The 55,930-nt window shown below is 61.6% G+C and carries 54 protein-coding genes, 4 tRNA genes, 1 other RNA gene and 1 pseudogene (2 of these 60 running past the window's edge); 26 read left to right on the top strand and 34 right to left on the bottom strand.

What is annotated here, in order from left to right:
• Positions 1-1,710, bottom strand: partial view of an Rne/Rng family ribonuclease gene (locus J2Y41_RS15755; protein WP_309929846.1) — the 5' portion only. 1,515 nt of this gene lie to the left of the window's left edge; the window shows 1,710 of its 3,225 coding nt (coding positions 1-1,710); its start codon is at positions 1,708-1,710; the stop codon falls past the left edge of the window.
• Positions 1,711-2,238: 528 nt separating this feature from the next.
• Between J2Y41_RS15755 and J2Y41_RS15760 the strand changes: the two genes are divergently transcribed.
• Positions 2,239-2,862, top strand: coding sequence for a vitamin K epoxide reductase family protein (locus J2Y41_RS15760; RefSeq protein WP_396133552.1), 624 nt, complete (start codon positions 2,239-2,241; stop codon positions 2,860-2,862).
• Positions 2,863-2,937: 75 nt separating this feature from the next.
• On the opposite strand, the gene ndk is transcribed toward J2Y41_RS15760, so the two are convergent.
• From ndk to ileS, 4 genes are read right to left on the bottom strand one after another with little or no spacing between them, the layout of a single operon-like run.
• The gene (gene ndk / locus J2Y41_RS15765; protein WP_216925485.1) at positions 2,938-3,357 is read right to left on the bottom strand and encodes a nucleoside-diphosphate kinase; all 420 of its coding nucleotides are present in this window, start codon (positions 3,355-3,357) and stop codon (positions 2,938-2,940) included.
• Positions 3,358-3,408: 51 nt separating this feature from the next.
• Positions 3,409-3,852: a DUF4233 domain-containing protein gene (locus J2Y41_RS15770; RefSeq protein WP_224090684.1), complete on the bottom strand. Its 444-nt coding sequence runs from the start codon at positions 3,850-3,852 to the stop codon at positions 3,409-3,411.
• A 2-nt stretch (positions 3,853-3,854) separates the two neighbouring features.
• Positions 3,855-5,216 carry a folylpolyglutamate synthase/dihydrofolate synthase family protein gene (locus J2Y41_RS15775; RefSeq protein WP_309929850.1) on the bottom strand — a complete coding sequence of 454 codons (1,362 nt, stop codon included), beginning with the start codon at positions 5,214-5,216 and terminating at the stop codon, positions 3,855-3,857.
• A gap of 3 nt (positions 5,217-5,219) precedes the next feature.
• The gene (gene ileS / locus J2Y41_RS15780; protein WP_309929852.1) at positions 5,220-8,507 is read right to left on the bottom strand and encodes an isoleucine--tRNA ligase; all 3,288 of its coding nucleotides are present in this window, start codon (positions 8,505-8,507) and stop codon (positions 5,220-5,222) included.
• Positions 8,508-8,864: 357 nt separating this feature from the next.
• Here ileS and J2Y41_RS15785 point away from each other — a divergent pair, with 357 nt between their 5' ends.
• Complete coding sequence (locus J2Y41_RS15785) at positions 8,865-9,923, top strand: endonuclease/exonuclease/phosphatase family protein (RefSeq protein ID WP_309929854.1); 1,059 nt, start codon at positions 8,865-8,867, stop codon at positions 9,921-9,923.
• A 23-nt stretch (positions 9,924-9,946) separates the two neighbouring features.
• On the opposite strand, the gene J2Y41_RS15790 is transcribed toward J2Y41_RS15785, so the two are convergent.
• Together J2Y41_RS15790 and J2Y41_RS15795 are read right to left on the bottom strand one after the other, a co-directional pair.
• On the bottom strand, positions 9,947-10,726 hold the full coding sequence (locus J2Y41_RS15790) for an SDR family oxidoreductase (RefSeq protein WP_309929856.1): 780 nt from the start codon (positions 10,724-10,726) through the stop codon (positions 9,947-9,949).
• Between the two features lie 22 nt (positions 10,727-10,748).
• Positions 10,749-11,120 (bottom strand): DUF488 family protein, encoded by a 372-nt coding sequence (locus tag J2Y41_RS15795; RefSeq protein WP_309929857.1) that lies wholly within the window; start codon positions 11,118-11,120, stop codon positions 10,749-10,751.
• Positions 11,121-11,170: 50 nt separating this feature from the next.
• Here J2Y41_RS15795 and valS point away from each other — a divergent pair, with 50 nt between their 5' ends.
• Positions 11,171-13,792 carry a valine--tRNA ligase gene (valS, locus tag J2Y41_RS15800; RefSeq protein WP_309929858.1) on the top strand — a complete coding sequence of 874 codons (2,622 nt, stop codon included), beginning with the start codon at positions 11,171-11,173 and terminating at the stop codon, positions 13,790-13,792.
• Between the two features lie 366 nt (positions 13,793-14,158).
• Complete coding sequence (locus J2Y41_RS15805; RefSeq protein ID WP_309929860.1) at positions 14,159-15,034, top strand: DNA-formamidopyrimidine glycosylase family protein; 876 nt, start codon at positions 14,159-14,161, stop codon at positions 15,032-15,034.
• Positions 15,035-15,089: 55 nt separating this feature from the next.
• Here J2Y41_RS15805 and J2Y41_RS15810 read toward each other — a convergent pair whose 3' ends face one another.
• The 6 genes from J2Y41_RS15810 to J2Y41_RS15835 all read right to left on the bottom strand — a co-directional run bounded on the left by J2Y41_RS15810 (position 15,090) and on the right by J2Y41_RS15835 (position 20,423).
• Positions 15,090-15,734 (bottom strand): DsbA family protein, encoded by a 645-nt coding sequence (locus J2Y41_RS15810; protein ID WP_309929925.1) that lies wholly within the window; start codon positions 15,732-15,734, stop codon positions 15,090-15,092.
• 113 nt (positions 15,735-15,847) lie between these two features.
• Positions 15,848-17,137, bottom strand: a complete 1,290-nt coding sequence (clpX, locus tag J2Y41_RS15815; protein ID WP_223933150.1) for an ATP-dependent Clp protease ATP-binding subunit ClpX — start codon at positions 17,135-17,137, stop codon at positions 15,848-15,850.
• A gap of 182 nt (positions 17,138-17,319) precedes the next feature.
• Entirely contained in the window at positions 17,320-17,979 is a 660-nt protein-coding gene (locus tag J2Y41_RS15820) for an ATP-dependent Clp protease proteolytic subunit (protein WP_216925476.1), read from the bottom strand.
• 38 nt (positions 17,980-18,017) lie between these two features.
• Complete coding sequence (locus tag J2Y41_RS15825) at positions 18,018-18,641, bottom strand: ATP-dependent Clp protease proteolytic subunit (RefSeq protein ID WP_275964122.1); 624 nt, start codon at positions 18,639-18,641, stop codon at positions 18,018-18,020.
• 254 nt (positions 18,642-18,895) lie between these two features.
• Positions 18,896-20,278, bottom strand: a complete 1,383-nt coding sequence (gene tig, locus J2Y41_RS15830) for a trigger factor (protein WP_224090703.1) — start codon at positions 20,276-20,278, stop codon at positions 18,896-18,898.
• Between the two features lie 70 nt (positions 20,279-20,348).
• Positions 20,349-20,423 (bottom strand) — tRNA-Pro (locus tag J2Y41_RS15835).
• A 150-nt stretch (positions 20,424-20,573) separates the two neighbouring features.
• Between J2Y41_RS15835 and J2Y41_RS15840 the strand changes: the two genes are divergently transcribed.
• Positions 20,574-20,647: transfer RNA gene (locus J2Y41_RS15840), tRNA-Gly, on the top strand.
• 98 nt (positions 20,648-20,745) lie between these two features.
• Here J2Y41_RS15840 and J2Y41_RS15845 read toward each other — a convergent pair.
• The 3 genes from J2Y41_RS15845 to J2Y41_RS15855 all read right to left on the bottom strand — a co-directional run bounded on the left by J2Y41_RS15845 (position 20,746) and on the right by J2Y41_RS15855 (position 23,216).
• Complete coding sequence (locus J2Y41_RS15845; RefSeq protein ID WP_309929862.1) at positions 20,746-21,651, bottom strand: DNA-formamidopyrimidine glycosylase family protein; 906 nt, start codon at positions 21,649-21,651, stop codon at positions 20,746-20,748.
• Positions 21,651-22,133: a ribose-5-phosphate isomerase gene (locus tag J2Y41_RS15850; protein ID WP_224164542.1), complete on the bottom strand. Its 483-nt coding sequence runs from the start codon at positions 22,131-22,133 to the stop codon at positions 21,651-21,653. Before J2Y41_RS15850 ends, J2Y41_RS15845 begins: the two co-directional genes overlap by 1 nt.
• 72 nt (positions 22,134-22,205) lie before the next feature.
• Entirely contained in the window at positions 22,206-23,216 is a 1,011-nt protein-coding gene (locus J2Y41_RS15855; protein WP_309929864.1) for a hypothetical protein, read from the bottom strand.
• A gap of 132 nt (positions 23,217-23,348) precedes the next feature.
• On the opposite strand from J2Y41_RS15855, the gene pepN reads away from it, so the two are divergent.
• Both pepN and J2Y41_RS15865 read left to right on the top strand, forming a co-directional pair.
• Complete coding sequence (pepN, locus tag J2Y41_RS15860) at positions 23,349-25,928, top strand: aminopeptidase N (RefSeq protein ID WP_309929865.1); 2,580 nt, start codon at positions 23,349-23,351, stop codon at positions 25,926-25,928.
• 54 nt (positions 25,929-25,982) lie between these two features.
• Entirely contained in the window at positions 25,983-26,462 is a 480-nt protein-coding gene (locus J2Y41_RS15865) for an OsmC family protein (RefSeq protein ID WP_224090711.1), read from the top strand.
• A 14-nt stretch (positions 26,463-26,476) separates the two neighbouring features.
• Here J2Y41_RS15865 and J2Y41_RS15870 read toward each other — a convergent pair whose 3' ends face one another.
• Complete coding sequence (locus tag J2Y41_RS15870) at positions 26,477-27,508, bottom strand: NAD-dependent epimerase/dehydratase family protein (RefSeq protein ID WP_309929867.1); 1,032 nt, start codon at positions 27,506-27,508, stop codon at positions 26,477-26,479.
• Between the two features lie 87 nt (positions 27,509-27,595).
• Between J2Y41_RS15870 and J2Y41_RS15875 the strand changes: the two genes are divergently transcribed.
• Both J2Y41_RS15875 and J2Y41_RS15880 read left to right on the top strand, forming a co-directional pair.
• Positions 27,596-28,258 carry a mechanosensitive ion channel domain-containing protein gene (locus tag J2Y41_RS15875; protein ID WP_309929868.1) on the top strand — a complete coding sequence of 221 codons (663 nt, stop codon included), beginning with the start codon at positions 27,596-27,598 and terminating at the stop codon, positions 28,256-28,258.
• 34 nt (positions 28,259-28,292) lie between these two features.
• Positions 28,293-28,706: a globin gene (locus J2Y41_RS15880; RefSeq protein ID WP_309929927.1), complete on the top strand. Its 414-nt coding sequence runs from the start codon at positions 28,293-28,295 to the stop codon at positions 28,704-28,706.
• Between the two features lie 12 nt (positions 28,707-28,718).
• Here J2Y41_RS15880 and J2Y41_RS15885 read toward each other — a convergent pair whose 3' ends face one another.
• Positions 28,719-29,390 (bottom strand): hypothetical protein, encoded by a 672-nt coding sequence (locus tag J2Y41_RS15885; protein ID WP_224090715.1) that lies wholly within the window; start codon positions 29,388-29,390, stop codon positions 28,719-28,721.
• A 63-nt stretch (positions 29,391-29,453) separates the two neighbouring features.
• Here J2Y41_RS15885 and J2Y41_RS15890 point away from each other — a divergent pair, with 63 nt between their 5' ends.
• From J2Y41_RS15890 to J2Y41_RS15900, 4 genes and pseudogenes are all read left to right on the top strand, one after another.
• Entirely contained in the window at positions 29,454-30,359 is a 906-nt protein-coding gene (locus J2Y41_RS15890; protein WP_309929869.1) for an acyl-CoA thioesterase II, read from the top strand.
• Between the two features lie 79 nt (positions 30,360-30,438).
• Positions 30,439-30,522, top strand: a pseudogene (locus J2Y41_RS23135) (hypothetical protein); the annotation flags it as partial.
• Positions 30,523-30,651: 129 nt separating this feature from the next.
• A complete protein-coding gene (locus J2Y41_RS15895; RefSeq protein WP_309929871.1) occupies positions 30,652-30,927 on the top strand; it encodes a helix-turn-helix domain-containing protein in 276 nt (91 codons plus the stop codon).
• 44 nt (positions 30,928-30,971) lie between these two features.
• Positions 30,972-31,778: an IS3 family transposase gene (locus tag J2Y41_RS15900; protein WP_309929873.1), complete on the top strand. Its 807-nt coding sequence runs from the start codon at positions 30,972-30,974 to the stop codon at positions 31,776-31,778.
• Positions 31,779-31,854: 76 nt separating this feature from the next.
• On the opposite strand, the gene ettA is transcribed toward J2Y41_RS15900, so the two are convergent.
• Together ettA and J2Y41_RS15910 are read right to left on the bottom strand one after the other, a co-directional pair.
• Entirely contained in the window at positions 31,855-33,537 is a 1,683-nt protein-coding gene (gene ettA / locus J2Y41_RS15905; protein WP_224164549.1) for an energy-dependent translational throttle protein EttA, read from the bottom strand.
• A 79-nt stretch (positions 33,538-33,616) separates the two neighbouring features.
• Entirely contained in the window at positions 33,617-34,114 is a 498-nt protein-coding gene (locus tag J2Y41_RS15910) for a DUF6993 domain-containing protein (protein ID WP_309929876.1), read from the bottom strand.
• A 97-nt stretch (positions 34,115-34,211) separates the two neighbouring features.
• Here J2Y41_RS15910 and J2Y41_RS15915 point away from each other — a divergent pair, with 97 nt between their 5' ends.
• Positions 34,212-34,664, top strand: coding sequence for an SRPBCC domain-containing protein (locus tag J2Y41_RS15915; protein WP_309929877.1), 453 nt, complete (start codon positions 34,212-34,214; stop codon positions 34,662-34,664).
• Between the two features lie 44 nt (positions 34,665-34,708).
• Here J2Y41_RS15915 and J2Y41_RS15920 read toward each other — a convergent pair.
• Positions 34,709-34,781 (bottom strand) — tRNA-Arg (locus J2Y41_RS15920).
• 220 nt (positions 34,782-35,001) lie between these two features.
• Here J2Y41_RS15920 and J2Y41_RS15925 point away from each other — a divergent pair.
• Together J2Y41_RS15925 and J2Y41_RS15930 are read left to right on the top strand one after the other, a co-directional pair.
• A complete protein-coding gene (locus J2Y41_RS15925) occupies positions 35,002-35,559 on the top strand; it encodes a single-stranded DNA-binding protein (RefSeq protein WP_309929878.1) in 558 nt (185 codons plus the stop codon).
• Between the two features lie 66 nt (positions 35,560-35,625).
• Positions 35,626-36,225, top strand: a complete 600-nt coding sequence (locus J2Y41_RS15930) for a GNAT family N-acetyltransferase (RefSeq protein ID WP_224164553.1) — start codon at positions 35,626-35,628, stop codon at positions 36,223-36,225.
• A 19-nt stretch (positions 36,226-36,244) separates the two neighbouring features.
• Here J2Y41_RS15930 and map read toward each other — a convergent pair whose 3' ends face one another.
• Positions 36,245-37,012, bottom strand: coding sequence for a type I methionyl aminopeptidase (map, locus tag J2Y41_RS15935; RefSeq protein ID WP_309929879.1), 768 nt, complete (start codon positions 37,010-37,012; stop codon positions 36,245-36,247).
• A 173-nt stretch (positions 37,013-37,185) separates the two neighbouring features.
• Between map and J2Y41_RS15940 the strand changes: the two genes are divergently transcribed.
• Positions 37,186-37,872, top strand: coding sequence for a DNA alkylation repair protein (locus tag J2Y41_RS15940; RefSeq protein ID WP_224164555.1), 687 nt, complete (start codon positions 37,186-37,188; stop codon positions 37,870-37,872).
• A 13-nt stretch (positions 37,873-37,885) separates the two neighbouring features.
• Here J2Y41_RS15940 and mptB read toward each other — a convergent pair whose 3' ends face one another.
• The gene (gene mptB / locus J2Y41_RS15945) at positions 37,886-39,442 is read right to left on the bottom strand and encodes a polyprenol phosphomannose-dependent alpha 1,6 mannosyltransferase MptB (protein WP_224090725.1); all 1,557 of its coding nucleotides are present in this window, start codon (positions 39,440-39,442) and stop codon (positions 37,886-37,888) included.
• A gap of 149 nt (positions 39,443-39,591) precedes the next feature.
• Between mptB and orn the strand changes: the two genes are divergently transcribed.
• The 4 genes from orn (at position 39,592) to J2Y41_RS15965 (ending at position 42,001) form a co-directional block, all read left to right on the top strand.
• Positions 39,592-40,227, top strand: a complete 636-nt coding sequence (gene orn / locus J2Y41_RS15950) for an oligoribonuclease (RefSeq protein WP_224090726.1) — start codon at positions 39,592-39,594, stop codon at positions 40,225-40,227.
• 132 nt (positions 40,228-40,359) lie between these two features.
• Positions 40,360-40,432, top strand: a tRNA-His gene (locus J2Y41_RS15955).
• A 137-nt stretch (positions 40,433-40,569) separates the two neighbouring features.
• On the top strand, positions 40,570-41,142 hold the full coding sequence (gene def / locus J2Y41_RS15960) for a peptide deformylase (RefSeq protein ID WP_309929882.1): 573 nt from the start codon (positions 40,570-40,572) through the stop codon (positions 41,140-41,142).
• A gap of 4 nt (positions 41,143-41,146) precedes the next feature.
• Positions 41,147-42,001: an acyltransferase domain-containing protein gene (locus J2Y41_RS15965; RefSeq protein ID WP_309929884.1), complete on the top strand. Its 855-nt coding sequence runs from the start codon at positions 41,147-41,149 to the stop codon at positions 41,999-42,001.
• On the opposite strand, the gene J2Y41_RS15970 is transcribed toward J2Y41_RS15965, so the two are convergent.
• The 4 genes from J2Y41_RS15970 to rnpB form a co-directional block, all read right to left on the bottom strand.
• Positions 41,986-42,786, bottom strand: coding sequence for an HNH endonuclease family protein (locus J2Y41_RS15970; protein WP_309929886.1), 801 nt, complete (start codon positions 42,784-42,786; stop codon positions 41,986-41,988). The genes J2Y41_RS15965 and J2Y41_RS15970 overlap by 16 nt on opposite strands.
• A 122-nt stretch (positions 42,787-42,908) precedes the next feature.
• A complete protein-coding gene (locus J2Y41_RS15975) occupies positions 42,909-43,118 on the bottom strand; it encodes a hypothetical protein (protein WP_309929888.1) in 210 nt (69 codons plus the stop codon).
• 71 nt (positions 43,119-43,189) lie between these two features.
• On the bottom strand, positions 43,190-44,677 hold the full coding sequence (locus J2Y41_RS15980) for a glyceraldehyde-3-phosphate dehydrogenase (protein WP_224090732.1): 1,488 nt from the start codon (positions 44,675-44,677) through the stop codon (positions 43,190-43,192).
• 286 nt (positions 44,678-44,963) lie between these two features.
• Positions 44,964-45,355: RNase P RNA component class A (gene rnpB / locus J2Y41_RS15985), an RNA gene on the bottom strand.
• 57 nt (positions 45,356-45,412) lie between these two features.
• Between rnpB and J2Y41_RS15990 the strand changes: the two genes are divergently transcribed.
• On the top strand, positions 45,413-46,177 hold the full coding sequence (locus J2Y41_RS15990; RefSeq protein ID WP_309929890.1) for a peroxide stress protein YaaA: 765 nt from the start codon (positions 45,413-45,415) through the stop codon (positions 46,175-46,177).
• A 20-nt stretch (positions 46,178-46,197) separates the two neighbouring features.
• Here the strand turns inward: J2Y41_RS15990 and J2Y41_RS15995 are convergent, their stop codons facing one another.
• Positions 46,198-46,935, bottom strand: coding sequence for a zinc ribbon domain-containing protein (locus tag J2Y41_RS15995; RefSeq protein WP_224090736.1), 738 nt, complete (start codon positions 46,933-46,935; stop codon positions 46,198-46,200).
• Positions 46,936-47,024: 89 nt separating this feature from the next.
• Positions 47,025-47,936, bottom strand: coding sequence for a Nif3-like dinuclear metal center hexameric protein (locus J2Y41_RS16000; protein ID WP_309929892.1), 912 nt, complete (start codon positions 47,934-47,936; stop codon positions 47,025-47,027).
• Between the two features lie 160 nt (positions 47,937-48,096).
• Here J2Y41_RS16000 and msrA point away from each other — a divergent pair, with 160 nt between their 5' ends.
• The 3 genes from msrA to epsC all read left to right on the top strand — a co-directional run bounded on the left by msrA (position 48,097) and on the right by epsC (position 50,249).
• Positions 48,097-48,621 (top strand): peptide-methionine (S)-S-oxide reductase MsrA, encoded by a 525-nt coding sequence (gene msrA / locus J2Y41_RS16005; RefSeq protein WP_224090740.1) that lies wholly within the window; start codon positions 48,097-48,099, stop codon positions 48,619-48,621.
• Between the two features lie 66 nt (positions 48,622-48,687).
• Positions 48,688-49,623 carry a cysteine synthase A gene (gene cysK / locus J2Y41_RS16010; RefSeq protein ID WP_224090742.1) on the top strand — a complete coding sequence of 312 codons (936 nt, stop codon included), beginning with the start codon at positions 48,688-48,690 and terminating at the stop codon, positions 49,621-49,623.
• 41 nt (positions 49,624-49,664) lie between these two features.
• A complete protein-coding gene (epsC, locus tag J2Y41_RS16015) occupies positions 49,665-50,249 on the top strand; it encodes a serine O-acetyltransferase EpsC (RefSeq protein ID WP_223933212.1) in 585 nt (194 codons plus the stop codon).
• Positions 50,250-50,255: 6 nt separating this feature from the next.
• On the opposite strand, the gene J2Y41_RS16020 is transcribed toward epsC, so the two are convergent.
• Together J2Y41_RS16020 and gndA are read right to left on the bottom strand one after the other, a co-directional pair.
• On the bottom strand, positions 50,256-51,089 hold the full coding sequence (locus J2Y41_RS16020; protein WP_309929896.1) for an oxidoreductase: 834 nt from the start codon (positions 51,087-51,089) through the stop codon (positions 50,256-50,258).
• 114 nt (positions 51,090-51,203) lie between these two features.
• Complete coding sequence (gene gndA, locus J2Y41_RS16025; protein ID WP_224090745.1) at positions 51,204-52,640, bottom strand: NADP-dependent phosphogluconate dehydrogenase; 1,437 nt, start codon at positions 52,638-52,640, stop codon at positions 51,204-51,206.
• A 229-nt stretch (positions 52,641-52,869) separates the two neighbouring features.
• Here gndA and J2Y41_RS16030 point away from each other — a divergent pair, with 229 nt between their 5' ends.
• Complete coding sequence (locus J2Y41_RS16030) at positions 52,870-53,598, top strand: FadR/GntR family transcriptional regulator (protein WP_224090746.1); 729 nt, start codon at positions 52,870-52,872, stop codon at positions 53,596-53,598.
• On the opposite strand, the gene J2Y41_RS16035 is transcribed toward J2Y41_RS16030, so the two are convergent.
• The 3 genes in view from J2Y41_RS16035 to J2Y41_RS16045 are tightly spaced (at most 53 nt apart) and all read right to left on the bottom strand, a layout consistent with a single transcriptional unit that may run on beyond the window.
• Positions 53,595-54,644, bottom strand: a complete 1,050-nt coding sequence (locus J2Y41_RS16035; RefSeq protein ID WP_224090747.1) for an L-idonate 5-dehydrogenase — start codon at positions 54,642-54,644, stop codon at positions 53,595-53,597. The genes J2Y41_RS16030 and J2Y41_RS16035 overlap by 4 nt on opposite strands.
• Complete coding sequence (locus J2Y41_RS16040; protein ID WP_224090748.1) at positions 54,644-55,414, bottom strand: SDR family oxidoreductase; 771 nt, start codon at positions 55,412-55,414, stop codon at positions 54,644-54,646. Before J2Y41_RS16040 ends, J2Y41_RS16035 begins: the two co-directional genes overlap by 1 nt.
• Positions 55,415-55,467: 53 nt before the next feature.
• A protein-coding gene (locus J2Y41_RS16045) for an NAD(P)-dependent oxidoreductase (RefSeq protein ID WP_224090749.1) crosses the window boundary here: on the bottom strand, positions 55,468-55,930 show its 3' portion. 437 nt of this gene lie beyond the right edge of the window; only the last 463 of its 900 coding nucleotides appear in the window; its start codon lies beyond the right edge, outside the window; it ends in the stop codon at positions 55,468-55,470.

A 55,930-nucleotide genomic window follows, 5' to 3' on the forward strand; every position in this document is an offset into this window, starting at 1 on the left:
GTCAGGTTCGCCGTAGAGCAGTTCGGGTGCCAGCACCTTGGTGGAGGACGCCTGGCCTTCAATGCCTTCCCATTGCGCGCGCAAACGGTTGATGTCGTGCGTCAGTTCTTCCTCGGAGGCACCTTCAGCGGCCGTGCGCACGATGACGCCGGCGTTCTCAGGCAAACGGTCCTTGAGGATGCGCTTGAGGCGGTTGCGTTCGACGTCGGGCAGTTTGCGCGAGATGCCGGTCATGGAACCGCCAGGCACGTACACAAGGTAGCGGCCCGGGAGGGAAATCTGGCTTGTGAGGCGCGCGCCCTTGTGGCCAACAGGATCCTTGGTCACCTGCACCAGGACAGAATCACCGGACTTTAGGGCATTCTCGATCCGGCGCGGCTGTCCCTCGAGATTGACGGCGTCCCAGTTGACTTCGCCGGCGTAAAGAACGGCGTTGCGCCCGCGTCCGATGTCCACGAAGGCAGCTTCCATGGACGGCAGAACATTCTGGACCTTGCCCAGGTACACGTTGCCGATCAGCGAATCCTGCTGGGTCTTGGACACAAAGTGCTCAGCAAGCACGCCGTCTTCAAGGACCGCAATCTGGATTCTATCGTCGCGCTGGCGGACGATCATCTGGCGATCCACGGACTCACGGCGGGCAAGGAACTCAGCCTCTGTGATCACCTGGCGGCGGCGTCCGGTCTCGCGGGACTCGCGGCGGCGCTGCTTCTTGGCCTCTAGCCTGGTGGAACCCTTAACACTGGTGACCCGGTTCGACGGGGCCGTCTCAGTGATCGGGCGGGGCGCGCGGACACGGGTCACCGTGTTGGGCGGGTCATCGTCCGAGCCGCCAGTCAGTTCAAGGTCCTGGTCACCCCGGCGGCGACGCCGACGACGACGCGATGTGACGCCCTCTTCGAGCGCTTCCGCTACCGGAGCATCTTCTTCATCCTCAGCCTCAGCGCTGTCCTCGGAATCGGTCTCATCGCGTTCAGTCCCGCGGCGGCCACGCCGGCCACGGCTACGGCGACGACGACGGCTGCTGGAATCCTCCAGCTCGTCAGTTGACCCGGCTTCCGGAGTTTCTGCTTCAGACTCTTCGGCCTTTTCCTCTACGGCGGGGCGGGCAACGGTGCTCAGATCAGGGGCCTGGAAGATCATCGACGTAATGGAGACAGGTTCCAGGAACAACGACGTTGAACCGGGGGCGGACTCCTCGGCAGCTTCGGCCTCTTCCTCGGCGGGAACGTCGCCCGCCACGGGAAGGTCGCCCTGGGTAGCAGGCGCAGGCTGGGACCCCGCATCCGGCGTCGTGATTTCTTCAACGGCTTCCACGGCGGAAGACGCTTCGGGGGCTGGCGCCTCCGCGCCGACCGTTGCCTCAACGTTCTTGGGCTTGGTAGTCCGACGACGGCGGACCGGCTTTTCTGGGGCAGGTTCGGCATCGGTTTCCGGCTGGGACGCTACTCCGGCCTGATCGTCAAAACCCGGGAGGGGCTCGGCAGGCACCGTCTTGCGCGCACGGGTACGGCGCGCCGGCGCCTTCACAGCTGCTTCGGTCGGTTCAGTGCCCGTGGCTTGTTCAGTGCCGGTGGCTTCCTCAGCACTGGCTGTTTCCACTGCTTTGGGCGCAGCCTTGCGCCGTGTCCGGGTGGTCTTTTTGGGCGCTTCCGCAGTTTCCGCGGGAGCTGCCTCTTCATTAACGGCTACAACCTGGTCATTATCCATATGTGGCAACACTCCTGCCCCAGCGACGCCGCCACATCCGGCGCCCAGTGGGGCAAATATTTGTCAAAACCCTCAGGCGTTGACAGAAGTCGGTAGTATTCCTTCCGGTTCGCACCATCATTGGGGTGCGGCAGCCCTGGAAGGCCGGTGGCTTTGCTCTGAAACCCGTTGTTCTGCTGCCACAACCAGGTGCCGTCCATTGTCATGGCGGGCTTACCGAGGATCACGTGATCCGGGCAGGCCCTGCTCATACTGGCGGTCTTGGGAACAAGTCACCGGACCGGATTCCGAATGTGGATCGGCTTCCAGCCATGTTCATTCTCTCACACCCCCGCACATTCGAAGGGTAGGGGGCTGTGTCGCACAGTGTGGAAAGTGCTGGTGCTGGCTGGAGGCTGCATCCAGTCTCCGGCGTTACAATCCTGACAAGAACCCTTCCCGGCCCGGCCGGGTCACTTGTTGAAAAGGATTGCGTCCGCGATGCCAAGCACCGCCAGGGAAAACCTGGCCAACCAAGCCTCCACCCCCATGGAGGATACGTCCACCAAGGCAGGTTTGCTGCCTAAAGCAGTCCGCGACAAGCCGTTCGCCTGGCTCCTGCTGATAACCGGCGTCATCGGCTGGCTGGCTTCCGGGGCGTTGGTCCTTGAGAAGCTGGAAGTACTCAAAGACCCCAACCACGTTACGCTCTGCGATGTGAATCCCTGGGTTTCCTGTGGCGCGGTGATGCAAACACCGCAAAGTTCGGTCTTCGGGTTCCCCAACATGTTCATCGGCATCGTCGCCTTTGCGGTGATCATCACCACTGCCATGGGCCTCCTGGCCGGGGCGAAGTATTCACGCGGGTACTGGCTGGGCTTGCAGGCCGGCGTAACCCTGGGGTTCGCCTTTGTGGTGTGGCTGTGGTCCCAGGCCCTGTACGTCATCAACGTGCTGTGCCCGTTCTGCATGGTGGTGTGGGCCGTGATGATCCCGATGTTCGTATGGGTGACCATCCGCAATATCGCCCACGGCGTCATCAAGGCCCCACCGGCACTGGCCAAGGTCTTGGGTGACTCCGGCTGGATCATCGTGGCGCTGCTTTATGTGGCTGTCATTGCCACGATCTTCTTCGCCTTCATCCACGTCTTCGCAGGCACGTCGGGTTACTAACTCTTCGCGAGATGACACTTAAGGCCAATGTTCGTGATGAACATTGGCCTTAAGTGTCACTTCGGCGAGGCGTACCTAGCCGGCGAACCAGATCTTGATCTCACGCTCGGCGGAGTCAACGGAGTCCGAGCCGTGAACCAGGTTCTGCTGGACTGCCAGGCCCCAATCACGGCCGAAGTCGCCCCGGATGGTGCCCGGAGCAGCGGTGGTGGGGTCCGTGGTTCCTGCCAGGGAGCGGAAGCCTTCGATCACGCGGTGGCCTTCAAAGACAGCTGCGATGACCGGGCCGCTGAGCATGAACTCAACCAAGGGCTCGTAGAACGGCTTGCCCACGTGTTCCTCGTAGTGCTGCTCCAGCAGCTCGCGGGTCGCGTTGACCTTCTTCAGCTCGGCCAAGGCGTAGCCCTTGGCTTCGATCCGGGCGAGGATGCTTCCGCTGAGGTTGCGGGCCACGCCGTCGGGCTTGATCAGGACAAGGGTCCGTTCAATGCTCACAGTTGCTCCAATGTGGTTGGTGGGTGGGTTTCCCAGCCAGTTTACGGGGTTTTACGAACCAGCCTCGTCACGGTGCGTGGCGTCCCATTCGGCCTGCTCCCGGTCGCGTTGTGCCACTTCACGGTCGATCCTCATCCCCGTCCGGATTCCGTACCACCAGCAGATGGCGAAGAGGACGCCAACGATGAACATCATCGGCTCTGCGATCCCCGTCAGGATCAGGAGGAGCTGCAGCCCCCAGCCAAGGCCGATTCCCCAGGGCTTGGACAACACCGCACATGTGAGGACAAGCACTACGCTCAGCGCGATTCCCACACCCAGGATGATTCCAGGAGCAACTTCCCCGCGCCTTAGCCCGAAGACCACCAAGGTGCCGAAGAAGGCCACAAAGGCTTCAAGCAGAAGCACCGTGGAAGCGAACATTACCTTGGTGGATCGACGCTTCCTGGGCATGCCCGGCCGCCATTCACGCTGGGCCTTGGTCAGCCTTGCCACTGTCAGGCACCTTCCTTTCCAAGCAGGATGCGTGCCTCAGCCACCAGGGTAATGGAGCCGGTGACCAGCACGCCGCCGGCAAGGTCATCGTTGGACTCGGACCGTTCAACGGCCCACTCCAGTGCGTCATCGAGCTTCTCGGCGATGTGGACGTTGTCCTCGCCAAAGCCAAGATCGACGGCGAGTTCGGCCAGTTCCGCTGCAGGGACAGCCCTCAGTGAGTTGGACTGGGTGAAGCAGAATTCATCGGCAAGATCGCCAAGTTGTTCCTTGAGTGTCTTCAGGATCTCCTCAGCGTCCTTTTCCCGCAGGACTCCGACGACGACCACCAGCTTGCTGAAGCTGAAGGCCTCGTGGATTGCCTCGGCAGAAACACGGATCCCTTCCGGGTTGTGGGCAGCATCCACCACGATCGTGGGGGCGGTCCGCACCACTTCCAGTCGGCCAGGCGACGTCACATTGCCGAAGGCTTCCTTCAGGACGTCGATGTCCAGCTCTTTTTCTCCTCCACCGAAGAAAGCTTCCAATGCAGCAACCGCCACGGCGGCGTTCTCTGCCTGATGGGCACCATGCAGGGGAAGAAGGAGGTCTTCGTAGCGGCCTGCGAGGCCTTGGACGGTAAGGACCTGGCCACCCACGGCGACGCTGCGCGACTCGACGCCGAACTCGACGCCTTCAAAGCGGAACGGTACGTCTACTTCCCGGGCCTTTTCCAAGAGCACCTGCGCCGCATCCACGGGCTGGGCGGCGCTTACCAGGAAGCCGCCCGGCTTGATGATGCCGGCTTTCTCGTAGGCGATGTCCTCGGTCGTATCGCCCAGCAGGTCCGTGTGGTCCAGGGAAATCGGCGTGATGACGGAAACCTGGCCGTCTCCGACGTTGGTGGCGTCGGTGATGCCGCCCAGTCCCACCTCAAAGACCGCCACATCCACGGGCTGGTCGGCGAAGATGGCGAACCCGAGGATCGTGACGCATTCGAAGTACGTCAGCCGCGGCTGGTTGTCGGCAAGGAGCTCGTTGTCAACGATTTCCAGGTACGGACGGATTTCATCCCAGATCCGAACAAACGTCGCATCCGATACCGGCTCACCATCTATGCTGATGCGCTCGGTGACCTTGGAAAGGTGCGGGCTGGTGTAACGGCCTGTGCTGAGGCCGTGGGCACGGAGCCCGGCCTCGATCATGCGCGCAGTGGACGTCTTACCGTTGGTACCGGTGATGTGGATGATCGGGAAAGCCTTGTTGGGCTCACCCAGCACGTCCATGGCCCGGAAGAGCGGAGCCAACCGCGGTTCCATTTTGTTCTCCGGCGCGCGGCCCAGGAGTTCGGCGTAGACGCTCTCTACCGAGAATTCGTCAGTCATTGGTCAGACCCCTGCCTTTGCTACGGTGACCTGCGGTTCCTCGGCGCTGGAAAGCAGAACTTCCAGTTCCAGGGTCAGCGTTTCGGTCTTGACGAGCTCAGCATTGGCCTGGAGGGCGTCAACGACGTCCTGCTGCGCTTCGACGGAAGTTCGGATGCGGTCGCTCACGTTCAGCCCAGCATCCTTGCGTGCCTGCTGGATGGCGCGGACCATGTCGCGTGCCAGGCCCTCGGCAGCCAGTTCCGGCGTGACTTCGGTGTTCAGGACCACGAAACCGCCACCGGGCAGTACGGCAACTGCGGAAGACCCGCCGTCGGCCGCTTCTGCCACGACGGTCTCCAGGGTGTATTCCTGCGGCTCAAGCTCGAGTCCCCCGGCCACCACGACGCCGGAATCGGTTACCGACCAGTCGCCGGACTTGGATCCCTTGATGGCCTGCTGCACGTTTTTGCCAAGGCGCGGACCAGCAGCCCGGGCGTTCACCACCAGTTTCTGCTCGATGCCGAATTCCTCCGGTGAAGCCGAAGCAGCGTCCAGCAAGCGGACGGAGCGAAGGTTCAGTTCATCGGCGACGACGGCGGCGAAGCCTCCCAGCGCATCTGCCCCGGGTGCCACGACAGTCAGTTCCTGCAGCGGCAGGCGGACCCGCAGGTTCGCCGCCTTGCGCAGGCTCGATCCGGTGGAGCAGATCTGCTGCACGCGGTCCATGGCCTCCACGAGCCCTGGATTGGCCGGGAACAGTGAAGCGTCGGGCCAATCGGCGAGGTGCACGGAACGGCCCCCCGTCAGCCCGCGCCAGATCTCTTCCGTCACGAGCGGCAGCAAGGACGCTGACACGCGGCATACGGCTTCCAAAGCGGTGTAGAGGGCGTCGAAGGCGTCCACGTTCTCGTCAAAGAAGCGCTGGCGGCTGCGGCGGACATACCAGTTGGTGAGCATGTCCAGGTAGCTGCGGAGTTCATCGCAGGCCCCGGAGATGTCGTAAGAATCAAGGCTTTCGGTCAGGCTGCGGACGAGGTCCCCGGTGTTGGCCATCAAATACTGGTCCAACGTGTCGGAGTAGCCGTCGTAGCGCAGCTTCGCTTCATAGCCGGAACCGGAGTTCGCGGCGTTGGTGTAGAGCGTGAAGAAGCTGTACACGTTCCAGAGCGGCAGGATGACCTGGCGGACGCCGTCGCGGATGCCCTGCTCGGTGACCACCAGGTTGCCACCGCGAAGGATCGGGCTGGACATCAGGAACCACCGCATGGCATCCGAGCCGTCACGGTCCAGGACCTCGGAAACGTCCGGGTAGTTGCGCAGGCTCTTGGACATTTTTTGGCCGTCGGAGCCCAACACGATGCCATGGCTGATGACGTTGCGGAAAGCGGGACGGTCGAACAGCGCCGTAGACAGGATGTGAAGCATGTAGAACCAGCCGCGGGTCTGGCCGATGTACTCCACGATGAAGTCCGCAGGGTTGTGGGTGTCGAACCATTCCTCGTTCTGGAACGGGTAGTGCACCTGTCCGTAGGGCATGGAACCGGAGTCGAACCAGACGTCCAGGACATCTTCGACGCGGCGCATGGTGGACTTGCCTGTGGGGTCGTCAGGGTTGGGGCGGGTCAATTCATCGATGAACGGGCGGTGCAGGTCCACTTGCCCTTCGTTGTTGACCGGCAGACGGCCGAAGTCCGCCTCGATGTCAGCCAGCGAGCCGTAAACGTCCGTACGCGGGTACTCGGGATCATCGGACTGCCACACGGGAATCGGCGAACCCCAGTAGCGGTTACGGCTGATGGACCAGTCGCGGGCGTTGTCCAGCCATTTGCCGAACTGGCCATCCTTGACATTGCCCGGGATCCAGTTGATCTCCTGGTTCAGCTCGGACATGCGGTCCTTGAACTTGGTGACCTCGACGTACCAGGAGGACACAGCACGGTAGATCAGCGGGTTCCGGCAGCGCCAGCAGTGCGGGTAGCTGTGCTCGTAGCTGGCCTGGCGGACCAGGCGGCCATCGGCGCGCAGCACCTGGGTGATGGGCTTGTTCGCGTCAAAGACCTGCAGTCCCACGATCGAGGCGAGCTCGCCATGGGCAAACAACGGCAGGAACTTCGCGCCCTCGTCAACGGACAGGACAACGGGGATGCCGGCATCCTCACAGACCTTCTGGTCATCCTCACCATAGGCCGGAGCCTGGTGCACGATTCCCGTACCGTCTGTGGTGGTGACGTAGTCCGCCACAAGGAAGCGCCACGCGTTCCGGGTGCCGTACTTCTCGGCATCGGCAAAGTCGTTCCACAGTGGCTCGTACTCAAGGCCCGCCAACTCGGCGCCTGTATGGGTTGAGACGACGGCGGCAGCTGCGGCAGCTGCGTCGTCGTACCCCAAATCCTTGGCGTAGGTCCCCACGAGGTCGGCGGCCAGCAGGAAGCTGCCCGTGACCGGGGCTTCCGCCGAAGCAGCCTTGACGCCGTTCGGACCGGCGGGCAGGACCGCATAGGGGATTTCAGGCCCGACGGCGAGCGCCAGGTTGGTGGGCAGCGTCCAGGGCGTTGTGGTCCAGGCGAGCGCCTGGACGCCTTCGAGGGCCTTGGAGAGTTCGGACTCCCCCGCCTTGATGGGGAACGTTACCGTGACGGTCTGGTCCTGGCGGTTCTTGTAGACGTCGTCGTCCATGCGGAGCTCGTGGTTGGACAGTGGCGTCTCGTCCTTCCAGCAGTACGGAAGGACGCGGTACCCGTTGTACGTCAGTCCTTTTTCGTGCAGTTGCTTGAAAGCCCACAGCACCGACTCCATGTACTCGACGTTGAGTGTCTTGTAGTCGTTGTCGAAGTCCACCCAACGGGCCTGGCGCGTGACGTAGGCCTTCCATTCGTTGGCGTACTTCATGACGGAGGCGCGGCAGGCGTCGTTGAATTTGTCGATGCCCATGGCTTCGATCTGGGTCTTGTCCGTCATGCCCAGTTGCTTCATGGCTTCGAGCTCGGCTGGAAGGCCGTGGGTGTCCCAGCCGAAGCGGCGCTCCACGCGCTTGCCGCGCTGGGTCTGGTAGCGCCCTACGAGGTCCTTGGCGTAGCCAGTGAGGAGGTGCCCGTAGTGGGGGAGGCCGTTGGCGAAGGGAGGGCCGTCGTAGAAGACGAACTCGTTGCTGCCGTCCTTGCCTGCTTCGCGCTGGTCGATGCTTGCCTGGAAGGTGCCGTCTTCATCCCAGTACTTGAGGATGCGCTCTTCGATTTCCGGGAACTTCACGGAAGCGGACACGCCCTGCGTGCCTGAAGGAGTCGCTGAGGCCTTGGGGTAGTGGGTCATCTCATATCCTGTGATAGCTGGTTGACTGTCAGGATGCGAGGACGGCTTCAGTGTTTGCTGATGCCGCGGTACCACCTCACTTACCGGAACCATGGCGCCCCGGGTGGGGGGGCAACGGCCGGTTCCGGCCTCTCATTACTGCTGTGACGGGCTTACCCGTCCGGTTCTACTGGGCCCTGGCCGCCGCTTGGATTGCTCCACTTGGGCGTTCAGGGATGTTCTTCCGGAAGCTCACCGGTGATGGCCGGGTCAACGCTTGTCTCCCAAGTCTAGCGGCAGGAGACCCCCGTGCTCCACTCGCAGGATCATCCTTCGGGTGGACCAGTGGGATGCCGTCGGGTGCATAGACTCGACCCCATGACCAACCCCGCCCTTGTCCTTCCGACCGCGGGCCCGGTAAAACGCTGGCTGGGCCACCAGGCATCCCCCGCGTGGTCGGTCCTCGCTCTGCTCTTGGTGTTGCCTGTGGCGGGAATGTCGCTGTTCAGGGCGGTCCCCACGGAGTGGCCGCTGGTGGTGGTTCAACTGTTGTCGTTCACCCCGTGGATGGTGCTGCCATCGGCGCTGGCGATGGTCCTTGCAGTGGTTGGGCGCCGCCTCTGGGTCCTCATCACGACGGCAGCCCTGTTGGCTCTCCAATTGTTCTGGCTGTTTCCGCTGGACACCGGAAGGGCAGAAGCAGTTCCTGCGGGGACCGCCACTGTTTCCGTGAAGGTGATGAGTCTCAACACTGAATACGGTGAGGCTGACGCACGTGCCATCGTGAAGTTGGTCCGGGACAACGGTGTTCAACTTTTGACCCTCCAGGAGCATACGCAAGGGCTGGAAGACCGCCTACGCTCCGAAGGCCTGGAGTCAACACTGCCGAACCTCCTGAGTGAACCCAACGACGACGCTTCCGGTGGCGCCGTGTATTCCGTTTTCCCTCTGCAACCGGAGGGGCTGCTGCCCGATACGCCATTCCGGATGGACGTTACGCGGGTCCTCGTCACGGATGCGGGCAACGTTTCCAAGGCGACGTTGAACCTCACCAACGTTCATGCCCTGCCCCCGGTTGACGAGCGGATCCAGCAGTGGCGCAGCGACCTTGTCAAGGTTGCCCGTCAGGCCTCCCGTCCGGGACATCACCTGCTGATGGGTGACTACAACTCCACCTACGACCATGCCGAGTTCCGTGCCGTGCTTGACCCCGCCATGGGCGGCGGACAGGACGGGAAAAAGCTCGTCGACGTCGGAACAGCCTCAGGCGGACGGTTCTCCCCCACCTGGCCGATGGAGGGACCACCCCTTCCTGGGATCGTGATCGATCACATGGTTACGTCGCCCCGAATCGGCAGCAGTGGCTACGCGGTCCACCAGGTTTCGGGTTCTGACCATGCGGCCATGGTGGCAACCCTGGTTATCCCGGCCGGTTAGCCGGTTGGAAGGCGTGTCCCGCTTCAGCCTTCCTTGCGGATGAGCTTGTGGTTGGCCGCCTGCGCCACCGGGCGCACCACGATCTGGTCCAGGTTGATGTGGTGCGGCAGCGAGACTGCGTACTTCACGACGTCGGCCACGTCCTCTGCCGTTAGGGGCTTTTCGACTCCGGCGTAAACCTTGGCGGCAGCGTCCTTGTCACCCAGCCGGTTAAGGGCAAATTCCTCAGTGTGGACCAGGCCCGGCGCTACCTCGATGACACGGATGTTGTGACCCACTTCTTCCAGCCTTAGGGCGTTGGTCATGGCGTGCTGGGCAAACTTTGCGGCGTTGTATCCTGCGCCGCCTTCGTAAGCGGCCAGTCCGGCGGTGGATGTGAGGTTGAGTACAGTTCCTTCCCCGTCCTGCCTCAGCATCGGAAGGAATGCCCTGGTGATCTTCATGGTGCCCAGGACGTTGACCTGGTACATCCACTCCCAATCCTCAGTATCGGCATTCGCGATCGTGTCCGCGCCACGGGCACCGCCGGCGATGTTGATGAGGGTATCGGCTCCCCCGGATTTGGAAACGGCCTGCAAAAGGGCTGCGACGTCGTCGTCGCTGGTGATATCGGCCGCAAATGGAATGGCGCCGGTTTCGGCGCCCAGCGCGCCCAAGCGGTCGGCCCTGCGGGCCACCGCAAAGACCTTCCAGCCTGTGGAGGCCAACGCCCGCACCGTTGCCTCGCCGATGCCCGTGCTCGCGCCGGTTACTACTGCTGTCTTGTTCTGAACTGGATGAACCGTGTGTGCTGCCGAAGTCATGGCACCACACTATCCGCAGGCCTCAAGCATTTGCCCGGCCGAGCAGGAATTCACGTAATACCACGGCATGGTTCACCTCTGGATCCCTGGCGGCATAGAGCAAGGTGACCCGAGGATGGGACCTCGCCAACTCCAGCAAAGTCTGAACTGCAGCATTGCTTTCCAGTTCAGCCTCGTACTGCCGCCGGAAATCGGTGAACCGCTCCTGCATGTGTGCGAATTCGGTCCGCAAGGTTGGCGATGGCGCGACTTCCTTCAGCCACAAATCCAAGTGGGCCTTCTCCTTGGACACCCCGCGCGGCCATAGCCTGTCAACCAAAACCCGGGCACCGTCGTCGTCAGCGGGGTCCTCGTAGATGCGTTTGAGGACGAAAGCGTCCCGATGGCCAGCCATGACGGCATGCTACGGCAAGGCGCTGCGGCGGACCATGGAACAATTGACACATGGCTGAATCAACGCAGGGTACAGACACGCCCGCCACCGCCCCCATCAACGTTCCCGACAAGCCGGCCCTTGAACGCCTTGAGGCTGCCCTGACGCAGCGCTGGCTGGACGAAGGAACCTACAAGTTCAACCCGGACACCACCCGGGAGCAGGTCTACTCGATCGACACTCCCCCGCCGACCGCCTCGGGTTCCCTCCACGTGGGCCACATGTTCTCCTTCACGCAGACGGACGTCCAGGCCCGCTACATGCGCATGACCGGAAAGAATGTCTTCTACCCCATGGGTTGGGACGACAACGGCCTGCCCACTGAGCGTCGCGTCCAGAACTACTACGGTGTGCGCTGCGATCCCGCCATCCCCTACAACGCCGACTACCGTCCTCCAGCACAGCCGGCCAAGAACCAGCGCGATTTCGACGTCGTTTCCCGGCAGAACTTCATCGAGCTGTGCGAGGAACTCGCTGTCGAGGACGAAAAAGTCTTCGAGAACCTCTTCCAGACCCTCGGCCTGTCCGTGGACTGGGACCTGACCTACCGCACCATCGACGACACCTCCCGTGCGGTATCCCAGCGTGCCTTCCTTGCCAACCTTGCAGCGGGCGACGCCTACATGGCCGAGGCCCCCACGTTGTGGGACGTCACGTTCCGTACCGCTGTAGCCCAGGCTGAGCTTGAGGACCGCGAAGTTGCGGGCGCCTACTACCGCTACCCCTTCTTCACCGAAGACGGCGAAAAGATCTTCATCGAGACCACCCGTCCGGAACTGCTCGCCGCTTGCGCCGCGCTGGTAGCAAACCCCGACGACGAACGGTACCAGCCGCTGTTCGGCAAGACCGTGAAGTCGCCGCTCTTCGACGTTGAGCTTGAGGTAAAGGCCCACCCGCTCGCCAAAGCGGACAAGGGCTCCGGCATCGCGATGGTCTGCACCTTTGGTGACCTGACCGACGTCACGTGGTGGCGCGAGCTGCAGCTGCCCACACGCGCCATCATGGGCCGCGATGGCCGCATCATTGCCGAAACCCCGGAATGGATCACTACCGACGCCGGCAAGGAAGCCTACGCCGCGATCGCCGGCAAGACGGCCTTCTCCGCCAAGGAAGCAGTTGTAGAGCTCCTCACGGCGGCAGGCCTGCTGGACGGCGAACCGAAGAAGATTACCCACCCCGTGAACTTCTTCGAAAAGGGCGACAAGCCCCTTGAGGTGGTGACCTCACGCCAGTGGTACATCCGCAACGGTGGACGAGATGAAGAACGCCGCGAACGGTTGATCGGCCGCGGCCAGGAAATCAACTTCCACCCCTCTTTCATGCGCTCGCGCTATGAGAACTGGATCGCGGGCCTGAACGGCGACTGGCTCGTATCACGCCAGCGCTTCTTCGGCGTGCCCATTCCTGTCTGGTACCCCCTGGATGCCCAGGGCAACCCGGACTACGACCACCCCATCCTGCCATCGGATGACATGCTCCCCGTGGATCCCGCCGCAGATGCAGCCCCTGGCTTCGAGGAAGCGCAGCGTGACCAGGCCAACGGCTTCACAGGTGACGCCGACGTCCTGGACACCTGGGCCACGTCTTCCCTGACCCCGCAGATCGTGGGTGGCTGGAGCCGTGACGAGGAACTGTTCTCCAAGGTCTACCCGTTCGACCTCCGCCCCCAGGGTCACGACATCATTCGCACATGGCTGTTCTCCTCCGCTGTCCGCGCCGACGCCCTGCAGAAGAGCGCGCCGTGGAAGCACGCAGCTATTTCAGGGTGGATCCTTGACCCGGACCGCAAAAAGATGTCCAAGTCCAAGGGCAACGTGGTTGTCCCCACGGACGTCCTGAACGAGTTCGGCTCGGACGCCGTCCGCTACTGGGCAGCCTCGGCCAAGCTCGGTGCGGACACGGCCTACGAAATCGCGCAGATGAAGATCGGCCGTCGGTTGGCCATCAAGCTACTCAACGCCTCCAAGTTCGTGTTGAACCTTGGCGCGACCGAAAACTCCGTGGTCTCCAGCGATCTTTCCGTGCTGACCAATCCACTGGACCGGGCACTGCTCGCCCAGTTGTCGGACGTTGTTGCGCAGTCCACCAAGGCTTTCGAAAACTACGACTACGCCCGGGCACTGCAAATCACTGAGTCATTCTTCTGGCAGTTCACCGACGACTACGTCGAGCTGATCAAGGACCGCGCCTACGGTGCGGCCGGGGAGTCGGAGCAAGCATCCGTACTGGCTGCGCTGGCCACCACCCTGGACTCCTTGCTGCGCCTTTTCGCGCCGTTCCTGCCGTTCGCCACCGAAGAGGTGTGGAGCTGGTGGCGCACCGGCTCGGTTCACCGCGCCCAATGGCCTGCCGCACTGGAAATCGCCGATGGCGACACCACCATGCTTGGCACTGTTGGCGTAGCACTCAGTGGCATCCGCAAGGCCAAGTCCGAGGCAAAAGTGAAGCAGCGCACCGCGGTACTCTCGGCGTCCATCACGGCCAATGAAATGCTTGTTGCGCAGCTCAAGGCCGGACTCGGGGACCTGAAGGCAGCCGCGAACGCCCAGGAGATCGCACTTCAGTCCGGTGAGGGTGAGCTGACGGTCAGCAACGTCGTCCTCGCACCGGCAGAGGAAACGCCAGCGTCCTAGGAGCCTTCCGGCAAATTCCGGAAATTTGGGCAAAGGGGAAGCCCCATCAGCGTTTTGCCGTTGGTGGGGCTTCGACTTTTCGGCTGTCTGGTGACGGCTTGACAGTCTGGCGGAATCCTCGGAATTTCAGGTCTTACTACCTCGTCACTGGTAGCTTGCTTCCAACTTTGCCAAAGGCTGCGTTGGTTGCATATCACTGAATCTTTGGTTTCCGTGTCCCTCTTCTTTCGAAGTGGGTAAGAACCATTGTGGTCCCGCCAGGGACCATGCACAAGAGCCCCGGCAGAACTACAATCCTGTAGTTCTGCCGGGGCTTTTTCGTGCAGCTATCCTGCAGCCCGGGTAAAGCTATGGCAGAGTATGGACATGCCGGAACTTCCCGAAGTGCACGGCCTGTGCACGTATCTGGACACCCAGCTCCATGGAGCTGTGCTGACCAGCGTCCGCATCAACTCCATCGCCGCCTTGAAGACCGCTGATCCGCCCTACAGCACCCTCGAAGGCCGCACCATCCAGGGCACACAGCGCTTCGGCAAGTTCATCAGCCTCGATGCCGACGGCCTGTTTTTCGTCTTCCACCTCGCAAAGGCCGGGTGGGTCCGCTATACGGAGCATCCATCAGCAGCCGGGCTGCGCATGGGCAAGAGCAACATAGCGGCCAGGCTACTGCTGCACCGGCAGGCCGACGACGCCCACATAGGACTGGACCTCACTGAAGCCGGCACCAAGAAGAGCCTGGCCATCTATGTGGTAAGGGATCCCTTGGATGTTCCCGGGATCGCAACCCTGGGTCCGGAACCGCTCAGCCCCGACTTCGACGAAAATGCCCTGGCGGCAATCCTTAAGACAAGTTCCCAACAGATCAAGGGACTTCTCCGCAGCCAAAGCATCATCGCCGGGATTGGCAACGCCTACAGCGATGAGATTCTGCACGCCGCCAAAATCTCCCCCTTCGCCATCGCGAAGACGCTCGACGGCGAAACAGTACGGCGGCTCTATGTTGCCGTGCAGGAGGTTCTGGTGGGTGCCGTGAACGCGGCAGCTGGAAAGCCTTCCAGCGAGCTGAAGGACACCAAGCGAAGCAATTTCAGGGTCCATGCCAGGACCGGGCTGCCCTGCCCTGTTTGTGGCGACACTGTACGTGAAGTGTCGTTCGCAGACACGTCACTTCAGTACTGTGCTACCTGCCAAACCCACGGAAAGATCCTCGCGGACCGGCGCACTTCGCGCTTCCTGAAGTAGTGCCGCGGATTCGCCGGACCCGGACCCTGGGCTTCTTGGTTGAACTCGGGCTTGGCTAGTTGAATTCAGGGCTTTCCGTGCGGCTTCGCTTGATTTCGAAGAAGTGCGGGTAGCCGGCAAGGGTTACCGTGGCATCCCAAAGTTGCCCCGCTTCTTCGCCCCTCGGAATCCGGGTGAGGACCGGGCCGAAGAAGGCCGTGCCATTTACAGCCACCACGGGCGTTCCCACATCCTGGCCCACCAGGGAGATGCCGGCCTCGTGGCTGGCCCGCAATTCGGTGTCGTACTCCTCTGAGTCCGCGAAGCGCGCCAGCTCAGCTGGAAGGCCTACCTCTGCCAGCGCTTTCTGGATCACGGAACTACGGTCCTTGTTGCCTTCGTGGTGGAACTGCTCCCCCATGGCGTCGTACAAGGGTTTAATGTACCTGCTGCCATGGAGCTCCTGGGCAGCAATGATCACGCGGACAGGACCCCAGCTGTCGTCCATCATCGCCCTGTAATCCCCGGGAAGGTCACGGCCCTCATTGAGGACGGACAAGCTCATGACGTGCCATTCGGTCTCAATTTCCCGCACTTGCTCCACCTCGCCGATCCAGCGCGATGTGATCCATGCGAAGGGGCAAACAGGATCGAACCAGAAATCGGCTTTATTGACGGGCTGCTCTGGCAGGTTCTGTTCGGGCAGGCTCTGTTCAGGCACAGTCAGTTCAGGCACGTTCATTTCAGGCACAGGGAAACTCCTTGGAAGAGTAAAAAGCGGGCATCAAGCGACGCGGAATGCATGAAACCGCCGCTTACTAGGCCAACGGGTGGCTAGGCCGACTTATTCCGGCGCTTCGCTACGACGTCGTGGCCAATCATGGTGGGCTGGGCCTTGTTGTCCACCACATCAGCGGTGATGACGACAGTTGCGATGTCATCCCTGCTTGGCAGATCAAACATGACGGGCAGCAAGACTTCTTCCATGATGGCCCTCAGGCCACGGGCGCCGGTTCCACGCTCAAGAGCCTGGTCAGCGATGGCATCCAAAGCGTCGTCGTCGAATTGCAGGTCTACACCATCCAGCTGGAACATCTTCTGGTATTGCTTCACCAGGGCATTCTTGGGCGTGGAAAGGATCTGGATCAACGCAGGACGGTCCAGATTCGAGACGGTGGTGATCACTGGCAGGCGGCCAATGAACTCCGGAATGAGTCCGAACTTCAGCAGGTCTTCCGGCATGACTTCACCGTAAGTGTCAACGTTGTCCCGGACTTCGTTCAGTGGCGCTCCAAAGCCGATGCCCTTGCGCCCTGACCGCGAACCAATGATGTCCTCAAGGCCGGCAAATGCACCTGCCACGATGAAGAGCACGTTGGTGGTGTCGATCTGGATGAATTCCTGGTGCGGATGCTTACGTCCACCCTGCGGCGGGACGGAGGCTACTGTGCCTTCGAGGATCTTCAGCAGGGCCTGCTGGACTCCCTCGCCCGACACGTCCCGGGTGATCGAGGGGTTCTCGCTCTTGCGGGAGATTTTGTCGATCTCGTCAATGTAAATGATGCCTTGTTCGGCTTTCTTGACGTCGTAATCAGCGGCCTGGATGAGCTTGAGCAGTATGTTTTCGACATCCTCGCCCACATAGCCAGCCTCCGTGAGTGCGGTTGCATCGGCCACAGCGAACGGGACATTGAGCCTGCGGGCGAGCGTTTGCGCCAGATACGTCTTGCCACAGCCAGTTGGACCGATCAGCAGGATGTTGGATTTGGCGATCTCCACATCCTCGTGATGCGGACCCTCACCAAGGCTCCCGGCCTTGGGAGCATGACCAGCCTGGATCCGCTTGTAGTGGTTGTAGACGGCAACTGCCAACGACCGTTTGGCAGGCTCCTGGCCGATGACGTATTCCTGCAGGAAATCGAAGATCTCCCGGGGCTTGGGGAGTTCAAAACTGCCAAGGTCCGAAACTTCCGCAAGTTCTTCTTCGATGATCTCGTTGCAAAGCTCGATGCACTCATCGCAGATGTACACACCGGGCCCGGCAATCAGCTTCCGTACCTGCTTCTGGCTCTTTCCGCAGAAAGAACACTTCAGCAGGTCCGTGCTCTCGCCAATCCGAGCCATGTGGGAATCCCTTCGTTACATGCGGGTGATGCGGCTCCGTGCCGTACTCAAGTGTGCAGCCTGGCCGGGGTTGGCACCACCGTGACAACATCCACTCTAGGTCACAATGGGCTGCTTGGGTGGAAACAGAACGCCGGTGCGGTCCATATTTCGCGAACCGCACCGGCGTCGTTTTCCGTATGCTACCTGGCGATTGCCTGGGGCTTGATCTTGCGGGAGTCCAGGACCTGGTCGATCAGACCGTAGCTCATGGCCTCGGCCGCGGTCAGGATCTTGTCGCGCTCGATGTCATTGTTGACCTGCTCGGAAGTACGGCCCGAGTGGTGTGCCAGCGTGTCTTCAAGCCATGTACGCATGCGCATGACTTCAGCAGCCTGGATCTCGAGGTCGGATGCCTGGCCGCCCTGGCCGCCGGACAACGCCGGCTGGTGGATCAGCACGCGTGCGTTCGGCAGTGCCAGCCGCTTGCCGGGTGTTCCCGCTGCAAGCAGGACAGCAGCGGCGCTGGCTGCCTGGCCCAGGCATACCGTCTGGATCTCCGGACGAATGTACTGCATGGTGTCATAGATCGCCGTCATGGCCGTGAACGATCCACCTGGCGAGTTGATGTACAACGTGATGTCGCGGTCCGGATCCGTGGACTCAAGAACCAGCAGCTGGGCCATGATGTCATCGGCAGAAGCGTCGTCAACCTGGACGCCGAGGAAGATGATGCGGTCCTCGAACAGCTTGGTGTACGGATCCTGGCGCTTGAAGCCGTACGGTGTGCGCTCTTCGAACTGGGGCAGGACGTAGCGGCTGGTTGGGAGATTACCGGCAGACCATCCGAAGTTGTAGTTCATGTCATTACTCCTGGGTTTCAGTGGTTCTTTGGTGCCGGTTAGTTTTCGGAGCCTGGCTCGGAGTTCGACTGGTTGGCCGTTCCACCGCCACCAGCTACCGAGCCTGCGTGAGCCGAGATCTTGTCGAAGAAGCCGTACTCCAGAGCCTCCGTGGCCGTGAACCACTTGTCGCGGTCGTTGTCCTTGAGGATGGTCTCCACAGTCTGGCCGGTCTGTTCTGCGGTGAGTTCCGCCATGACCTTCTTCATGTGCAGGATGAGCTCAGCCTGGATTTTGATATCCGAAGCAGTGCCGCCGATACCACCGGACGGCTGGTGCATGAGAATACGGGCGTTGGGGGTGGCGTAACGCTTCCCCTTGGTTCCGGAGGAGAGCAGGAACTGCCCCATGGAGGCAGCCAGGCCGGTGGCAACAGTGACAACATCGTTGGGGATGAACTGCATGGTGTCGTAGATGGCCATGCCGGCGGTCACCGAGCCACCGGGTGAGTTGATGTAAAGGTAGATGTCCTTCTCGGGGTCTTCAGCCGAGAGGAGGAGCAGCTGGGAGCAGATGGCGTTGGCGTTCTCGTCACGGACTTCAGAGCCAAGCCAGATGATGCGCTCTTTCAGCAGGCGGTTGTAGATGTAGTTGTCCTGGGCTGCGGGATCGACAGTTGCCATCCGGGGAGCCTCTGATTGCTGTGACATAAGTACTTACCTCTCGCTGGTGCCAGTGACCTCACTGAACTTCACTACTTGGACACTAACCGTTTTCAGGGACGATTTGTTCGCCGGAATCGCGCTGTTCGCTGACGGCGCACGATTGGAGCGGGCCCGCAGATCCAGCACGCTGATTGTATGCGGGCTTGTCCGTTCAGGGCTTAAAACAAACCGACCCCGGATCACTGATCCGGGGTCGGTTGATGCGCTATTGACTAGAACTTCACGGCTGCGGGGTCATCGCTGGCGACAACATCCGCTTCCTCGCCGGCTTCGGCGGTTGCTGCCTCATCAGCAGCAACTTCGCCCGCAGGGCGGACAAAATCGCTCAGGTCAACCTTGTTGCCTTCGGAGTCAACGACCTCGGCCTGGCCCAGCACAACGGCCAGTGCCTTGCGGCGGCGTACTTCGGAAACCATCATGGGGACCTGGCCGCTCTGATCGATGATCTGGGCGAACTGGTTGGGATCCATACCGTACTGGCTTGCGGTGCTGACGATGTAGTCGATCAGCTCGTTCTGGCTGACGTCAACTTCTTCCTTGTCCGCAATGGCGTCAAGGATGACCTCGTTCTGGAAGGCGCGCTCAGTGTTTGCCTTGACCTCGGCGCGGTGCTCCTCGGTGTCGTGGTCACCTTCGCCGTGGGCGTTCTCCGGGTTGAAGTGAGCCTCAATCTGCTCTTCGACAACCGAAGCCGGAACGGGGACCTCGACGAGCTCTACGAGCTTGTCCAGGACCTTGTCGCGGGCCTCAACGCCCTGTCCGACAACCTTGGAATCGGCAGCCTGCTTGGCGAGGTCCTCGCGGAGCTCAGCAAGGGTGTCGAATTCCGAAGCCAGCTGTGCGAAGTCGTCGTTGGCTTCAGGAAGCTCGCGCTCCTTGACGGCCTTGACAACAACCTTCACCTGGGCTGCCTCGCCGGCGTGGTCGCCGCCAACGAGCGTGGTGTCGAAGATTGCTTCTTCGTCTGCGGACAGACCGGTCACGGCCTCGTCCAGGCCCTCAAGCATGGTGCCTGCACCAACCTGGTAGGACAAGCCGGACGCCGAGTCGATTTCTTCGCCATCGATCGTGGCGGTGATGTCGATCGTGAGGAAGTCCTCGTTCCGGGCGGGACGCTCCACGGACTTCAGCGTGCCGAAGCGGCCACGCAGTTCATCCAAGGCCTTGTCGACGTCTTCAGCGGAGGATTCAGCCGCAGCAACCTCAACCTTGATGCCTGCATAGTCCGGCAGCTCGATCTCGGGCCGAACATCAATCTCCACCTGGAACTTAAGCTCGCCATCGGTTGCGGACGGGTCCGGAACCTCGGTGATCTCAACTTCAGGACGGCTCAGGGGACGAACACCCGTTTCCTGGACAGCAGCCTGGTACCAGCCGTTGAGGCCATCGTTGATGGCGGTTTCCAGGACATAGCCACGGCCAACGCGCTGGTCGATCAGCTTGGAAGGAACCTTGCCCTTGCGGAATCCGGGGACCTGGATCTGCGAAGCAACAGTCTTGTAAGCGGCATCGATGCTCGGCTTCAGTTCCTCAAAGGGAACCTCAACGTTGAGCTTGACCCGCGTGGGGGTGAGGTTCTCGACAGCGCTCTTCACAGTCTAAGTACTCCTGAATTTGTGGGTATGGGGTTCTGCCGCATCCCTGAGGCGGACACGAAACACAGAGTCGGGGTGACAGGATTTGAACCTGCGACTTCCTGCTCCCAAAGCAGGCGCTCTAGCCAAGCTGAGCTACACCCCGAATGCACAGGACAGTCTACGGGCAAGCGGGCCCGGAATGCACATTTGACACCGCCGCCGGAATTAGGTTTAGTTGTACCCGGCTTCAACAGCCACCGGGAAGATGTCCTGAGCATGAGATCCATACAAGGATCCAGCAGGAGACCCACCCGGGGACGTAGCTTAATGGTAAAGCCTCAGTCTTCCAAACTGATTACGCGGGTTCGATTCCCGTCGTCCCCTCCAGTAAGAAAGCCCCAATCTTCGGATTGGGGCTTTTTTGTTGTTACGAACCCGCAATCGTTGTTACAACAGGCCAGCGCTGTTACAACTGGCAGGCGCTGTTACAACTGGCAGCCAGGGCACCAATACAGTTTGCGGGCGCCGATTTCGGCCATGCCTACCAGCGTCCCGCAAGCGCGGCAGGGCTGCCCTTCGCGCTTATAGACAAAGTGGGCATCGGCGTCGGGCGCTGAGGTGCCGTTACCACTCCATAGCGCCGGCGGCGTGGTGACAATCCGGCCGTCGCGTACGCCGTCGGACATGGCAAGGACGGCGTCATCCCACAACTTGCCGGCCGTCGCAGCATCAATCATGTTCCCAGGAGTCCATGGATCCACCGCCTGACGAAAGAGGACCTCGGCGCGGTAAATATTTCCGACCCCCGCCAGCACCGATTGATCCATCAACAGCAAGGCCACAGCCGTCTTGCGGCGTCGCAACCGGCGGATGAACTCGTCCCGGTCCCCCGGCCGGTTACGCAGCGGATCGGGGCCCAGGCGGCCCAGTACAGCTTCTGCTTCATGGGACGTAACAGCGTCGCAAGTGGTGGCTCCACGAAGATCGGCCCAGCCGTTGTCCGACACCAGGCGGGCGCGGACGGCACCCACCGGGGCGGGAGGCCCTGCGTAGTCCACCCCGGCACCGGACTCCCCATCAGTACCGGATGAGGCAGTCTCGCGCTCACCGATCCGGCGGGGCGCGCCAATGCTGGAGGCTCCCGAGAAGGAACTATCGCCGCCAAAGCTCCAGGCACCATAAAGACCAAGGTGAACGTGGAGGAAAAGATCGTGGTCGAACCTCAGGAACAGCTGCTTTCCGTGCGCAACAGATTCAACCATCACATGTCCGCTCAGAAGCTCCGCACCGGCCGTGAATCGGCCCTGCGGACTCGAAACCTCCAAACGCCGGCCGCCAAACACGTCCTGGAATTGGCGGGCCAGCCTATGGACGGAGTGTCCCTCAGGCACTACTCGACGATCTCGCCGGTGGTCTCGTAAGCCGCAATCTTGCCGATACGGCGGATGTGGCGCTCGTCATTGCTGAAAGGTTCCTGGAGGAAGGCCTCAATGAGTTCGGTTGCTTCTTCCACCGTATGCTGGCGGCCACCCACGGCCACTACGTTGGCGTCGTTGTGCTCGCGGGCGAGCTTGGCCGTAGAGAGGTTCCAGGCCAGCGCGGCACGCACACCCTTGACCTTGTTGGCGGCAATTTGTTCACCATTGCCCGAACCACCCAGGACGATGCCCAGCGCATGCACGCCTGCTTGCTGGTCAGCCACCACTGCAACTCCTGCGTTGATGCAGAAGGACGGGTAGTCATCCAGAGCGTCATATTCCCTGGGTCCGTGGTCCACAACCTCATAACCCTTCGCGGTGAGGTGGCTGACCAGGTGGGCGCTGAGTTCCATGCCGGCGTGGTCGGTGGCGATGTGGACGCGGGGTGTAGTCACAGGAAGTCCATTCTTTCTGGCGCGCCGGTACGGCACTTGCCGGGCGCGGCGGTGTGGGATGCGCTACCTAGGTTACCGCGCCCCGGGTTGCTGGGGCTGCCCGCCGTGGTGGGCCCGCTGGGCAGCCCGGTTCAGGATGCCGGCGAGTTCGTCCGCTGTTGCCGGAGTCCCTGCACTGAGCGCAACCCTGCCTCCATTAAGTTTCCTTACGACGACGGCCGGTCCGCTGCTGACCAGCATCGCCGTTGCATCGTCATGATGCCGCCAACCCCATCCGCCAAAGTCTGCCGCTTTCACTTCAGCCGGAGCTGCTGCCGCGATGTCGACGGCGGGAACGGTCAGGACCGGCACGATGCCACCTGCGAAGACCTGCAGCCCTCCCCTGTCCGCCCGGACGCGGGCGAAGAGGAAGCCGGCACCAACCAGCGCCGCCGCGGCCAACAAGGCTCCGAGCCATGGGACGGCTATCGCGATCAGCGCGGCTGGAAACAGCGTGGACACGATGATCATGATGAAAACTGAACTGCGGGCATGGACCCACATGCGCAGCGTATCCCGCGCGAGGTCCGGGTCTGTGACGTACAGGCGTGCGGCTTCAAGGGCTTCGTCGTCCTCCCGCGTCCACCGGGGATCGGGTTTGAATGCGAACATGAGAACGACTCCCAACGACACCGCCGCTCCACTGCCCATGGCCAGGACGATCGGATCAACGTGGGAAGCGCGGGCGTCCCCCAGCCCCGATTGCCCTACCAATCCGGCAGCCAGCACTGTTGTCACGAAGAGGCTCACCATGAGGCCAAGGCCCATCATGACCCTGCGCATGACCACCGGCCGGGACAGCGGCACGGCCTGGAGGAACGCGACCCAACCGAAAAAGGTGATCAGGGCTGCGCCGCCGGTTACATAGGCGCCGAAAGGAGCAAAGGCACTGCCGCCGTCGGCGTTCCACATCACTGCTACCGGATCGGGAAGATCGTTTCGCACCATCTGTGCGCACACAACGAAGCCTATGGCCAGCAGCAACGGAAAGGCGAGTGCAAACCTGAGTGCGCGGATATCAAGAGACTCCCTGAACGTTCCCATGCTCCAACGCTACTCCGTGCCGGCGACACTGTGGGGGCACCTCCTTGCCATCGGCGCTTGGAGTGAAAGAATGGCTTCACACCATCGACCGGACCTGCCCCGGCCGGACACCCCAACCTCTGGAGGCACCACTTGCCAGGCCTTAACCTGACGCGCGACGAAGCCGCGCAGCGCGCTGAAATACTCAATGTCGAGTCCTACAACGTCACCCTGGATCTGACCAAGGGCGCCACGGTGTTCGGATCCACCACCGTGGTGAAGTTCTCGGCAAAGGCTGGAGCCTCGACGTTTATCGACGCCGTGACCGAGAGCGTTTACAGCGTTACCCTGAACGGCACCGAACTGGATCCCGCCGAGGTATCCGATGGCGTCCGCATCCAACTTCCAAACCTTGCAGACGAGAATGAACTCATAGTCGTCGCCGATGCGCGCTACATGAACACAGGTGAGGGCCTCCATCGTTTCGTGGATCCGGTGGATGGGGAGGTCTACCTCTACACCCAGTTCGAGGTTCCGGATTCCCGGCGGATGTTCGCTGTCTTCGAGCAGCCGGACCTGAAGGCCAGCTTCACGTTCCGCGTCACTGCTCCCTCACACTGGGACGTCGTCTCCAACTCCCCCACCCCGGTACCGGTTGAAACTGATGCAGGCCAGGACGGTGGAGCCAGGTCCGTGTGGGAATTCGCTCCCACTCCGCGTCTGTCCTCGTATGTCACCGCCCTGATAGCCGGACCGTACCAGTCCATCCGTTCCGAGGTGGCAAGTTCGGACGGCAGGGTCATACCGCTGGGCGTCTTCGCGCGCAAATCCTTGATGCAGTACCTGGATGCGGACAACATCTTCGAACTGACCCGCCAGGGCTTTGAATTCTTCGAGGCACAGTTTGGCTGCCCGTACCCGTTTGAAAAGTACGATCAGCTGTTCGTCCCCGAATTCAATGCCGGTGCAATGGAAAACGCCGGCGCGGTGACAATCCTGGAAGGCTACATCTTCCGCGGCAAGGTCGCCGGCGCACAGATCGAGCGCCGGGCCATCACGGTTCTGCACGAACTCGCGCACATGTGGTTCGGGGACCTGGTGACCATGCGCTGGTGGAACGACCTCTGGCTCAACGAGTCCTTCGCCGAGTACATGTCCCACCTGGCCGCTGTGGAAAACACGGCCTTCGACAGGGCTTGGACGACCTTCGCCTCCGTGGAGAAATCGTGGGCATACCGCCAGGATCAACTGCCCACCACGCACCCGATCTTCGCGGAAATCAACAACCTGGAAGACGTAGAGGTCAATTTCGACGGCATCACCTATGCCAAGGGCGCCTCCGTGCTGCGGCAGTTGGTTGCCTGGGTTGGACCGGAACAGTTCATGTCAGGGGTGCGCACCTATTTTGCCAAGCACGCTTGGAAGAACACCGAACTGGCTGACCTCATGGTGGAACTTGAAGCCGCAAGCGGCCGTGACCTGGACGTATGGGGCAAGCTCTGGCTCGAAACCGCCGGCGTGAACACCCTGGCTCCCGAGGTGGACGTGGAGCAGGACGGCACCATCACCGCGTTCAACATCCTGCAGTCCGCGATCGACGAACAACCAACGCTTCGTCCCCATCGCCTCGCGGTGGGCTTCTACAACCTCACCGAAGAGGGCAAGCTGGAGCGCACGCACCGCGAGGAGCTCGACGTCGAGGGTCCCCGGACCGAAGTCCCCGCCTTGGCAGGCCTCACACGCCCGGACCTCATCCTGCTCAATGATGATGATCTCGCCTACGCCAAAGTACGACTGGACGCCCACTCGCTGGCCACAGCGAAAGCGCATCTCAAGGATTTTGCCGCCAGCTTGCCCCGCACACTGGTCTGGGGCTCCGCATGGGATGCGGCACGGGACGGAGAAACTCCTGCGCGCGGCTACGTCGAACTGATACTGGCGAACATCGCAGAGGAAACAGACTCCTCTGTGATCCTCGTTCAGCTGCGGCAGCTTGCCACGACGCTGACCTACTATGTGGCGGCCGGGCACAAACTGGAGGCAACAATTGCTGCCGCCGATAAGCTGTGGGAGCTCGCGTCCGCGGTGGAAGCCGGCTCGGATGCGCAGTTGCAGTTCGTGAAGTCCTATGCGCAACTTGCACGCAGCGCAGATCAGCTGGACCGCATCCAGGCACTGCTGGACGGGACCGACACTCTTGAGGGCCTCACCGTTGACCAGGACATGCGCTGGGAACTGCTAACCGCTTTGGTGGCCGGCGGCAGGCAGGGCCAGGAGCGCATCGACCACGAACTCGCCCGCGACAACACCTCCACCGGCCAAAATGCAGCGGCACAGGCCAAGGCCGCTATTCCCACGGCGGAGGCCAAAGCTGCAGCGTGGGATTCCATCGTGGTCAAGGGCGAACTCTCCAACGCCCTACAAGCCTCCGCGGTGGCCGGCTTCATGCGGGTGCCGGACACCACCCTGCTGGAGCCTTACGCTGAGAAATATTTTGAAGCAGTCCCCGGGATTGTCAAAGAACGCACGCACGCGTTGGCCCAGCAGATTGTCGTGGGCCTGTACCCGGCGCAGCTAACAACCCAGGCCACGGTGGACCGGACGGACGAATTCCTTGCAGCTCTTCCAGAGGAGAGTGCCGCCCTGCGCCGCATGATGCTGGAAAACCGGGACGCCGTGGCGCGGGCGCTCCATGCCCGGGCAGCGGACGTGGACGTGGACCTGGACGCCTAAGCAGTCCGTTGGGGCCTGTGCCGGCGCTGTTTGGCAGATGGCTAAACTGTCCGCATGGGCCTCAACGAACACCACTATGCATTGACCGTCCGCTGGACTGGAAATCTGGGCGCGGGTACAGAAAGCTACAGAGGGTACTCGCGGGATCATGACATAGAAATTCCCGGGCTGCCCATCCTCAAAGGTTCCGCAGATCCAACGTTCCACGGCGACCGCACGCGCTACAACCCCGAGCAACTCCTGCTTGCTGCCCTGTCGCAATGCCACATGCTCTCCTTCCTGCACGTGGCGGTAAAACATGGGGTTGTTGTTACCGGCTACGAGGACAACGCCGAGGGCACCATGAAGCTAAATCGTGACGGCAGCGGCCAATTCGAGAGCGTGACTCTGAAGCCGCACGTCACTATCGCGGATCCGGCTCATTCGGCCTTGATGGCGCAACTTCACCACGAAGCCAATCAGGTCTGTTTCATAGCCCGCAGCGTCAACTTCCCGGTGTTGCACGAGCCAATCACGACGGCGGCAGCGGCCTGACGCTGTAAGCCCCCTTAGCTCTGTTGTTCCCGCAGGAGTCCTACCAGCCTGCGTTCGGTTTCACGGCTTAAGCCTGCCTTGCGCTCCCTTTCCAGGCCCAGGCTTCGCTCATAGTCCAGAGCGTCCCGGAGGGTCTCCTGCCACGGGCGCAACGTCATCCCGAGCGCCTTCGCTGCTTTATTGCTTCGCGATTGGAAACCGTCGTGGTCCGCTGGCAACCAGAGAGGAAGTGAGTCCGGCCCGGACCAGTACTCGACGCCTTGCCCGACCAGCCAGTCTTCGTCGGCCTGGACAGTTTCGCTCGATGGCAGCCTCGGCTCCGTGCCGGGCTGACTCTCCTGGCCCAGCGCCGCGCGGCTGGATTCCGAAATGTACTCACTGAACGGAACTACATCACCCAACGCGTTGCAAGTGCCCGTCAGGCCCATCCCTGCCCCTTGGATGATCCAACCGGCGAGGTCACGGACGTCGATGATCTGGGTGGCGTCATCGGGAATGTCCGGCACGAGAACCGGCTCGGTATTGGCTGCAAAGCGCGCAGGCCAATAACCGTAGCGGTCGGAGCCGTCCCCTGGCCCTCCGATCAACCCGGCCCGCACAATGTGGGCTTTGTGCCCAACCAAAGCGAGCGTCATGTGCTCGATCGCAGACTTCGATTCACCATAGGTTTCCGGAGTGCCTGATTGTCCTTCAGGCAACGGTTGAAGAAGCGTCGCGTTCTCGTCAGCGCCAGGAACCGAATGGTCCGCATACACCGAGCAACTGGACACGAAGGTCCAATGGCCCGCATGCGGTTCCAACGCTTCAAGGGCATCCAGCGCTTGAACAGGATCCCTGGAAACCTCGACAACCGCATCCCAGCGGCTGTTCACGTCCCCATAGGCTGCACTACCCAAGGCGCGGTCGCCACGGACCCAGGCCACGCCGTCGGGCGGGTTCGCCTGGGTGCCACGGGCAAGACACGTGACGTCGTGCCCCAAGGCCAGCGCCTGCTTTGCGATTTCAGATGACAGGAAGGCGGTCCCGCCAAGGACCAGGATGCGCATACCGTCACGCTACGGCGATAGGGTTGGAAGTGGACAGAGTGTTCCGCGCCCGGCGAACACGGGCCGACGACAAGGAGTTATTCCACCTTGACCTCCATCCCCTTGGCGGAAACCATCACCATTGAACCGGAGAAAATAGACTTCGTGTCGATCCTCATCACTTTAGGCGTGGGCCTGCTGGTGTGGATCGTGGCGCGGTTCATCATCCTGCGCATCACACGGCGGGTATCCGCCGGCAGCTCCTTCTTCAAGAAGCCCCACTTCAAATGGGTGCAACCGGCAATCCGCGCACTGGATCACGAACGCCGGTCACAGCGCGCCGAAACCATCGGCACTTTGCTGACAAGCCTTGTGAGCGTCGTGGTTGTGGTGATCGTGATCATCTACGTCCTCAAGTTCATGAACGTGGACGTCGCGCCCCTGCTGACAAGCGTGGGAATACTGGGTGTCGCCATCGGCTTCGGTGCACAGCAGCTGATCCGTGACTTCCTCGCCGGGATCTTCATCACCATCGAAGACCAGTATGGAATAGGCGATGTGATCGTTACCAGCGAAGTGATTGGTACCGTTGAATCAGTGGGCCTGCGCATTACGCGGGTCCGCGCTGAGGACGGAGCCATCTGGTATTTGCGAAACGGCGAAATCCTGCGCGTGGGCAACCGCTCGCAGGGAGACTACGTTCCGCTGGAGTCGCCGGAAACCGACGACAATGATGCTGCCAAGAAGGCTGAGGAGAAGGCCAGTGAGTGAAACGAACCCCCAGGCTGGTCAGCGACGCCAGCTGATGCAGAACGATCCCTTCAGCCAGCCTGCCTACACGGACAGCTTTTATTCGGCCGTGGGCGGGCACGATACTTTCGTGAAGCTGATCGACGTCTTCTACGACGGCGTTGCGCAGGATCCGCTCCTGCGGCCCATGTACCCCGAAGAGGACTTGGAACCGGCCAAACGGCGTTTCCTCATGTTCCTGGAGCAGTATTGGGGCGGTCCCACTACTTACAGCGAGGAGCGCGGCCATCCACGCCTGCGGATGCGCCACATGCCGTTCCGCGTCACGCCCGAAGCGAAGGACCGCTGGCTCTTCCATATGCGGACAGCAGTGGACTCGCTGGGGTTGTCGCCTCTTCACGAGGGAACCCTTTGGGACTACATGGAACGCGCTGCCCTGACCATGGTGAACAGCCCCTCGGCCGTCTGAGGTCGGCTGGGCCTAGAACCCGGGACCCAAGCCTGCGCCCGTGCGAACCAGGACATGGCCACGAGGACCACTTAAGCGGAACCAGCGTCCGTTGCGGAACAACTGCTGCTCGCCCCCGCCCAGGAATCCCAAGGCGAAGGCAGCAAAGGCTGCACCCGCAGGCAGGTCACTGAGTCCGGGGAGTTCCCTTCCCCACACGGCGGCCCGGGCCGTATTCACAACGGCAGCGCCAGCGGCAGTGGGCACAACGCCAGCCACCTCGGCAATGCCGGCTTCCGCGGCTGACTTCAGATCGGCGTCGAGCACCGTCCCCAGGACTGCCCAACCGCTCCTGGGCGCGCCGACGCCGGCCCATGACTCCGAAACCGTCGACGGCGGAATGGGCAACTCGACGTCGTCGGCACCCGAGCGGGCAAGACGGTCCATGACGGAGGCGAGCGTCACAGTGACATCGGCCTGGGCAGGTTCTGCAAGCGCCATTGTCCGTAACCCAAGGATTGTGGGAGTTGATTCACCCAGGATGCGTGGCCTGAGCACACACACGTACGCGGCCAATACCTGGCCTGCGGCCTGCAGGCGGATGGCGCCGTCATCGATGCTCTTGGCACGCGTGACGTAGGTCCGCAGGTCAACGAGGTCGCGGGGATCGGCAAAGCGGAAGGACTGGGTCAAGAGGTCTGTCACAGCATCGACTCTACCGGCATGTCCGCGGTTGAGAGGGGTCCGGGCGCCGTCTAGAGTCGAACCATGACAGACACGAACGCCGGCCTCAAGGTTGAGGCACCCGCAGAAGATCCGACGGAAGTCCTCATTGGCCTGTTGGACCTTGGTGACTTCGACGGAGCCCGGACCAATGAGGACATTTTCCTTGGACCTTCCCAAAAACAGCCCCGGCATCGTGTCTTCGGCGGCCAGGTCCTGGCCCAATCCATGATGGCTGGCATGCGAACCGTGGAACCTGACCGGGTGGCGCACTCCATGCACGGCTATTTCCTGCGGCCCGGCGACGCCAATAAGCCCATCACGTTCGGTGTGGAACGGCTGCGTGACGGTCGGTCCTTCTCGGCACGGCGCGTTCATGCTTATCAGGACGGTGTGCCGATCCTTTCCATGATTGCCTCGTTCCAGGTTGAAGATGAAGGCCTGGATCATCAAGCGACAATGCCCGAAGGCATGCCGGACCCCGAGTCGCTGCCCAGTACGGCTGAGTTGCTGGCTCAATTCGACCACCCGTTGGCACGGCATATGTCCTCGGAGCGGCCGTTCGACGTCCGTCACATCGACCCCGCACTTTACGTGTCACCGCCAAGCGAGCACGTGGCCACCAATGCCGTCTGGATGAAGACGATGGGCCCCTTGCCCGACGACCCCAAACTACACCTGGCCGCCTTGGCGTACGCCAGCGACTACACCCTGTTGGAACCCGTCCTCCGCAAACACGGCCTAGCCTGGATGACGCCGGGTATGAGCGTCGCCAGCCTCGACCACGCCATGTGGTGGCACCGGCCGGTCCGGGTGGACGAGTGGATGCTGTACGTTCAGGAGTCCCCCAGCGCGCAAGGGGCCCGCGGCTTGGCTACCGGGCGGATATTCAACCGCGAAGGCCTGCACGTTGCGACCGTGGCACAGGAGGGCATGGTCAGGATTCCATAGCAATGAGGCCGGTCCCTGTTTGAACTGCTCCCCGAAAGTTGGACTGAGAATTCAGTTCTGACTTACGGGGAGCAGTTTCATGTTAAAGAGCAGTTCGTTGTCTGAGGAGCAGCGCGCGGCTGCGGTAGCGTTGTTTGAGACCGGTTGGGGCGCGAAGTCCGCTGCCACAAAGCTCGGGTTGAGCAAGCGTGCCATATGCCGGCTGTATGACCGGTGGAGAGTTCGCGGAGGTACAACGCTAGTGGCCAAGCCAACCAAGCGGCAGTTTTCGTTTGAGTTCAAACTTGCTGTCGTGCAGCGGTTTCTGGCTGGAGAGACCCAAGTGGCCTTGGCGCAGGAGTTCCAGCTATCGTCCCCGCTTTTGATCAAGAAATGGGCCAGCCTGTATCGGAATGAAGGCGAGGACGGACTGCGTCCGAAGCCCAAGGGCCGCCCGAAGTCGCCTTTCGAGGCGCCGTCGCAGCCTGAGTCGGAACTGCAAAGGTTGCGCCGTGAGAACGAGCGCTTGCGGGCAGAGGTGGCGTTCCTGGGAAAAGTTCAGGCCTTGAGGGACGAGGATCGGCGGTAACGGTCCGCGCCGTCATCGCCCTCAAGGCCGAACATCGCCTGGAATTGCTCCTGGACATCGCGGGCATTGCCCGCTCGACGTTCTTCTATCACCAGGCCCGGCTCCAGGCCCCCGACCCGCAAGAGGCTCTCAAACGCGCGGTCACGGAGATCTTTAAGAAGAACCATGGCAGGTACGGGCACCGACGCGTCCACATCGAGCTGGTCAAGCAAGGCTGGAGGACCGCGAAGAAGACCGTGCTGAAGCTAATGCGGACACTCGGGCTGGTCTGCAAGGTCCGGCGGAAGAAGCGCTACAACTCCTACCGCGGCGAACAAGGCACCGTCGCTCCGAACGTGCTCAACCGGGATTTCGAAGCCACCGCCCCGAACCAGAAGTGGGTGACGGACGTGACCGAATTCAGCGTCAACGACCGCAAACTCTACCTCTCACCGGTCATGGACCTCTTCGACCGGCAGATCATCTCGTACACCCTCGGCATCTCGCCGAACCTGGATCTCACCAACACGTCGCTGAGTAAGGCGTTGACGACCCTCAAGGACGGTGAGAAACCGCTGGTGCATTCCGACCAGGGATTCCAGTACCAGCATCGCTCCTGGCGGACTCTCCTCAGCGGTGCCGGAGCGGTCCAATCAATGTCACGCAAGGCCAACTGCTACGACAATGCCGTGATGGAAAACTTCTTCGGCCACCTCAAAGAAGAACTCTTCCACCGTGTCCGGTTCCTCAGCACCGAGGCACTGGCAGCGGCACTGCACGAGTACATCCGCTGGTACAACACCGAACGGATCTCCACAAAGCTCGAGGGCCTGAGCCCGGTGCAATACCGTGCCCAGGCCCTCGCGGCTTAGGATCTTATTTGGCCAGTCCAACTTTCGGGGAGCAGTTCAGTTGGGACCGGCCTCATTTTGTGCCTGTGACGACCCGTTAGTCGCGGGTCAGACGGCGGTGCGTCACACGGTGCGGCTTGGCCGCATCAGCGCCGAGGCGCTCCACCTTGTTCTCCTCATAGGAGTCGAAGTTACCTTCGAACCAGTACCACTTGGACGGGTTCTCGTCGTCACCTTCATAGGCGAGGATGTGGGTTGCTACCCTGTCCAGGAACCAACGGTCGTGGGAGACCACCACGGCACAGCCCGGGAACTCGAGCAGGGCATTTTCCAGGCTGCTCAGGGTTTCGACGTCGAGGTCGTTGGTGGGCTCGTCAAGGAGCAAAAGGTTGCCACCCTGCTTAAGCGTCAACGCAAGGTTAAGACGGTTACGCTCACCACCGGAGAGGACGCCAGCCTTCTTTTGCTGGTCCGGGCCCTTGAAGCCGAAGGCCGAAACGTAGGCACGCGAAGGCATTTCCACCTGGCCGACCTGGATGTAGTCATGGCCTTCGGAAACAACTTCCCAGAGAGACTTATTGGGATCGATGCCGCCACGGGACTGGTCCACGTAGGAGATCTTTACGGACTCGCCGATCTTGAGCTCACCGTCATCCAGGGGCTCCATGCCGACGATGGTCTTGAACAAGGTGGACTTACCCACACCGTTGGGTCCAATAACGCCAACGATGCCGTTGCGGGGCAACGAGAAGGAGAGGTCTTCGATCAGGACGCGGTCGTCGAACCCCTTCTTCAGGTTCTTGGCCTCGATCACTACCGAGCCCAGGCGCGGACCCGGCGGAATCTGGATCTCTTCGAAGTCCAACTTGCGGGTGCGCTCGGCCTCCGCAGCCATTTCTTCATAGCGGGCCAAACGGGCCTTGGACTTGGTCTGGCGGCCCTTGGCATTGGAGCGCACCCATTCAAGTTCTTCGGTGAGGCGCTTGGACAGCTTTGCGTCCTTCTTGCCCTGGACCTCAAGGCGGGCCTTCTTCTTCTCCAGGTAGGTGGAGTAGTTACCCTCGTACGGGTAGAGGTGGCCGCGGTCGACTTCTGCGATCCACTCAGCCACGTGGTCCAGGAAGTAGCGGTCGTGGGTCACGGCAAGGACCGCACCGGGGTACTGGGAGAGGTGCTGCTCGAGCCAAAGGACGCTCTCGGCGTCCAAGTGGTTGGTGGGCTCGTCAAGGAGCAGGAGGTCCGGCTTTTGGAGGAGAAGCTTGCACAGCGCTACGCGGCGGCGTTCACCACCAGAGAGGACTGTGACATCGGAATCAGCGGGCGGGCAGCGCAATGCGTCCATGGCCTGTTCGAGCTGGGAATCGATATCCCAGGCATCGGCAGCGTCAATGGCTTCCTGCAGCTTTCCCATCTCATCCAGGAGAGTGTCGTAGTCCGCATCCGGGTTCGCCATCTCTTCGGAGATCTCGTTGAAACGCTGGATCTTGCCGTAGATCTCGCCAACGCCTTCCTGGACGTTGCCAAGGACGGTCTTTTCCTCATTCAGCGGCGGTTCCTGCAAGAGGATGCCCACGGTGTAACCGGGGCTCAGGCGGGCCTCGCCGTTTGAAGGGGTGTCCAGCCCGGCCATGATCTTCAGAATAGTGGACTTGCCAGCACCATTCGGGCCCACGACGCCAATCTTTGCGCCAGGGTAGAACGACATGCTGACATCGTCCAAAATAAGTTTGTCGCCAACGGCCTTGCGAGCCTTGGTCATCGTGTAAATGAATTCCGCCATGCCCTTAAATCTAGTGGGTAGGCGGACAGATCTCACATTCGGTGTTGTCGAACACTGCCCTCAGCTCCAGGCAGTGCTGCTAGCGAACGCTGCCCACGAAGCATTTCCCCGTGGCAAGTACTGGCAGCACGCTCATCACGACGCCTCCGTCCCGGATCTGGCCCATGACACAACTATCGCCTGCCAGCGCGGCAGCTTCCAGCGCATCGACATCAAGACCTGTGGGCGTCCGGCTTACGGACACTTCCACGTTGGCTTTGGGAATGCCTGCCGAAACCAAGGCTACCCGAACGGATTCCGTATCCGGCTTGGGGCTGGCGGCCACGATCTTTTTCAGCGTTGCCTCCACAGTCGTGCTCGTGGCCACTACAGCAGGGTCCATACTCGTTCCGCTGCCGGGCTGTTGCGCGGCAGGACTCGAAGAGGTGATGCCGGCCATGGGCCTTTCGGGCGACGGCGCGGTACATGCTGACAGTGCCAGCGCAGCAATAATGACCAGAAAGGTCCCGACAGCCTTACCGTTCAGCTGAAAGTTGCTTCCACGGCCCGGCTGCTCCACCCTGGTTCCCCTGCTCATCACATAGCCATTCTGCCATTCCCATGGACGTCCCGCGGGCGTAGCGTGGGCCAGGTGGTGGCGCGCTGGAATCGGCGGCCGCGGGAAGGAGAAGCCCATGGAAGCAAATATCCCCAACGCCGAGGCGTCGATCACCGTAGCGGCCCCGCGCGAGCAGGTATGGGAGGCCCTGACGGATCCTGGCCTCATCAAGGAATACTTCCTCGGAACCAATGTCGAAACGACCTGGCGGGTAGAGGATCCCATCACCTACTCCGGCGAGTACAACGGCAAGGCATACGAGGACAAGGGCACCATCCTGGCTTTCGAACCCTTGCAGCTCCTGAAAACCACGCACTACAGTCCTTCATCGGGACTTCCCGATTCCCCCGAAAACTACCACACGGTCGAATATCGCCTGGCCGATGCGGACGAAGGAACATCCGTAACCATTACGCAAGGCAACAACAAGAGCGAAGAAGAAGTGGAGCATTCCGCAGCGACGTGGCGCATGGTTCTTCAGAATCTCAAGGAATTTCTCGAGTCACAGCCCAACGAGCCACGCAGTTAAAGAATCAATCCCCCGGAACCCTGCAGGTTCCGGGGGATTTCTTGTGCCCCAGGAGGGAATCGAACCCCCGACCGGCGGATTAGAAGGCCGCTGCTCTATCCCCTGAGCTACTGGGGCGCACAAGCGCCAATACAAGCCTAAGCCGCTGGCGCCACAAAGAGTTTACAGTGCATTCGGACCGCGGCCTGCCAGCCCACGCCCACCGACACTTTTCCTCCACAACAACCTTACGAGCCGGACTTATTCACATAGGCCAAGACCGTACTCCCCTACCTGGTTTGCATGGATGAGGCTAAGAGGGCCGGACGGGCACTTTCCTATATCGAGAAGGACCACCATGAACGACACCATTACTCTTCGCGGCTTTGTAGCCTCGGAAGTCAAGAGCTCCACCACTACACGCGGAACGTCCACTGCTTCATTTCGCCTTGGGACAACTGAACGGCGCTACGACCGCACCAGCAATACATGGGTGGACGGCAACACCAACTGGTACACGGTGCAATCCTTTCGCTACTTGGCCGGGCACGTCGGCTGCAGCGTGAAGAAGGGGCAACGCGTCATCGTCATCGGAAAGCTACGCCTGAGGCAGTGGGAACACGAGGGCAGGATCTACCACGTGGCAGAAATCGACGCAGAATCGGTCGGGCACGATCTCATGTGGGGTTCTGCGAACTTCACCCGGATGAACGGGACGTCGGCTTCCGCTGACTCAAACCCGTCCGGCGAGGCAGCCGGGAAGCCTGGAGATCCGGGGATTGAGTGGGAGGCCGGCGACAACGAACAAGCGCCCCCGGAGGACGAGACGGAAACCGTCGACGTCGATGATCCTGACGGTGCCGGTCCGCTGGTGGTAAACACCACTACAGGTGAGTTGCTGGGTGCCGGGGCTTGAACTCCGCATCGGGGACCGCGATGAAACTGGTGGGACCAGCCCCGCACTGGAGAATATTCTGGGTCCATGGCATTCGACGCAGCAGCTCCCCGACTGGAGACAGCTCCGGCATCCTGGGAGGCCGTGGAGGAATTGTTCGGGGTCAAGGGCGAGCCGTCCCGGTGCTGGTGCCGCTGGTTCGCCCTCCCCGGCAAGGAGTTCAGGTCTGCGGCACCCAGCGAACTCAAGGAACTCCTGCGGGCACGTTTCAACGAGGACCCTGAGCCGGGGGTGCTGGCATTCCGGGGTGGTCAGGCGGTGGGCTGGTGCGCTGTGGAACCGCGGGCAAACTATCCCCGCATAGAACGGTCGCAGCTTCTTCGGGCGGCAGACCTCCCGCCCGTTGACGTTGGGACCCTTTGGTCGGTGAGCTGCTTTGTGGTTTCACCGAGCCATCGGCGCTCAGGTGTTGCAGCGACGTTACTCCGGGCAGCCGTTGACCACGCATTCAATAACGGGGCTACGACCCTTGAGGCATACCCCGTCGATACCAGCCTTCGTCCAAAGGCCGGGCCGTCCGACTTGTATCACGGCACAGTTTCGCTGTTCATTGAAGGCGGGTTCTCGGTGGTTTCAACTCCCCTTCCCGGGCGCGCCGTGGTTCGCCTCCACGGGCAGCCCGCTTAGCCAGCTGTCATCGCGGCAGCTACGGCAGCGTGAGGATCATTGGTCCATCAGCTGTGACAGCGACGGTGTGCTCACTATGGGCGGCCTTGTTTCCGCTGGCTGAACGCAGAGTCCACTCGTCTTCATCGTGGTAGTAGTCATCCTTGCCGCCCAGGATGAGCATTGGTTCGATGGCAATGACCAACCCCTCTTGAAGTTTGATACCTCTGCCCGGTCTGCCGATGTTGGGGACGGGCGGCTCGGCGTGCATTGTCCGGCCGATACCGTGGCCGCCATGATCGGCCAATAATCCGTATCCAGCACGCTTGGCCTCGCCGCCTATCGCATAGGCGAGGTCGCCCATCTTGTTGCCCACACGGGCAGCTTCGATACCCCGGGCGAGTGCAGCGTCCGTGGCATCGATCAGCGCCTGGTCCACCGGATCTGCCGTTCCCACGATGAAGCTGATGGCAGCATCTCCACACCAGCCTTCAAGGAAGGCACCGCAATCCACGCTGAGGAGGTCCCCGTCCTGGAGGACGTAGCCATTTGGTATTCCATGCACCACCGCGTCATTGACACTGGCACAGATCACCCCGGGAAACGGGACGGCTGCCCAACGGGGGTGGTAATCAAGGAAGGCCGGCTTGGCCCCGGCGTCGGAAATCAGGCTGCTGGCAACCTCATCCAATTCCTTGAGGGAAACACCTACGTCAGCATGCTCCTTGACCGCGGCCAAGGCGTTGGCCACCACCCTCCCGGCCTCGCGCATCATCGAGATCTGATCCGGTGTCTTCACCATGGACATGGGTTTCCTCCACTAATGCCGGGCGGGATGGTTCGCTGCTGGGGGGGGGTCATCGTGGGGCCCGCTGGCTCTTGGTCTCACTCTACGTGGGGCAGCTCGTCTGCATAGGGTGAAGAGCAAAGTGGACTTCCGGGTTGGATACTTCCCGGAACGCGCGGTCATACAGTTGAGGAATGGAGAACAAGGACCTGCTTGAGGCCATCCGCTCAAAGCTTCGAACCGCCGGGGATGCTGAGCGTGCCCGGGGAGCCCAGGCGTATATGAAGTCGGACATGCCCTCGTGGGGTATCCGGGTGCCTGAGGTGCGCAGGATCGCCAAGGCTGCAGCCAAGCAGTTTCCCATCTCTTCACCCGTCAGCCTTCGCGAGGCCGTCCGTGATTTGTGGCGGAATGCCCAAGCGCGCGAAGAACGGTATGCAGCCATTGAATTGACAGGCCTGCCGATGGTCAAGGAAGACCTTGCCATGCTTCCCGTCTATGAGGAAATAATCCGCACCGGCGCCTGGTGGGACCTTGTCGACGGAGTGGCCCACCGTCTCTGTGCCCTCCTCCTTGCCCACAGGTCCACCATGACGCCGCTTTTGCTGCAGTGGTCCACGGACGAGGATATGTGGATCCGGAGGGCGTCCATCACTGCTCAATTGGCGGCCAAGACGCGGACGGACCCTGGACTGCTGGCGGCTGTTATCAAACCCAACCTTGCCGACAAGGAGTTCTTCATCCGGAAGGCCATCGGCTGGGCCTTGCGGGAGTACAGCAAGACGAACCCCGAGTGGGTCAGGGCATTCGCCGCAGAGAATGCCCCGGCCCTCAGCCCGCTCTCCACACGCGAGGCAGTGCGGCTTCTGCCCTCTCCTTGAGCGCCGCGCAATCTTAAATGATCGGACGCAGGCCTGGTTCGTCGCGTTTGCGGAAAAGGCTCTTTGTCTTTGGATCCACGAAGATCAGGTAAACGGCAAACAGAAGAGCGATGATGGCCGCCGCGTTCCGCGCCAGGGTCAAGGCGAGGCCGAGATCCTCGCTTTGAAGATAGGGGAACACATCCAGTTGGTCCGAGATGGCATAGACCATGAAGAACGACACCACGAAGTAGACAGCCTTCACTTGCCAGTCGTTGCGGATGCCGGTTACAGCAAACAGCGGAATCAGCCACACCACGTACCATGACTGGATCATGGGTGCCAGCAGGACAATCGCCGCAAAGGCCAACGTGAGCCGGCGCATCAGGCGGTCGTGCTCTCCCCGGAACACCTGCCAGGCGATTGCCCCCACCATCAGCACCTTGCCGGCGTCGTAGACCCACTTGGCCATGCCCCAGCCATCGAGGCCAAAAACGTTGAAGATCGAGGCGACAACCAGGCCGATCAAACCGATGGGTGCATACCAGATCCAGACGCTCCCGGGGGCAGAGAGGCCCTTCACCCATCCAAACCCAAACCCGTTGACCAGGCTCATGGCGTACAGGAGGCCAAAGGTCAGGGCGGCTGTCAGGAACCAGAAAAGGATCTTGCGCGGCCATGACGCACCCTTGCCCGCCCAGAGCAAGCCGATAAAGGGCAGGAAGACCACCGTGATTGGCTTGACCGAAATGGAGAGTGTCACCAGCACCAAGCCCAGCACCACCCGGCGGGTGGCGCAGTAGTACAGACCTGCCAGGGCCAGCCCAATCATGAGCGCGTCGTTGTGGACACTGGCAATGAAGTTGGTGAGAAAGAGGGGGTTGGCGGCTGTCAACCATAGTGCACGGTGCGGATTGACGCCGTGGAGCTCTGCCAGCTTGGGCACGTAGATGATGCAAAGTATGACGCCCGCAACTGCCACCAGCCTGAACAGCATGATGCAGGCCTCAGGTTGGACATTGGTCACCCAAACAACAAATTGTTCGATCCAAAGGAAGAACTGACCGTACGGAACGGGAGCTTCCGTCCACATCTTGTCCGCACCCAATTGGAAGTAGTTCGGGAGGGCGGAAATCCCATTCTCGTAGGGATTCATTCCCTCAACCATGAGTCTGCCTTGGCCGATGTAGGCGTAGACGTCCCTGCTGAACAGCGGGACAGTGAACATCATGGGCAGTCCCCAGGCCACCACGGCCTGCAGAGTGGCCTTGCGGGCTTGGAGTCCCCATACCCGGACACGCTGCCCCAGGCGCAGCCAAGCCCGGACAAGCAGCATGCCACCGACAGCCAGCAGGACGATGGAAAGCGCGACACCAACACCTTCGGTACGCATCCAGATGAAAAGCGGAAGCCGTCGAAGTTCAGACACTGGTGCGAGCCAGCCAACGCCCAGCGAGCCGAAGACGAGGAACATCGAACCAATGAAACCGGCGATCAGCGGGGACCTGGCGTTATCCACTTCGATGGCAGCAGCAACCGCAGGCGGCGCTTCTTTCCCTGCCTTCTGGGCGGCGGGTACAGGCACCGTCATGTGGTCTTCATCCAATCGTTTGCCCGTTGCGTTCCGGGACAGAAATCTGAATCTCTGGGGGCTGTCCACGACAGGAAGAAAGGACACTGCCGTGCTCAAAAATCCTACCATCGGAGCACTTGGAACCGCCTGAAGGATAGGCTAGGCGCGTGCCTATTACTAATGAACGCATCGTCTGGATTGACTGCGAAATGACCGGCCTGGACCTCAAGAACGACGCCCTGATCGAGGTTGCGGCGCTCGTGACGGACTCCGAGCTCAACATCCTGGGCGATGGCGTGGACGTCGTCATCAAGCCCGACGACGCAGCGCTGGAGCAAATGAACGACTTCGTTCGAGACATGCACACCCGCTCCAAGCTCCTTGACGAACTCCCCCACGGCAAGACGATGGCCGAGGCCGAGGCGCAGGTGCTTGAGTACATCGAGAAGTGGGTTCCGGACCCCCGCAAGGCCCCACTCGGAGGCAACTCCGTGGGCACGGACAGGATGTTCCTGGCCAGGGACATGCCGAACATTGTGGAGCACCTCCACTACCGCGTCATCGATGTCAGTACCATCAAGGAACTCTCGCGCCGCTGGTTCCCGCGGGCCTACTTCCAGTCGCCGGCCAAGCATGGCGGACATCGCGCACTGGGGGACATCAAGGATTCCATCGACGAGCTCCGTTACTACAGGCAGGCCGTTTTTGTGCCCGCCCCTGGGCCTGACACGGCTACCGCGCAGCGCATCTCCAAGGACATCACGGCTACTGCTGAGACTCTGGGCTCAACGGAAACTATGTGATCTGCGCCATTTTTGAAGGTTTTTTCGTCGAAACCGGCAAAAGTGGACTTTTCACCCCAAAACAGCAGGTAAGCTATTTGTCGTTGCCTTCACGGAATGCCGGTCATACGGACTTACCGGAAAAGGCACATGGTGGGCGTAGCTCAGTTGGCAGAGCGCCTGGTTGTGGTCCAGGAGGTCGCGGGTTCAACCCCCGTCGCTCACCCCGCCGAGATTGGCTCAAAAAGCCGGTTTCCACAAAGGCCGCACCGGTTATCCGGTGCGGCCTTTGTTTTGTTTTGGCCCGGCTGCAGTCGCATGGGTTGCTTCCGGAACACAGCGATCAACCAAGGAAGAGCTGAGATGACCGTCCTCCCTGTGACCATTTGGGGCGAACCCGTTTTGCATCGTCGGGCAAGTGAAGTCGAAGTATTCGATGACGATCTCCGGAAACTCATCGCGGACATGTTTGAAACCAATGAAGCCGCGAACGGAGTAGGCCTCGCCGCACCCCAGGTGGGAGTCGGGAAGCGCATCTTTGTGTATAAGTACGCGAACGACGACGACGCCCCTGATCAAGGCGTTCTGGTCAATCCCGTGTTGACCCTCTCAAAGGTCTCAGGCGCCCTCCCGGACCCGGAAGAGCACATTGAGGGCTGCTTGTCCTTCCCCGGAGAGCACTACCCTCTGCAGCGTGCCGAGTGGGCCCGCGTCCAAGGCTTTGATGGTGACGGAAATCCTGTGGACTTCGAAGCCACGGGCTGGTTCGCTCGAGTCATGCAGCACGAGTACGACCATTTGGACGGCAAGCTTTACGTCAACCGCCTTGTGGACCGATATGCCAGGAAGGCAATGAAGCAGGCCAAGAAGAACGGTTGGGGCGTTCCCGGATTGACATGGATGCCTGGCGTCGACCCTGACCCGTTCGGACACTGATTCGATGAGCCAGGCACCCCATGCAGCATTGTTCGAGCTCTTGGACATTGCCGGCGAGGACGCCGTGGAATGCGCCGCGCTCCTGGACAGAGCCCCCAGTGGCCACGTCCTGGAAGCATTGGAGCTTCTGCAGGAGCGGCTTGGCACTTTTCCGGCCGACAGTATTTCTCCCGACCGGATTTGGCCCGGCCAGCCCGTCGAGGGCGTCTGGATCGAGGCACTGCTCCGCTTCGCACCCAGAGTCCACGCATACCATCTGGAACTGGGTATCAGCACTGACGTCTCAGCAGCCACGTTGGCCGACGTAGGGCTCCAGCTGCGCATCAACCGCCGCGTCCATGGACATTTCGGCCTGGACACCTGGAGCTGGCTGACGTTGCATATGGCAGGGAATCTGTTCCGCCTCGGCCGGTTGCAATTCCATTTGATCCGGAGCCGGCGTGACGACGGCCCAGGGGGCAACGTGGCGTACGCATCCGATTGGATCCTGGGTGTCCATATTCCCGAAGACGGCGGCCTCTCCCCTGCGCTGGTCGACGCCAGCTTTGACGAGGCGCGCTCGTTCTTTCCCCACTATTTCCCGGACAAACCGGCCACTGTGGCCACGTGCGAGTCCTGGATGCTGGATCCTTATCTGGTTGCGCGGCTTCCTGACAGCAACATCGCATCCTTCGCCCGCCGCTTCACCCTGGATCGGTGCACCGATGCCCCCACTGATGCCGTGTACTTCACGTTTAGGCAGCGGGGGCTCGGGAACCTGGACAAACTACCCCGGGAGACTTCGCTCCAGCGCATAGTCCTGGAGAGAATCGACGACGGCGGTACCTGGCAACTGGGGCACGGTCACCTGGCGCTGTAGATGGTCTGCTGATCCGGGCAAGAAGACAGGACGCGCATCATGGCATCCTTCTCCGACTGTGTGACCCACAGCTTGTACGCTGCCTTGACGGAGATCTGCCGCGCTACGTAGTGACACTGGAAGTTCTTGTTCGGAGGGAGCCACGTGGCCGCGTCGCCGGCGCCCTTCTTCACGTTCTCCGGCCCATCAGCCGCAATCAGGTTCAACGGATCATTTGCCAGCCTTTGGCGTTGCTGCACCGTTAACTGCTTGGCACCCTTCTGCCATGCGTCGGCCAGGGCGACAATGTGATCAATCTGAACTTCAGCGCTGGTGTCCTGGCCCCGACGGAAGGTTACGTGGGCGCCCGTGTAGGGTTCCTGAAACTCTCCGGCGGCAACCCTGCATGAGGAACCACTGGTGAACTCCACGGACGACAGGTCCCTGCGCAGGATGTCGTTCCTGGTATCGCATCCGTTTCGATCGGCGTCCAGCCACGCCTGGCCGAATGCGGTTCGCTCATAGTCTTCCTGGGATGCGCGTCCTTTAACTTCCAGCTGTGCGAGTGCCGCACTTGCCTTCTCCGCGGGAACGGCCTCTATGCCGGTAATGGGTTTCATCCATGCAGGATTAAATACCGGGGCTTCACTGGGACCGGACACCCATGGCCCGGCTGCATCGAACTGGCCGGTGGTGAAGAACCAGGACAGTCCTGCCGCGAGGGTTACGGCTGCCAATCCTAGAATGGCCCACGCCTGACGTGATCGTCTGCGCGCGCGTTTGTAGGCAGACCAGGTGATACTCAAGGGGCTCCGTCCAGTCGGGGTGGGTCGTGTCCTATGAGCGTAGGACACGGCACCGACAGTCAGAGCCGATATCCACAGTGTGTAGGAGAAGTCACACTGCAGTGATGGGGAACTTCCCCGGGTTACTGCTCACGCATAACGCGTTGGAGGTCTTCGGCAGCCACCTCAAGCAGCCTACGCAATTGCTGGACGCGTTCGTCGCTGACGTCCCCCGCCGCGTTTGCTGCGATGGCCTGGTCCAGCAGTTTCTGTGCCTGCTTGTGGTTGGCCCGTGCTACATCCAGCGCATGTTCCAGCGTTGTCTCGTGTTCCAAAGTCGATTCATTTTCCATGAACCCATTTTGGTCAGGTTTCCCGGCTGATACCAGTAACACAGCCGGGAAACCCGTGAATACTTCCCGGCTTAGGCGTTCGCTGCCTCAAGCACTGCAATAGGCGCCACGATGTCGCGGGCAGGGAAGGACGGCGGGTTGACGCCGGCCATTTCCTCCATGACACGGACAACCTGGCAGGAGTAGCCGAATTCGTTGTCGTACCAAACGTAGAGCACGAGGTTCTTGTCATTGGAAATAGTGGCCAGACCATCAACGATGCCTGCCCGGCGGGACCCAACGAAGTCGGTGGAGACAACGTCCGGGGAATCGATGTAGTCGATCTGCTTGCGCAACGGTGAGTGCAGCGACATTTCGCGGAGGTAGTCGTTGACCTCATCGCGTGTGGTGCCCTTGGCGAGGTTGAGGTTCAGGATCGCCATGGATACGTCCGGGGTAGGTACGCGGATGGCGTTACCAGTGAGCTTGCCCTGAAGTTCCGGAAGCGCCTTGGCAACAGCCTTGGCTGCCCCTGTCTCCGTGATGACCATGTTCAGGGCTGCCGAGCGGCCGCGGCGATCTCCCTTGTGGAAGTTGTCGATCAGGTTTTGGTCGTTCGTGAACGAGTGCACCGTCTCAACGTGGCCGTGGATGATACCGAATTTGTCGTTGATGGCCTTCAGTACCGGAGTAATGGCGTTGGTCGTGCACGACGCGGCCGTGACGATCTTGTCGTCATCGGAAATGTCGGACTGGTTGATTCCGTGGACGATGTTCTTCAGGTCGCCCTTGCCCGGAGCCGTCAGCAGGACGCGCGAAACACCCTTGCTTTGCAGGTGCTGGGACAGGCCTTCCGCATCGCGCCAACGCCCGGTGTTGTCCACTACGAGGGCATCCTTGATGCCGTAGGCGGTGTAGTCCACGGTTGCGGGGTTGTCGGAGTAGATGACCTGGACCTGAACGCCGTTGGCGGTGATGGTGTTTGCTTCTTCGTCCACGCGGATGGTTCCCTCAAAGGAACCGTGTACGGAGTCGCGACGCAGGAGGCTGGCACGCTTGACGAGGTCGTTCTCGGCGCCCTTGCGGACAACGATGGCACGCAGCCGCAGGCCATGCCCGCCACCGGCCTTTTCAATCAGGATGCGGGCCAGGAGGCGGCCGATGCGCCCAAAGCCGTACAGCACGACGTCGGTGCTGGTGCGGTCATCAGCGCCACGCTTTCCGACGATTTCAGCGAGCTCGGCCCGCAGGAAGTCATCCAACGAGGTGCCGTGGCCCTCGACGCGGAACTTCTCCGTGAGACGGGCAATGTCGATTGCAGCCGCACCGAGTTCCAGCTCAGCAAGAGCATTCAACAGCGGTGCGGTTTCTTCGAGCAGGAGCTCGGTGTTGCTCATCCGGCGCGCAAAGCGGTGGGCCTTCAGGATGTTCATGGTCGACTTGTTGATCAGGCTCCGGCCGTGGATGCTCGTGACCACGTTGTTTTCCCGGTACAACCGGCCGATCACCGGAATCATGGCCTCGGCGAGAGCCTCCCGGCCCATCCACTTATCAAGACAAGAATCTGACGTCTGGCTCACAGAACTACCTTCCTTGGGTCAACCACATACGTCCTCGTATGCAGATGGCGGCCGCCCGGAGTAATCCTGCGGCACGAGCACTGGACGGGCTTCGGTCCACCCACAGCGCCTTGAACGATTGCAAAGAAAAGACCGCCGGCTGCGAACGCAGTCCCGGCGGCAGAACATCTACGTTCATAACAAGTCTAAGGCGGAAGGGCGCCCTCTTGGGCGCCCGGGGGCGTGAAATCACTCACATGGCAGTCACAATGGACATCACATGCCTGGGACCTCAGTGGCAAATATGTGGATGGGTTGACCGATACGCCGGGTTCTGTCATCCCTTGCCGTTGCCGGCAAAGGAGTGGCGGCCATCCATCTACGAACGCCGTTGCCGGCGCCCTCCAGCAGCCTACCCGGACACTCGGGCGAGCAGCCCTCAAACGTGCCCTGTCTGGCCTTGCTCCGGGTGGGGTTTACCTAGCCTCCCCGGTCACCCAGGGAGCTGGTGGTCTCTTACACCACCGTTTCACCCTTACCTGCCGCATGCTGATGCAAGCATCACCACGCGCAGGCGGTCTGTTTTCTGTGGCACTGGCCTGCGGGTTACCCCGAGTGGGCGTTACCCACCACCCTGCTCTGCGGAGCCCGGACGTTCCTCGAGCCACTTGCGTGACGCGCGACCGCCTGGTCAACCCATCCGCCGTACAGTCTACCGGCGTCGAGGGTTGTGCCGGTCCCCGGTAATATCGTCTGGTGCTGATTCTGCTGCCGCCTTCCGAAGGCAAGACCCCCGCCGTCAAAGGTCCCGCCTTCGAATGGGAGTCGCTCAGCTTTCCGGAGCTGAACCCGTACCGAGCGAAGGTCCTGGAATCGTTGGGCACCGTCAGCGCCCACGAGGACGCGCTTGCACTGCTGGGCGTAGGTGCCTCGCTGAAGGACGACGTCGAACGTAATACCCGGCTGCACGCGGAACCGGCCGCCCCGGCCCATCAGGTCTACTCAGGAGTCCTGTATGACGCGCTCGGCTTTAAATCCATGACGCCGGCCCAACGACGCAAGGCAACCGAAACGATTTTGGTGGTTTCGGCACTGTGGGGCGTTATCGGTTTTGGTGACCAGGTGCCGGCCTACCGGCTGTCCATGGGAACCGCACTGCCCGACGTCGGACGCCTCGCCTCCTTCTGGAAGCCGAACCTGAATGCGGCCCTCGCCAAACGGGCTGAAGGAGAGCTGCTGGTTGATTGCCGTTCCAGCACGTATGCAGCTGCGTGGGCTCCCCCGGCAGCGCAGACCGTCACGGTGAATGTATTCAACGAGACAAACGGCAAGCGCACGGTGGTCAGCCACTTCGCCAAACACACCCGTGGCGAGTTTGCCAGGCATCTGCTGACCAGGCGCGGCAAGGCCCCTGCCACGCCCGATCAACTGCTGAAGGCTGCCAAGGAAGTCTGGGCAGCGGAACTTGTGCCCGGGATGGCTCGCAAGCCGCATGCCCTCAATATCATTCTGGGCAGTTAGGTCAGTTCCGCTCGGCTAGGTCAGTTCCACTCGGCCGAACGGACCAGGATGCATCCGGAATCAGGGCAAAAGACGATGTCGTCGTCAGCCGCAGCCTTGACTTCAGCGAGGTCGCCGGGGCTGAGCATCATCCCTGAACCTTCCGATTTACCGTGGAAGAGCCTGGCGGCACCGACGCCGCGCTTGGCTATGGTCTTCTCATAGACTGCGAGCATTCCGGCGTCGAGGGCCTCCGCGAAAGCGGCACGCTGCCCGCGGACCACGGTTTCCTCGGCCGCGATCTCAGCAATCGCCTCATCCAGTTCGGCGCGGATGCCGGCAAATGAACCCTGGATGTCATCAACGATGGTCTGTTGCGCGGCCTGGCGCTCCCGCAGGGTGTCCAAACGTTCCAGGATTTCAAGCTCAACATCTTCAAGGTCGGAGCGGCGCTTATTAAGGGACGCAATATCACTTTGGAGCGCTACGAGGTCCTTGGAGAGGCCGGTTCCGCTATTGAGCCTGGCTTCGTCCCGTTCGATGCGGGATGCGACCTGTTCCACGTCAGCTTCCGAACGACGCAGTTCGGCTTCGGCGTCGTGTACGGCCATCTTGGCCGCGCCCAACTCACCATTGGCAACGTTGAGTGCATCCTGCAGGTCAGCTATCCGGGGATCTGTTTCCAGCACCTTCCGGCGGCCTGCCAACGACTTGAGCCTGGCGTCCAGTCCCTGCAGTTCAAGCAATTTCAATTGTTCTGCCGGTGCTGCTTTCGCCACGCTTACCTCCGCTTGTTACTTCCGGGCCTGGGGATCAGTTCCGGATGGACGGGCCCCTTTTTATTGGGACTGTCCGTATCTTCTAGACTCTAGTCCCCGCCGGGAGTGAGTATGAAGTCCCAGGGATCGCTGTTGGTGCTGCTCACGCGGATCTCGACGTCGTAGCCCTGATCAGCCAGTACGTTGCCGAGCGCTTCCGCGGCTACGGGCAGCCACAGCCATTCACTGGCAAAGTGCGATACGTCAATGAGGTACGGACGGCCGTTGACGGCACCTTCCCGCGCCTCCGACGCTGGATGGTGCCGCATGTCTGCTGTCACATACACATCTGCGTTGCTGGCCCTGACGGCATCGAACAAGCTGTCCCCAGCGCCACCGCAGACGGCGACGCGCCGCAGCAGACCGTCCTTGTCGCCAGCCACGCGGACCCCTCCGGCCACTGCGGGGAGCATCCCAAAGACGCGGGCAGCGAAATCACCCAGGGTCATGAGCTCAGGAAGCTCTCCAACCCGGCCAATGCCTTCCTCGGGCAGGCCATTGGCGGCAGGGGTCAGTGGGGCAACATTTTCCAGGCCAAAGGCGTCCGCCAACACGTCCGATACGCCCCCGACGGCGGAGTCACCGTTGGTGTGGACGGTCAGGAGTCCGGTGCCCGCCTCGATAAGTCGGTGCACGGCCAATCCCTTCGCGGACGTGGCCGCGACGGAGTTCACGCCTTTGAGCAACAAGGGATGATGGGTAATGAGGAGTCCGGCACCCCACTCAATGGCCTCGTCGATGACGGCCAGGGTGGGATCCACGGCAAACAGGATTTTGGTGATCGGCGTGGTGGGGCGCCCCACCACGAGGCCTACCTCATCCCAATCCTCAGCCAAGGATTCCGGCCAGAGTTCCTCAACAGCAAGCAACACCTGGCCAAGGGTCGGGTCCCCGCTTGCTTCCACTGTCCCGGCGTCATCGCCGGAATCCGCATCGGAAATGGCGGTGTCTACTGCTTCCATACTCTTATTCTTACCTACTGGGCCCGATAGGGCAGTCTTGGTTGCTGCCGCGCCTGCCCAGTGACGTACCCAGTGGCGTTCCCGGTGGCGTTCCCGGTGGCGTTATTGTCCCGTAAGGTATTGCGGGAATCATCAGCCCCTCCAATCCATTGAAGAGATCATGAAAACTTTTGTACTTGGTGGTGGATGCTTCTGGTGCCTTGATGCCGTGTACCAGAAAACCCGCGGCGTCAGTTCCGTGGTCTCGGGCTATACGGGTGGCCATGTCCGAAACCCTGACTACTACGACGTCTGCTCGGGAATGACCGGTCATGCGGAGGTAGTTGCGGTGACATTCGACGAGACCGTGGTGCCGGAGGAGGTCATTCTTGACATGTTCTTCGCGCTGCATGACCCCACCACGTTGAACCGGCAGGGCTACGACACAGGTACCCAATACCGTTCGTCGATGTTCTACACCACGACGGAGGAAAAGATTCTCTTCGAAGAAGCCATCGAGCGCGCGCAAGCACTTTGGGCCGATCCGATTGTGACGGAAGTGAGCCGGCTACCCGAGTTCTATGAGGCAGAGGAAGTCCATCAGAACTACTACGCCAAATTCCCGTACCAGGGTTACTGCCAGGTCATCATCAATCCAAAACTGGCCAAAGCGCGGAAATATTACTCTGCATGGCTAACTGCTTAGCAGGGTTTCGATCCTGCTGGTTAGGCTGACCTCAGCATTCCCTCTTCAGAGATAGGCATAATCTTCATGGCAAGGATCTACGACGACGTCACCCAGCTGGTCGGCCGCACTCCGCTGGTCCGTTTGAACCGGCTGACCGAAGGCCTTGAGGCCACCGTTGCGGTCAAGCTTGAGTTCTACAACCCGGCCAACAGCGTGAAGGACCGCATCGGTGTGGCCATCATTGACGCCGCCGAAAAGTCCGGTGCCCTGAAGCCGGGCGGAACAATTGTCGAGGGCACCTCCGGCAACACCGGAATCGCTCTGGCCCTTGTTGGTGCCGCACGCGGCTACAAGGTCATCCTGACCATGCCTGAGACCATGTCCACCGAACGTCGTGTCATGCTTCGCGCTTACGGTGCAGAGATCGTACTGACTCCCGGTTCCGAAGGCATGCGCGGCGCTGTTGAAAAGGCCCAGGAGATTGTTGCCAACACGGAGAACTCCATCTGGGCGCAGCAGTTCGCCAACCCGGCCAACCCGGAGATCCACCGCAACACCACTGCCGAGGAAATCTGGGCGGACACAGACGGCGAAGTAGACATCTTTGTTGGCGGCGTCGGTACCGGCGGTACCGTGACCGGCGTCGGACAGGTCCTCAAGGAGCGCAAGCCCGAAGTCCAGATCATTGCAGTCGAGCCCAAGGACTCCCCCATCCTTAATGGCGGCAGCCCGGGTCCCCACAAGATCCAGGGTCTGGGCGCCAACTTCGTCCCGGAGGTCCTGGACACCAACGTCTACGACGAAGTTCTCGATGCGACCCTTGAAGACTCCGTTGCCACCGCCCGCGCCCTTGGTTCCAAGGAAGGCGTACTGGCCGGTATTTCCGGCGGTGCCGCGGTGTGGGGTGCACTGGAAGTAGCCAAGCGTCCGGAGAACAAGGGCAAGCTGATCGTCGTGATCGTGCCGGACTTCGGGGAGCGTTACATCTCCACTGTCCTCTTTGACGACATCCGCGGCTAACACTTCGCCCGCAAGCATTCATTTCCTGTAGAAAGGTCTTTGTGAGCTTCTTCGCAAGGCTTAAGGAAGACCTCGACGCCGCCCGGTCGCATGACCCGGCGGCTCGAGGTTCTTTTGAGAACTTTTTCGCCTACTCCGGCCTGCATGCCATCTGGGCACACCGCGTGACCCACAAGCTCTGGCAAAACCCGGCCCTTCGCTTTCCTGCCAGACTGATTTCACAGTTGGCGCGGTTCCTGACGGGCATCGAAATCCATCCCGGCGCAACCATCGGCCGGCGCTTCTTCATCGACCACGGTATGGGTGTCGTCATCGGCGAAACGGCCGAAATCGGCGAAGACGTGATGATCTATCACGGTGTGACGCTGGGTGGCCGATCCCTTGCCAAGGTCAAGCGCCACCCCACCATCGGGGATCGGGTGACCATCGGCGCCGGCGCCAAGGTCCTGGGACCCATCACCATCGGCGCAGACAGCGCAATTGGTGCGAACGCCGTCGTGGTGAAGAACGCTCCCCCGGAGTCGATCATCACCGGCATTCCAGCGACGTGGCGGCACCGCGACGCGAAATCCGAAACCAAACCGGCGGTTGACCCGGCTGAGTACTACATCGAATACAGGATCTAGTTTGAGCTAGCCGGTAAACCTCTTGTAGGAGTTCCACAGCACGGCGTCAAACACGCGGTCAGGAAGAACCCTGCGCAAGGCCAGGACGCTCCAGGCTCCCCTACCCACCGGGTAGCGGGTCTTGGGGCGTTTTGCCGTTGACGCGCGAACTATTGCCTTAGCCACTACCCTCGGAGGCGTGGATATCAGCTGTCCGGATGTTGAGGCCAAGGCTGCTGCCATAACGTGGGCTTGCCCTTTGTATGGACCCCTGCCGGATGCGGATAAGAGGCCTTCCCCGGCAATGGTGCCCCATTCGGTGTCCGTTCCGGCGGGCTCGATGAGTACGACGTCGATGCCGTGCGGTTTCAACTCGAGCCGCAAAGAATCACTCATCCCCTCCACTGCGAACTTGGTCCCGTGGTACCAAGCGCCCAGGGGCTCATAAATCTTTCCGCCGATGGACGAGACGTTGATGATCCGGCCAGAACCCGCATGCCGCATCCTGGGAATAACGAGTTGCGTCATCCTCGCCAAACCCATCACGTTCACCTCGAACTGGCGTCTGCCTTCTGCCAGGGGAACCTCCTCGAGGGAGCCGTAGGAGCCGTACCCTGCGTTGTTCACCAGGACATCTATGTGCCCGTGTGCAGCTTCAACAAGCGCCACAGCTGAGGCCATGGACTCTTCTACGGTGACGTCCAGGTGCATGACGGTGATTCCCTGCGCCTGAAGGGGATGCATCTTCTCCACCCTGCGCGCACCGGCGTAGACAATGAAGCCTTCGGACCTCAGGGCGCGCGCCGTCTCAAAACCAATGCCGGTAGATGCCCCTGTGACAAAAGCGATGCGCTCGGTCATGTCTCTGGCTCCTTGGCTCCTGGCACTCGCCACGATGGCCCAGTACCCCTTCCGGCACGGCAAAGGCCGGCTCCTCCCAGCGTATCGGGGAAGAACCGGCCTTGCTGCGGAACCTTAGTGGGTGTCGACGGCCGAGATTTCGGACTTGTCTTCGCCCCACAGGGTGTGGAACGTACCTTCGGCATCAACGCGGCCATAGGTGTGCGCACCGAAGAGGTCGCGCTGGCCCTGGATCAGGGCAGCAGCAACGCGCTTGCGGCGCAGGCCGTCGTAGTAGGCCAGCGAGGAGGAGAAGACCGGAACCGGGATGCCCAGCTGGACAGCGGTGGCTACAACGCGGCGCCAGGCCGGGAGGGCCTCAGCGATGGCCTTGGTGAAAGCCGGCGCGAACAGGAGGTTGGCAGGCTTCTCCTCGGCAGCGTAGGCCTTGGTGATGTCCTTGAGGAGTTCTGCGCGGATGATGCAACCTGCGCGCCACAGCGAGGCGATTTCGTCCAGCTTGAGGTCCCAGCCGTACTCCTTCGCGGCGGAGGTCAGCATGTCCAGGCCCTGGGCGTAGGAAACCAGCTTGGAGGCGTACAGCGCCTGGCGGACGTCCTCAACGAACGTCTCGGGGATCTCCACGGAAGCCTCTTCGCCGGCCAGCAGTTCCTGGCCAAGCTTGCGCTGCTCGGCCTGTGAGGACAATGCGCGGGCGAAAACGGACTCGGCAATGCCGGAGACCGGGGAGCCGAGTTCCAGTGCGGAGATGACCGTCCAGCGTCCGGTTCCCTTCTGGCCTGCAGCATCCACGACGACATCAACGAACGGCTTGCCGGTCTTGGCGTCGACGTGGCCCAGAACCTCGGCCGAGATTTCGATCAAGAAGGAGGACAGATCGCCCTTGTTCCAGTCAGCGAAGATCCTGGCCTGCTCGGCGGGCTCAATGCCGGCGCCGGAGCGGAGGAGATCGAATGCTTCACCGATAACCTGCATGTCGGCGTATTCGATGCCGTTGTGGACCATCTTGACGAAGTGGCCGGCACCGTCGGTGCCGATCCAAGCGCAGCACGGTTCGCCGTCGACCTTTGCGGCAATCTTCTCCAGCAGCGGGCCGAGGGCGTCATAGGACTCCCTGGAGCCACCGGGCATGATGGAGGGACCGTTCAATGCGCCCTCTTCGCCACCGGAAACACCGACGCCAACGAAGTGCAGGTCCTTCTTGGCCAGCGCGGCTTCGCGGCGGCGGGTGTCCTCGTAGTGCGAGTTACCGGCATCGATGATGATGTCGCCGGCCTCGAGCAGCGGTTCCAGCTGCTCGATGACGTTGTCCACGGGAGCGCCCGCCTTAACCATGATCAGGACACGGCGGGGCTTTTCGAGGGAGTCGACGAGTTCCTGCAGCGTTTCAGTGCGGATGAAGTCGCCGTCCGTGCCGTGCTTTTCCAGCAGGGCGTCGGTCTTTTCCACGGAGCGGTTGTGGAGAGCCACAGTGAAGCCGTTGCGGGCCAGGTTGCGGGCCAGGTTGGCGCCCATCACCGCGAGGCCGGTGACACCGATGTGTGCTGACATCAAAACTCCAATTCGATCGTGTACAAACAGTCCTGCGGACAGCAGGAAGCGATTTCATAACCAGGGGCTGTAATAAACCATACGTATTTAAGCCATGAGCAGGAAAGCGACGCCCACGTTTTGGAACGGCGCCGCGTCATAAACAGTCTATGATGTGCGGGACTTCCGAACGGCGCCAAGCGGCGTCGGACGGCACGCGGAATGCGTTCGCCGCACTATGCTTACGTCTATGTCAACCAGCCTCCACCACCGCGCCGTAGAGCATCTGGGAACCCGGATTGTGGGCGGCGCCCTTCCCACTGGCCACGTCATGCTGGCCGAACATTTGGAAGACGAGCTCAACGTTTCGCGCTCGGTGGTCCGGGAGGCCGTCCGCGTCCTGCAGTCGCTGGGCCTGGTGGAAACCATCAAGCGTGTCGGAATCCGCGTCCTCCCGGCCCATCGCTGGAATCCCTTTGATCCGTTGGTCATTCGCTGGCGCTTGGCCGGGGAGGGCCGTGGCGCCCAACTGAGGTCGCTCGCTGAGCTACGTTCCGCCGTCGAGCCTGTTGCTGCGGAACTCGCAGCCGGAAACGCTCCGGAAACCCTTCGCCGGGAACTCGTGGATATTTCGCTGGCCATGAAGGAAGCCGGCGACGCCGGAGACATGGCACGGTTCCTTGACCTCGATATCCGGTTCCATGCACTGGTCCTCTCCGGCTCGGGAAACGAGATGTTTGCCAACCTGATTGGCCAGGTGACAGAGACCCTGACGGGACGCACAGTGCACGGCCTCATGCCGGAACACCCCCAGAAGCAGGCGCTGCAGTGGCATATTGACGTCGCACACGCCATCGACGCCGGCGACGGACAGCAGGCCAGGGATGCGGCCGGAAAAATAATGCGCCAAACGATCGCGGAGCTGGCCCCCAGCTGGAACGACCAGCCCCGCGTCTTCGTACCCGTGGCGAAAAACTAATCCTGGAAGTTCAGCAGGACCTTGCCTGACCGGGCTGAGTTCCTGGCTACTTCGAATGCCTCAAGTCCGTGTGCGAGGTCGAACTCGTGCGTAATCACGGGGTCCACAAACAGCGAGCCGTCCGCCAACGCCGCAATGACGTCATCGATTTCGTTGTTGAAGCGGAAGGATCCCAGCAGTTCCAGTTCGCGGGTGATGGCCAGGGAGATGAAGACCGGTTGCGGGCCCGAGGGCAGCAGCCCCACCATGACCACTTTCCCGCCGCGGGTTGCTCCCTTGATGGCCGAGGCCAGGCCGTGGTGGCTGCCTGAGGACTCAATGACGACGTCGGCGTCCACCGCCGCGATGGCGTCCGCTTCGTCACCCCTCAGGACCGCATCGGCACCGACGGCTTTGGCGATCTCCAGCGGCTTGTCATGCATGTCGACGGCGACAATCCTGGCCGCGCCGGCCCGCTTCAGGACGGCGACCGTCAAGGCGCCGATGGGACCACTGCCGATCACGAGGGCCGTCTTCCCCGCGACGTCACCGGCCCGGGCGACGGCATGCCAGGCCACGCTGGCAGGCTCCACCAACGCCGCGGTCCTCAGATCCAGGGTGTCCGGCAGGGCACGCAGCATCCGCGAGGGAAGGGTGGCGTAGCGGCTGAAGGCCCCGTCGGTGTGCGGGTAGCGTGCCGCGCTGCCCAGGTACGTGCAACCCGGGGAAAGGTTGGGCCGGTCCTGCGGATAGCGGACCTCGCCCGGGGCCGGGGTTGCCGGATGCACCGCCACGGGCGTTCCTGGGCCAGGGCCGCTGCCATCGGCTGCCTGCTCGATGACGACGCCAACGATTTCATGGCCCAGGACCATCGGGGCCTTCAGAATCGATTCCCCCGCCGCGCCGTGGAGCCAGTAGTGCAGGTCCGAACCGCAGATGCCGCCGTACGCAATTTCGACGAGCGATTCGTTGGCCGCGGGCCTGGCCAGCGGGATATCTTCGATCCGTAGGTCACCCTTGCCGTGGGCTACGACGGCAGGGCCGGAGGCCGGGAGTGTGCTGCCCATCAGACCACCACCGTCATTCCACCATCGACGAAGATCGTCTGGCCGTTAACAAAGTTGGACGCTTGCGACGCAAGCCACACAACAGGTCCGGCGAGGTCGGCCACGGTTCCCCACCGGTTGGCCGGTGTCCGGCCCAGGATCCAGGAATTAAACGCCTCATCATCCACCAGGTTCTGTGTCATCTCAGTGTGGATGTAGCCGGGGGCGATGCCGTTGATCTGCAGCCCCGAAGCGGCCCACTCAGCAGTCATCGCACGCGTCAGGTTACGCAGCCCGCCCTTGGCGGCGACGTAGGGGGCGATCGTGGGACGGGCAAGGTCTGTTTGAACTGAGCAGATATTGATGATCTTTCCTTGGCCCCGCGGGATCATGTGCCGCGCAGCCTCCCGGCCCACCAGGAAGGCGCTGGTCAGGTCCGTGGTGATGACCCGGTCCCAGTCCTTGACATCGAGGTCAAGCATGGGAACGCGGTGCTGGATGCCGGCGTTGTTCACCAGGATCTCCAACGGGCCAACATTGGCCTCGATCCATTGCACGCCTTCAGCGGCCGAGGCGGCATCTGTGACATCGAACGCCCGGCTGAAGACCCGTCCGTCGGGATAGTCTGCAGCCATGGCATCGTGCGCCTTGGCCAGCCGTTCCGGATTGATGCCGTTCAGCACCACCGTCGCACCAGCATCAGCCAGGCCGCGGGCAAGGGCATTGCCGATCCCCCGGCTGGATCCGGTGACCAAGGCGATTCGCCCGCTCAGGTCAAATAGTCCACTCATGTTTCTGTTGCATTCCTTCTTGTCTGGACAGGTTTCTTGTTTGGGGCCGGCATTTAGTTGGCAGCCGAAGACATGGCAAGATTCGCTATTGCTTGGCGAACAACGGCGAGGTCCTGATCGCCAAGTCCTTGGCGCTTGAGTTCCCCGTAGAGCTGGATTGCCGCAGAGGCCATGGGTACCGGGGAGCCCACACTCCCGGCGCTTTGGACCACGAAGGCCAAATCCTTGTGCATGAACTTGGCGGGTCCCGTGGGCGTGTAGTCCTTCGCCGCCAAACGTGGCCCGACGATCTCCAACACCCGGCTTGCCGCCAAGCCTCCCGCGAGGACCTCATACAGGGCAGCCACATCCATTCCGGAGCGCTCGGCAAGTTCAGCAGCCTCGGCAAGTGCCGCCGTCGTAGTCCCGACGATCAGCTGGTTGCAGGCCTTGGCGAGCGAGCCTGATCCCAGTGGACCCATCCGGCGGACTGTTGTCCCCATGGTTTCAAAGAGTGGCTGAAGCCGTTCAAAGTCT

The sequence above is a fragment of the Arthrobacter sp. 1088 genome (assembly GCF_031455315.1).
In the GTDB taxonomy this organism is placed as follows: Bacteria; Actinomycetota; Actinomycetes; order Actinomycetales; family Micrococcaceae; genus Arthrobacter.

What these genes read in the sequence shown, in the direction of transcription:
- J2Y41_RS15785 (WP_309929854.1), top strand. Translation starts at nt 8,865, where the DNA reads ATGACCAACCCCGCCCTTGTCCTTCCGACCGCGGGCCCGGTAAAACGC.
- clpX (WP_223933150.1), bottom strand. Translation starts at nt 17,137, where the DNA reads ATGGCTCGGATTGGCGAGAGCACGGACCTGCTGAAGTGTTCTTTCTGC.
- J2Y41_RS16030 (WP_224090746.1), top strand. Translation starts at nt 52,870, where the DNA reads ATGTCAACCAGCCTCCACCACCGCGCCGTAGAGCATCTGGGAACCCGG.
- J2Y41_RS16035 (WP_224090747.1), bottom strand. Translation starts at nt 54,644, where the DNA reads ATGGGCAGCACACTCCCGGCCTCCGGCCCTGCCGTCGTAGCCCACGGC.
- J2Y41_RS15925 (WP_309929878.1), top strand. Translation starts at nt 35,002, where the DNA reads ATGAACGACACCATTACTCTTCGCGGCTTTGTAGCCTCGGAAGTCAAG.
- ileS (WP_309929852.1), bottom strand. Translation starts at nt 8,507, where the DNA reads ATGACCCACTACCCCAAGGCCTCAGCGACTCCTTCAGGCACGCAGGGC.
- J2Y41_RS15820 (WP_216925476.1), bottom strand. Translation starts at nt 17,979, where the DNA reads ATGAACTACAACTTCGGATGGTCTGCCGGTAATCTCCCAACCAGCCGC.
- J2Y41_RS16020 (WP_309929896.1), bottom strand. Translation starts at nt 51,089, where the DNA reads ATGACCGAGCGCATCGCTTTTGTCACAGGGGCATCTACCGGCATTGGT.
- mptB (WP_224090725.1), bottom strand. Translation starts at nt 39,442, where the DNA reads ATGACGGTGCCTGTACCCGCCGCCCAGAAGGCAGGGAAAGAAGCGCCG.
- ettA (WP_224164549.1), bottom strand. Translation starts at nt 33,537, where the DNA reads ATGGCGGAATTCATTTACACGATGACCAAGGCTCGCAAGGCCGTTGGC.
- J2Y41_RS15880 (WP_309929927.1), top strand. Translation starts at nt 28,293, where the DNA reads ATGCAGAACGATCCCTTCAGCCAGCCTGCCTACACGGACAGCTTTTAT.
- def (WP_309929882.1), top strand. Translation starts at nt 40,570, where the DNA reads ATGACCGTCCTCCCTGTGACCATTTGGGGCGAACCCGTTTTGCATCGT.
- J2Y41_RS15795 (WP_309929857.1), bottom strand. Translation starts at nt 11,120, where the DNA reads ATGGCTGGCCATCGGGACGCTTTCGTCCTCAAACGCATCTACGAGGAC.
- gndA (WP_224090745.1), bottom strand. Translation starts at nt 52,640, where the DNA reads ATGTCAGCACACATCGGTGTCACCGGCCTCGCGGTGATGGGCGCCAAC.
- J2Y41_RS15940 (WP_224164555.1), top strand. Translation starts at nt 37,186, where the DNA reads ATGGAGAACAAGGACCTGCTTGAGGCCATCCGCTCAAAGCTTCGAACC.
- J2Y41_RS15975 (WP_309929888.1), bottom strand. Translation starts at nt 43,118, where the DNA reads ATGGAAAATGAATCGACTTTGGAACACGAGACAACGCTGGAACATGCG.
- J2Y41_RS15915 (WP_309929877.1), top strand. Translation starts at nt 34,212, where the DNA reads ATGGAAGCAAATATCCCCAACGCCGAGGCGTCGATCACCGTAGCGGCC.
- cysK (WP_224090742.1), top strand. Translation starts at nt 48,688, where the DNA reads ATGGCAAGGATCTACGACGACGTCACCCAGCTGGTCGGCCGCACTCCG.
- J2Y41_RS15790 (WP_309929856.1), bottom strand. Translation starts at nt 10,726, where the DNA reads ATGACTTCGGCAGCACACACGGTTCATCCAGTTCAGAACAAGACAGCA.
- J2Y41_RS15775 (WP_309929850.1), bottom strand. Translation starts at nt 5,216, where the DNA reads ATGACTGACGAATTCTCGGTAGAGAGCGTCTACGCCGAACTCCTGGGC.
- J2Y41_RS15890 (WP_309929869.1), top strand. Translation starts at nt 29,454, where the DNA reads ATGACAGACACGAACGCCGGCCTCAAGGTTGAGGCACCCGCAGAAGAT.
- J2Y41_RS15910 (WP_309929876.1), bottom strand. Translation starts at nt 34,114, where the DNA reads ATGAGCAGGGGAACCAGGGTGGAGCAGCCGGGCCGTGGAAGCAACTTT.
- J2Y41_RS15805 (WP_309929860.1), top strand. Translation starts at nt 14,159, where the DNA reads ATGCCGGAACTTCCCGAAGTGCACGGCCTGTGCACGTATCTGGACACC.
- J2Y41_RS15965 (WP_309929884.1), top strand. Translation starts at nt 41,147, where the DNA reads ATGAGCCAGGCACCCCATGCAGCATTGTTCGAGCTCTTGGACATTGCC.
- J2Y41_RS15760 (WP_396133552.1), top strand. Translation starts at nt 2,239, where the DNA reads ATGGAGGATACGTCCACCAAGGCAGGTTTGCTGCCTAAAGCAGTCCGC.
- J2Y41_RS15825 (WP_275964122.1), bottom strand. Translation starts at nt 18,641, where the DNA reads ATGGCAACTGTCGATCCCGCAGCCCAGGACAACTACATCTACAACCGC.
- map (WP_309929879.1), bottom strand. Translation starts at nt 37,012, where the DNA reads ATGTCCATGGTGAAGACACCGGATCAGATCTCGATGATGCGCGAGGCC.
- msrA (WP_224090740.1), top strand. Translation starts at nt 48,097, where the DNA reads ATGAAAACTTTTGTACTTGGTGGTGGATGCTTCTGGTGCCTTGATGCC.
- J2Y41_RS16040 (WP_224090748.1), bottom strand. Translation starts at nt 55,414, where the DNA reads ATGAGTGGACTATTTGACCTGAGCGGGCGAATCGCCTTGGTCACCGGA.
- J2Y41_RS15870 (WP_309929867.1), bottom strand. Translation starts at nt 27,508, where the DNA reads ATGCGCATCCTGGTCCTTGGCGGGACCGCCTTCCTGTCATCTGAAATC.
- valS (WP_309929858.1), top strand. Translation starts at nt 11,171, where the DNA reads ATGGCTGAATCAACGCAGGGTACAGACACGCCCGCCACCGCCCCCATC.
- J2Y41_RS15855 (WP_309929864.1), bottom strand. Translation starts at nt 23,216, where the DNA reads ATGGGAACGTTCAGGGAGTCTCTTGATATCCGCGCACTCAGGTTTGCA.
- J2Y41_RS16000 (WP_309929892.1), bottom strand. Translation starts at nt 47,936, where the DNA reads ATGGAAGCAGTAGACACCGCCATTTCCGATGCGGATTCCGGCGATGAC.
- J2Y41_RS15930 (WP_224164553.1), top strand. Translation starts at nt 35,626, where the DNA reads ATGGCATTCGACGCAGCAGCTCCCCGACTGGAGACAGCTCCGGCATCC.
- J2Y41_RS15865 (WP_224090711.1), top strand. Translation starts at nt 25,983, where the DNA reads ATGGGCCTCAACGAACACCACTATGCATTGACCGTCCGCTGGACTGGA.